This window comes from Brevundimonas sp. LPMIX5 (genome assembly GCF_003576505.1).
GTDB classification, from domain to species: Bacteria; Pseudomonadota; Alphaproteobacteria; order Caulobacterales; family Caulobacteraceae; genus Brevundimonas; species Brevundimonas naejangsanensis.
On sequence record NZ_QWTZ01000002.1, the window covers coordinates 673872 to 728157 of the forward strand.

General features: G+C 67.4%; 62 protein-coding genes and 1 tRNA gene (2 of these 63 only partly in view). 25 read left to right on the top strand and 38 right to left on the bottom strand.

From position 1 onward, the window contains the following. Positions 1-151, top strand: the final stretch of a protein-coding gene (rnr, locus tag D1604_RS04310; RefSeq protein ID WP_119412312.1) for a ribonuclease R. The gene continues 2198 nt to the left of window position 1, outside the view; only the last 151 of its 2349 coding nucleotides appear in the window; the start codon falls outside the window, past its left edge; its stop codon occupies positions 149-151. Continuing rightward, positions 148-855, top strand: coding sequence for an NUDIX hydrolase (locus tag D1604_RS04315; RefSeq protein ID WP_119412313.1), 708 nt, complete (start codon positions 148-150; stop codon positions 853-855). Before rnr ends, D1604_RS04315 begins: the two co-directional genes overlap by 4 nt. Before the next feature lie 18 nt (positions 856-873). Here D1604_RS04315 and D1604_RS04320 read toward each other — a convergent pair whose 3' ends face one another. Then, entirely contained in the window at positions 874-1488 is a 615-nt protein-coding gene (locus tag D1604_RS04320) for a hypothetical protein (protein WP_119412314.1), read from the bottom strand. Positions 1489-1615: 127 nt separating this feature from the next. Here D1604_RS04320 and rpmG point away from each other — a divergent pair, with 127 nt between their 5' ends. Continuing rightward, complete coding sequence (gene rpmG / locus D1604_RS04325; RefSeq protein ID WP_003164451.1) at positions 1616-1783, top strand: 50S ribosomal protein L33; 168 nt, start codon at positions 1616-1618, stop codon at positions 1781-1783. Between the two features lie 92 nt (positions 1784-1875). On the opposite strand, the gene D1604_RS04330 is transcribed toward rpmG, so the two are convergent. Together D1604_RS04330 and D1604_RS04335 are read right to left on the bottom strand one after the other, a co-directional pair. Next, a complete protein-coding gene (locus D1604_RS04330; RefSeq protein ID WP_119412315.1) occupies positions 1876-3237 on the bottom strand; it encodes a PleD family two-component system response regulator in 1362 nt (453 codons plus the stop codon). Positions 3238-3240: 3 nt separating this feature from the next. Further along, positions 3241-3606: a response regulator gene (locus D1604_RS04335; RefSeq protein WP_003167338.1), complete on the bottom strand. Its 366-nt coding sequence runs from the start codon at positions 3604-3606 to the stop codon at positions 3241-3243. Between the two features lie 123 nt (positions 3607-3729). On the opposite strand from D1604_RS04335, the gene D1604_RS04340 reads away from it, so the two are divergent. The 4 genes from D1604_RS04340 (at position 3730) to D1604_RS04355 (ending at position 7052) form a co-directional block, all read left to right on the top strand. After that, on the top strand, positions 3730-5004 hold the full coding sequence (locus tag D1604_RS04340) for a DNA polymerase IV (RefSeq protein ID WP_119412316.1): 1275 nt from the start codon (positions 3730-3732) through the stop codon (positions 5002-5004). A 54-nt stretch (positions 5005-5058) separates the two neighbouring features. Beyond that, the gene (locus D1604_RS04345) at positions 5059-5517 is read left to right on the top strand and encodes a RidA family protein (RefSeq protein ID WP_024353979.1); all 459 of its coding nucleotides are present in this window, start codon (positions 5059-5061) and stop codon (positions 5515-5517) included. Continuing rightward, positions 5514-6659 (top strand): GNAT family N-acetyltransferase, encoded by a 1146-nt coding sequence (locus D1604_RS04350; protein ID WP_119412317.1) that lies wholly within the window; start codon positions 5514-5516, stop codon positions 6657-6659. Before D1604_RS04345 ends, D1604_RS04350 begins: the two co-directional genes overlap by 4 nt. Before the next feature lie 87 nt (positions 6660-6746). Further along, the gene (locus tag D1604_RS04355; protein WP_024353977.1) at positions 6747-7052 is read left to right on the top strand and encodes a CsbD family protein; all 306 of its coding nucleotides are present in this window, start codon (positions 6747-6749) and stop codon (positions 7050-7052) included. Between the two features lie 89 nt (positions 7053-7141). Here the strand turns inward: D1604_RS04355 and clpA are convergent, their stop codons facing one another. The 3 genes from clpA to D1604_RS04370 form a co-directional block, all read right to left on the bottom strand. After that, positions 7142-9445 (bottom strand): ATP-dependent Clp protease ATP-binding subunit ClpA, encoded by a 2304-nt coding sequence (gene clpA, locus D1604_RS04360; RefSeq protein WP_024353976.1) that lies wholly within the window; start codon positions 9443-9445, stop codon positions 7142-7144. 12 nt (positions 9446-9457) lie between these two features. Then, complete coding sequence (clpS, locus tag D1604_RS04365) at positions 9458-9787, bottom strand: ATP-dependent Clp protease adapter ClpS (protein WP_003164443.1); 330 nt, start codon at positions 9785-9787, stop codon at positions 9458-9460. Positions 9788-9958: 171 nt separating this feature from the next. Beyond that, the gene (locus D1604_RS04370; protein WP_024353975.1) at positions 9959-10429 is read right to left on the bottom strand and encodes a phasin family protein; all 471 of its coding nucleotides are present in this window, start codon (positions 10427-10429) and stop codon (positions 9959-9961) included. 264 nt (positions 10430-10693) lie between these two features. Between D1604_RS04370 and D1604_RS04375 the strand changes: the two genes are divergently transcribed. Continuing rightward, on the top strand, positions 10694-12094 hold the full coding sequence (locus D1604_RS04375) for a serine hydrolase (protein ID WP_119412318.1): 1401 nt from the start codon (positions 10694-10696) through the stop codon (positions 12092-12094). 11 nt (positions 12095-12105) lie between these two features. On the opposite strand, the gene D1604_RS04380 is transcribed toward D1604_RS04375, so the two are convergent. Together D1604_RS04380 and D1604_RS04385 are read right to left on the bottom strand one after the other, a co-directional pair. Then, complete coding sequence (locus D1604_RS04380; RefSeq protein ID WP_119412319.1) at positions 12106-12678, bottom strand: DUF2239 family protein; 573 nt, start codon at positions 12676-12678, stop codon at positions 12106-12108. 69 nt (positions 12679-12747) lie between these two features. After that, positions 12748-13107, bottom strand: a complete 360-nt coding sequence (locus D1604_RS04385; protein ID WP_119412320.1) for a phage holin family protein — start codon at positions 13105-13107, stop codon at positions 12748-12750. Between the two features lie 113 nt (positions 13108-13220). Between D1604_RS04385 and D1604_RS04390 the strand changes: the two genes are divergently transcribed. Further along, positions 13221-13658, top strand: coding sequence for an HIT family protein (locus D1604_RS04390; RefSeq protein ID WP_119412321.1), 438 nt, complete (start codon positions 13221-13223; stop codon positions 13656-13658). Positions 13659-13665: 7 nt separating this feature from the next. Here the strand turns inward: D1604_RS04390 and D1604_RS04395 are convergent, their stop codons facing one another. Then, positions 13666-14016, bottom strand: a complete 351-nt coding sequence (locus D1604_RS04395) for a DMT family protein (RefSeq protein ID WP_119412322.1) — start codon at positions 14014-14016, stop codon at positions 13666-13668. 51 nt (positions 14017-14067) lie between these two features. On the opposite strand from D1604_RS04395, the gene D1604_RS04400 reads away from it, so the two are divergent. The 3 genes from D1604_RS04400 (at position 14068) to D1604_RS04410 (ending at position 15404) form a co-directional block, all read left to right on the top strand. After that, a tRNA-Thr gene (locus tag D1604_RS04400) sits at positions 14068-14143 on the top strand. A 19-nt stretch (positions 14144-14162) separates the two neighbouring features. Next, positions 14163-14789, top strand: a complete 627-nt coding sequence (locus D1604_RS04405) for a TetR/AcrR family transcriptional regulator (protein ID WP_119412323.1) — start codon at positions 14163-14165, stop codon at positions 14787-14789. Positions 14790-14873: 84 nt separating this feature from the next. Continuing rightward, entirely contained in the window at positions 14874-15404 is a 531-nt protein-coding gene (locus D1604_RS04410) for a c-type cytochrome (RefSeq protein ID WP_119412451.1), read from the top strand. A gap of 75 nt (positions 15405-15479) precedes the next feature. Here D1604_RS04410 and D1604_RS04415 read toward each other — a convergent pair whose 3' ends face one another. The 4 genes from D1604_RS04415 to D1604_RS04430 form a co-directional block, all read right to left on the bottom strand. Next, positions 15480-18716 (bottom strand): efflux RND transporter permease subunit, encoded by a 3237-nt coding sequence (locus D1604_RS04415; RefSeq protein WP_035302854.1) that lies wholly within the window; start codon positions 18714-18716, stop codon positions 15480-15482. Beyond that, positions 18716-19861, bottom strand: coding sequence for an efflux RND transporter periplasmic adaptor subunit (locus tag D1604_RS04420; protein WP_119412324.1), 1146 nt, complete (start codon positions 19859-19861; stop codon positions 18716-18718). The genes D1604_RS04415 and D1604_RS04420 overlap by 1 nt, the downstream gene beginning before the upstream one ends. 110 nt (positions 19862-19971) lie before the next feature. After that, positions 19972-20760 carry a hypothetical protein gene (locus D1604_RS04425; RefSeq protein WP_119412325.1) on the bottom strand — a complete coding sequence of 263 codons (789 nt, stop codon included), beginning with the start codon at positions 20758-20760 and terminating at the stop codon, positions 19972-19974. After that, entirely contained in the window at positions 20757-21527 is a 771-nt protein-coding gene (locus tag D1604_RS04430; protein ID WP_119412326.1) for a class II aldolase/adducin family protein, read from the bottom strand. The genes D1604_RS04425 and D1604_RS04430 overlap by 4 nt, the downstream gene beginning before the upstream one ends. 161 nt (positions 21528-21688) lie before the next feature. Here D1604_RS04430 and D1604_RS04435 point away from each other — a divergent pair, with 161 nt between their 5' ends. From D1604_RS04435 to D1604_RS04445, 3 genes are read left to right on the top strand one after another with little or no spacing between them, the layout of a single operon-like run. Then, positions 21689-22804 carry a DUF2336 domain-containing protein gene (locus D1604_RS04435; RefSeq protein ID WP_119412327.1) on the top strand — a complete coding sequence of 372 codons (1116 nt, stop codon included), beginning with the start codon at positions 21689-21691 and terminating at the stop codon, positions 22802-22804. A 31-nt stretch (positions 22805-22835) separates the two neighbouring features. After that, positions 22836-23615, top strand: coding sequence for an NAD kinase (locus D1604_RS04440; protein ID WP_024353963.1), 780 nt, complete (start codon positions 22836-22838; stop codon positions 23613-23615). Between the two features lie 60 nt (positions 23616-23675). After that, positions 23676-24152 (top strand): Hpt domain-containing protein, encoded by a 477-nt coding sequence (locus D1604_RS04445; RefSeq protein WP_119412328.1) that lies wholly within the window; start codon positions 23676-23678, stop codon positions 24150-24152. A 51-nt stretch (positions 24153-24203) separates the two neighbouring features. Here the strand turns inward: D1604_RS04445 and D1604_RS04450 are convergent, their stop codons facing one another. Together D1604_RS04450 and D1604_RS04455 are read right to left on the bottom strand one after the other, a co-directional pair. Then, positions 24204-25343 carry a DUF2336 domain-containing protein gene (locus tag D1604_RS04450; RefSeq protein WP_119412329.1) on the bottom strand — a complete coding sequence of 380 codons (1140 nt, stop codon included), beginning with the start codon at positions 25341-25343 and terminating at the stop codon, positions 24204-24206. Positions 25344-25433: 90 nt separating this feature from the next. Further along, on the bottom strand, positions 25434-26231 hold the full coding sequence (locus D1604_RS04455) for a transglycosylase SLT domain-containing protein (protein ID WP_119412330.1): 798 nt from the start codon (positions 26229-26231) through the stop codon (positions 25434-25436). Between the two features lie 150 nt (positions 26232-26381). Here D1604_RS04455 and D1604_RS04460 point away from each other — a divergent pair, with 150 nt between their 5' ends. Next, positions 26382-27122 (top strand): energy transducer TonB family protein, encoded by a 741-nt coding sequence (locus D1604_RS04460; RefSeq protein ID WP_119412331.1) that lies wholly within the window; start codon positions 26382-26384, stop codon positions 27120-27122. Here D1604_RS04460 and D1604_RS04465 read toward each other — a convergent pair. After that, the gene (locus D1604_RS04465; protein WP_233551857.1) at positions 27119-28141 is read right to left on the bottom strand and encodes an NAD(P)/FAD-dependent oxidoreductase; all 1023 of its coding nucleotides are present in this window, start codon (positions 28139-28141) and stop codon (positions 27119-27121) included. The two genes, D1604_RS04460 and D1604_RS04465, sit on opposite strands and share 4 nt — an antisense overlap. Before the next feature lie 52 nt (positions 28142-28193). Further along, a complete protein-coding gene (locus tag D1604_RS04470) occupies positions 28194-30041 on the bottom strand; it encodes a phosphoenolpyruvate carboxykinase (GTP) (protein WP_119412332.1) in 1848 nt (615 codons plus the stop codon). Between the two features lie 209 nt (positions 30042-30250). On the opposite strand from D1604_RS04470, the gene D1604_RS04475 reads away from it, so the two are divergent. Further along, a complete protein-coding gene (locus D1604_RS04475; protein ID WP_119412333.1) occupies positions 30251-30886 on the top strand; it encodes a DUF938 domain-containing protein in 636 nt (211 codons plus the stop codon). On the opposite strand, the gene D1604_RS04480 is transcribed toward D1604_RS04475, so the two are convergent. After that, positions 30883-31374 (bottom strand): hypothetical protein, encoded by a 492-nt coding sequence (locus D1604_RS04480; protein ID WP_233551859.1) that lies wholly within the window; start codon positions 31372-31374, stop codon positions 30883-30885. The two genes, D1604_RS04475 and D1604_RS04480, sit on opposite strands and share 4 nt — an antisense overlap. Positions 31375-31682: 308 nt before the next feature. Between D1604_RS04480 and D1604_RS04485 the strand changes: the two genes are divergently transcribed. After that, positions 31683-32441 (top strand): pseudouridine synthase, encoded by a 759-nt coding sequence (locus tag D1604_RS04485; RefSeq protein ID WP_119412334.1) that lies wholly within the window; start codon positions 31683-31685, stop codon positions 32439-32441. On the opposite strand, the gene D1604_RS04490 is transcribed toward D1604_RS04485, so the two are convergent. The 6 genes from D1604_RS04490 to crcB form a co-directional block, all read right to left on the bottom strand. Beyond that, on the bottom strand, positions 32431-32733 hold the full coding sequence (locus D1604_RS04490) for a winged helix-turn-helix domain-containing protein (RefSeq protein WP_119412335.1): 303 nt from the start codon (positions 32731-32733) through the stop codon (positions 32431-32433). The two genes, D1604_RS04485 and D1604_RS04490, sit on opposite strands and share 11 nt — an antisense overlap. Next, positions 32730-33179, bottom strand: a complete 450-nt coding sequence (locus D1604_RS04495) for a hypothetical protein (protein ID WP_119412336.1) — start codon at positions 33177-33179, stop codon at positions 32730-32732. Before D1604_RS04495 ends, D1604_RS04490 begins: the two co-directional genes overlap by 4 nt. Positions 33180-33258: 79 nt before the next feature. After that, positions 33259-34020, bottom strand: a complete 762-nt coding sequence (locus D1604_RS04500; RefSeq protein ID WP_119412337.1) for an ATP12 family chaperone protein — start codon at positions 34018-34020, stop codon at positions 33259-33261. A gap of 11 nt (positions 34021-34031) precedes the next feature. Then, positions 34032-34706, bottom strand: coding sequence for an HAD-IA family hydrolase (locus D1604_RS04505; protein WP_119412338.1), 675 nt, complete (start codon positions 34704-34706; stop codon positions 34032-34034). Further along, positions 34703-35698: an RluA family pseudouridine synthase gene (locus tag D1604_RS04510; RefSeq protein ID WP_119412339.1), complete on the bottom strand. Its 996-nt coding sequence runs from the start codon at positions 35696-35698 to the stop codon at positions 34703-34705. Before D1604_RS04510 ends, D1604_RS04505 begins: the two co-directional genes overlap by 4 nt. Further along, positions 35695-36093 (bottom strand): fluoride efflux transporter CrcB, encoded by a 399-nt coding sequence (gene crcB / locus D1604_RS04515; protein WP_024353949.1) that lies wholly within the window; start codon positions 36091-36093, stop codon positions 35695-35697. The genes D1604_RS04510 and crcB overlap by 4 nt, the downstream gene beginning before the upstream one ends. A gap of 43 nt (positions 36094-36136) precedes the next feature. On the opposite strand from crcB, the gene D1604_RS04520 reads away from it, so the two are divergent. Next, entirely contained in the window at positions 36137-36574 is a 438-nt protein-coding gene (locus D1604_RS04520) for a DUF2214 family protein (protein WP_233551860.1), read from the top strand. A gap of 3 nt (positions 36575-36577) precedes the next feature. Here the strand turns inward: D1604_RS04520 and D1604_RS04525 are convergent, their stop codons facing one another. From D1604_RS04525 to D1604_RS04545, 5 genes are all read right to left on the bottom strand, one after another. Next, positions 36578-37072: a CC0125/CC1285 family lipoprotein gene (locus tag D1604_RS04525; RefSeq protein ID WP_119412341.1), complete on the bottom strand. Its 495-nt coding sequence runs from the start codon at positions 37070-37072 to the stop codon at positions 36578-36580. Positions 37073-37150: 78 nt separating this feature from the next. After that, complete coding sequence (locus tag D1604_RS04530; protein ID WP_119412342.1) at positions 37151-37876, bottom strand: RluA family pseudouridine synthase; 726 nt, start codon at positions 37874-37876, stop codon at positions 37151-37153. Between the two features lie 59 nt (positions 37877-37935). Then, a complete protein-coding gene (locus tag D1604_RS04535) occupies positions 37936-38376 on the bottom strand; it encodes a hypothetical protein (protein ID WP_233551861.1) in 441 nt (146 codons plus the stop codon). 77 nt (positions 38377-38453) lie between these two features. Continuing rightward, positions 38454-38873, bottom strand: a complete 420-nt coding sequence (locus D1604_RS04540) for a hypothetical protein (RefSeq protein WP_233551862.1) — start codon at positions 38871-38873, stop codon at positions 38454-38456. Positions 38874-38997: 124 nt separating this feature from the next. Then, positions 38998-40308: a replication-associated recombination protein A gene (locus D1604_RS04545; RefSeq protein WP_119412344.1), complete on the bottom strand. Its 1311-nt coding sequence runs from the start codon at positions 40306-40308 to the stop codon at positions 38998-39000. 67 nt (positions 40309-40375) lie between these two features. Between D1604_RS04545 and D1604_RS04550 the strand changes: the two genes are divergently transcribed. Further along, entirely contained in the window at positions 40376-40795 is a 420-nt protein-coding gene (locus D1604_RS04550) for a VOC family protein (RefSeq protein ID WP_119412345.1), read from the top strand. Positions 40796-40999: 204 nt separating this feature from the next. On the opposite strand, the gene D1604_RS04555 is transcribed toward D1604_RS04550, so the two are convergent. From D1604_RS04555 to D1604_RS04565, 3 genes are all read right to left on the bottom strand, one after another. Then, a complete protein-coding gene (locus tag D1604_RS04555; RefSeq protein ID WP_119412346.1) occupies positions 41000-42388 on the bottom strand; it encodes a Do family serine endopeptidase in 1389 nt (462 codons plus the stop codon). A gap of 95 nt (positions 42389-42483) precedes the next feature. Further along, a complete protein-coding gene (locus tag D1604_RS04560; protein WP_119412347.1) occupies positions 42484-43788 on the bottom strand; it encodes a TCR/Tet family MFS transporter in 1305 nt (434 codons plus the stop codon). Between the two features lie 69 nt (positions 43789-43857). Next, positions 43858-45093, bottom strand: coding sequence for an alkaline phosphatase family protein (locus D1604_RS04565; RefSeq protein WP_119412348.1), 1236 nt, complete (start codon positions 45091-45093; stop codon positions 43858-43860). Positions 45094-45199: 106 nt separating this feature from the next. Between D1604_RS04565 and D1604_RS04570 the strand changes: the two genes are divergently transcribed. Both D1604_RS04570 and D1604_RS04575 read left to right on the top strand, forming a co-directional pair. After that, the gene (locus tag D1604_RS04570) at positions 45200-46099 is read left to right on the top strand and encodes an ABC transporter ATP-binding protein (RefSeq protein ID WP_119412453.1); all 900 of its coding nucleotides are present in this window, start codon (positions 45200-45202) and stop codon (positions 46097-46099) included. Continuing rightward, the gene (locus D1604_RS04575) at positions 46099-46959 is read left to right on the top strand and encodes a hypothetical protein (protein ID WP_233551863.1); all 861 of its coding nucleotides are present in this window, start codon (positions 46099-46101) and stop codon (positions 46957-46959) included. The genes D1604_RS04570 and D1604_RS04575 overlap by 1 nt, the downstream gene beginning before the upstream one ends. Before the next feature lie 117 nt (positions 46960-47076). Here D1604_RS04575 and D1604_RS04580 read toward each other — a convergent pair whose 3' ends face one another. From D1604_RS04580 to D1604_RS04590, 3 genes are read right to left on the bottom strand one after another with little or no spacing between them, the layout of a single operon-like run. Further along, positions 47077-47562: a GNAT family N-acetyltransferase gene (locus D1604_RS04580; protein WP_119412349.1), complete on the bottom strand. Its 486-nt coding sequence runs from the start codon at positions 47560-47562 to the stop codon at positions 47077-47079. After that, entirely contained in the window at positions 47559-48116 is a 558-nt protein-coding gene (locus D1604_RS04585) for an NADPH-dependent FMN reductase (protein ID WP_119412350.1), read from the bottom strand. Before D1604_RS04585 ends, D1604_RS04580 begins: the two co-directional genes overlap by 4 nt. A 1-nt stretch (position 48117) precedes the next feature. Further along, positions 48118-49074: a LysR substrate-binding domain-containing protein gene (locus tag D1604_RS04590; protein ID WP_119412351.1), complete on the bottom strand. Its 957-nt coding sequence runs from the start codon at positions 49072-49074 to the stop codon at positions 48118-48120. 126 nt (positions 49075-49200) lie between these two features. Here D1604_RS04590 and D1604_RS04595 point away from each other — a divergent pair, with 126 nt between their 5' ends. The 3 genes from D1604_RS04595 to D1604_RS04605 are packed head-to-tail and all read left to right on the top strand — an operon-like array spanning position 49201 to position 51440. Further along, positions 49201-50073, top strand: coding sequence for a pirin family protein (locus D1604_RS04595; RefSeq protein ID WP_119412352.1), 873 nt, complete (start codon positions 49201-49203; stop codon positions 50071-50073). Between the two features lie 60 nt (positions 50074-50133). Further along, the gene (locus D1604_RS04600) at positions 50134-51030 is read left to right on the top strand and encodes a pirin family protein (protein WP_119412353.1); all 897 of its coding nucleotides are present in this window, start codon (positions 50134-50136) and stop codon (positions 51028-51030) included. 14 nt (positions 51031-51044) lie between these two features. Continuing rightward, entirely contained in the window at positions 51045-51440 is a 396-nt protein-coding gene (locus tag D1604_RS04605; RefSeq protein ID WP_119412354.1) for an OsmC family protein, read from the top strand. Positions 51441-51467: 27 nt separating this feature from the next. Here the strand turns inward: D1604_RS04605 and D1604_RS04610 are convergent, their stop codons facing one another. Further along, positions 51468-53480, bottom strand: a complete 2013-nt coding sequence (locus D1604_RS04610; RefSeq protein WP_119412355.1) for a TonB-dependent receptor — start codon at positions 53478-53480, stop codon at positions 51468-51470. Between the two features lie 35 nt (positions 53481-53515). Further along, entirely contained in the window at positions 53516-54286 is a 771-nt protein-coding gene (locus tag D1604_RS04615; RefSeq protein ID WP_119412356.1) for a 2,3-dihydro-2,3-dihydroxybenzoate dehydrogenase, read from the bottom strand. Continuing rightward, positions 54283-54286: the end of a non-ribosomal peptide synthetase gene (locus D1604_RS04620; RefSeq protein WP_119412357.1), read on the bottom strand. The gene runs 3887 nt beyond the window's last position; the window shows 4 of its 3891 coding nt (coding positions 3888-3891); the start codon falls outside the window, past its right edge; its stop codon occupies positions 54283-54285. The genes D1604_RS04615 and D1604_RS04620 overlap by 4 nt, the downstream gene beginning before the upstream one ends.

Below are 54286 nucleotides of genomic sequence, written 5' to 3' on the forward strand. Positions count from 1 at the left end.
AAGAGGCGGCGACGGCCCGCCCAAGCGTGGGAAAGGCCGTCCGGACGGCCCGCCCAAGCGTGGGAAAGGCCGTCCGGGCGGTCCCAAGCCCCGCAACGGCGCCAAGCCCTCCGGCGGCCTGAAGGGCGTCAAAAAGGGCAAGCGGCGTTGAAGCCCCTCCCCTTCGACGCGGCGCAGGACCTCGCGGATGCGCCGCGCACCGGGGGCGTCCAGCGCCCCAAGGACGCCGCCACCCTGATCCTGACGCGCGACGCCAAGCGGCCCGAGGTGCTGATGGGCCGACGCGCGCCGGGCCATGTCTTCATGGCCTCGAAGTGGGTGTTTCCGGGCGGACGCATCGAGCGCGCCGACTTCACCGCCGCCTCGAAAGGCCCCCTGTCGCCCGACGCTGCGCGCCGGCTGGAGACGGAAATGCCTGCCCGCCGCGCCCGCGCCCTGGCCCTGGCCGCCGTGCGCGAGACCTTTGAAGAGACAGGGCTGATCCTGGGCCGAGCGGCGCCCGCCGCCTCGGTCGCCGGGCCGTGGCGAGAGTATCGTCAGGCAGGCGCCCTGCCCGATCTGTCGGTGCTGTCCTATGTGGCGCGCGCCATCACCCCGCCGGGCCGACCGCGCCGTTTCGACGCGCGCTTCTTCATGGCCCCGGTCGAGGCCCTGCGCGATCCGGACCGTATCGAAGGCTCGGGCGAACTGGACGAGATCGCCTGGATTCCTCTGGACGAGGCACAGAACCTCGACCTGCCCGCCATCACCCGCTTCGTGCTGGGCGAGGTGGCCGAGCGGCTGGAGACGCCTCAGCGCCCCCTGCCCTTCGTTCACATGGTGCGCGGCCGCCACGTCATCGACCATCAGGACTGACGCGGCGGCCTTAAGGTCTTATTCGGCGACCGGCTTCGTCAGGTCGAAATCAACCTGGAAGTGGCGGTTCGGGCGGCGCAGTTCATAGGTGAAGGTCTTGTCGGGATGGACCTCCATCGCCCAGACGTTGGTCGTCGAGACCGAGGCGTCGTTGGCGTTGAACAGGTCGATGGATTCCTGATCGACCGGGAACTCCTGACGCTCTGCCGTGCCTTCGTTCGCCGTGTCGCCGCCGTACCAGTGCAGCGGGTCGGTCTTGCCGTCCGGCTGGCGGTGATCGTGCTTCAGGCGCAGGCCCGAATCGGTGCGCGTCACCACCCAGGTGCGCGAGCGGTCTTCGCCGACCCAGAAGGGGATGCGAATCTCGTCCGCCGAACAGTCGCGCACGTGCATCAGCAGGCGTTTGCCGGCGAAGTCGGAATCGGCGGCCTCGTTGGTGACGACCTTGCCCTCGAATCGCTGGCCGCACAGGGCGGTCAGATTGGCGAAGAAGGCGTCCTGCGCCGTGGCTGGGGCCTCAGCAGTCGCAGCCGCGGGGGCTGCGGGCTCGGACGAACAGGCGGAAAGGGCCAGACCGGCGACGATAACGGCGGCGGACAGGGCGTGGGCGGGCTTGAAGCAGGGCTTTTTCATGGCGAAACACTAGCGTCTGTATGGCCAGGCTCAACGCGACATCGAAGCCGTTGACTTTGAGCCCGTCCTGAGTATGTTCCGCGCCTCTTATTTCAAGCGGCTTTCGCCGTCGCAGAGGTTAATTCCGATGGCCAAACCGGCTTCCATCAAGATCCGCCTGAACTCCACCGCCGACACCGGCTTCTTCTACGTGACCAAGAAGAACGCCCGTACGATGACCGAGAAGATGGTCGTCAAGAAGTACGACCCGGTCGTCCGCAAGCACGTCGAGTTCAAGGAAGGCAAGATCAAGTAAGGGTCTCGCCCTCCGCTTGAATCTGCAAGAATCGAAACGCCCGGTCGCAGGACCGGGCGTTTTTCTTTGACCGTTTATCGGAAAGCGTCGCGTCAGGCGGCGCGGGCGACGACGCGGTTGCGCCCCTGAGCCTTGGCCTCATAGACGCCCTCGTCCGCCCGCTTGAGCAGGGCCTCGGGCGTGTCCTCCATGCCCAGGCTGGCCGCCACGCCGACCGAAACGGTCACGCCCAGCACATCGCCGCCGCTGATACGGAAGGGGGCCGCCCCCACGTCGCGGCGAATACGTTCGGCGATGCGATGGGCGTCTTCCAGCGTCGTGCCCGGCATGACCACCACGAACTCCTCGCCGCCGAAACGACAGGGCAGATCGACCGCACGCACATTGGTCGCCAGCCGTACCGAAAACTCGCGCAGCACCTCGTCGCCGACGTCATGACCAAAGGTGTCGTTCACGGCCTTGAAGTGGTCGATGTCCAGCACCAGCACCGCCACCGGGTCCCCGCCCCGCGCGGCGCGCGCGACCAGAGCCTGCAACTGGCTGGTCATGTAGCGGCGATTGTGCAGACCCGTCAGCGGGTCGGTGATAGCCATCTCCAGATTATGGTCCAGCTTGTCGCGCAGGAAGTCGCCGTACCGCTTGCGCTTCACCTGGGTGCGGACCCGCGCCGACATCTCTTCAGGATCGACGGGGCGGGCCAGGATGTCGTGCGCGCCCAGATCCAGCGCCTTCAGCAGACGCGGCCGATCATGGGTGTCGATCAGCGCCAATATGGGAATGCGCCGCGTCATCTCCTTGGAACGCAACTGGGCGATCAGGCGCAGGCCGTCGAAGCCTTCGGACGACACATTGACGATGACCAGATCGACCGGTCCCCGCGCCGCGTCCAGAGCGTCGGCCAGGGTGTCCGCAATCATCGGGCGATGCTCGATCGACAGCTCCCGCGCGATCATCTCGGCCTGAAGCTCATTGTCGTCGACGACCAGAACCCGACCGCCCGAGCCCTTCAGACGGCCGACGCCGCCTGCGTCCATGCCCAGGCGCCGGCTGCTTTCCTCGCGCTCACGCAGCTCATCCATGACCATCTTCAGGCGCGTCAGGCTCTTGACCCGCGCCATCAGGATCACATCGTCCAGCGGCTTGGACAGGAAGTCGTCAGCGCCCGCTTCCAATCCCCGGATGCGGTCATGACGCCCGTCGAGGGCCGTCACCAGCACCACCGGGATATGACGCGTCTCCTCGGCGGCCTTGAGCCTACGGCAGGTCTCGAACCCGTCCATGCCGGGCATCATGACGTCCAGCAGGATCAGGTCGGGCTGTTCATCCCGGGCCATGCGCAGGCACGAGGTCCCGTCGCCGCAGGTCAGGGCGTCATAGTATTCAAGGGTCAGCTTGGCTTCGAGCAGACGGACATTCGCCTCTACGTCGTCGACCACCAGAATTCGCGCGCTCATCCCCTACCCCAGGTGCTTTCGCACCGTTTCAAGGAAGGAAATGACAGAGATCGGCTTGGAGATGTAGGCCTCGCAGCCCCCCTGACGAATCCGTTCCTCATCACCCTTCATGGCGAAGGCTGTAACGGCGATGACGGGTATATGGTTCAGCTCTTCATCATCCTTGAGCCATTTGGTCACCTCGAGCCCGGAAATCTCCGGCAGCTGGATATCCATCAGGATCAGATCAGGGCGATGCTCGCGCGCAATCGCCAGCGCCTGCAGCCCTTCGCGGGTCTGCAGCACTTCGTACCCCTGAGAATCGAGCAGATCATGAAAAAGCTTCATGTTCAGCTCGTTATCCTCGACGATGAGGATCTTCTTGGACATCCGCCACCCGGCCGTTGCGCCTCTTGTTCATTCGCTTTCGCGTCGGGCTGTTACGCCTTCTTGGGTGCACTGTGGCGGCGTCAGTCTTAAGTTGACGTGAAGCTGAGGAAACGGAGTTCCTGTTTGGCCATCACGGCCCTTTGCCGCGACTGTCTGTGGACCGGCGACCGCAAGGTCGCGCGGTGTCCGTCGTGCGCCTCGCGCCGGGTGATCGCCCACGACGAACTGAGCGATCTGCACATCGCCCACCTGGACTGCGACGCCTTCTACGCCTCGGTCGAAAAGCGCGACCGACCCGAACTGCGCGACAGGCCCGTGATCGTCGGCGGCGGCAAGCGCGGCGTGGTCTCCACCGCCTGTTATGTGGCGCGGCTGTACGGCGTCGGCTCAGCCATGCCGATGTTCAAGGCGCTGAAGGCCTGTCCGGACGCCGTGGTCATCAAGCCGGACTTCGCCAAATACAAAGCCGAGAGCGCACGCATCTTCGGCGCCGTCCAGCGCCTGACGCCGCTGGTTCAGACCCTGTCGCTGGACGAGGCCTGGATCGACCTGAAGGGCACAGAGCGGCTGAATGGCGGGCCGCCCGCCTTCCAGTTGGCGCGCCTGCAGAAATGGATCGAGGATGAGACAGGGCTGAGCGTCTCCATCGGCCTGGCGCCCAATCGCTTCCTGGCCAAGATCGCGTCCGAACTGGACAAGCCGCGCGGCTTCTCCGTCATCGGCGCGGCCGAGGCGCAAGACCTGCTGGCGCCGCGCCCCGTGACCACCCTGCCCGGCGTCGGGCCGGTGTTCGGCCGCACCCTGCGGTCGGACGGTTTCGCCACCATCGGCGATCTGGCTGCTGCCGAGGTGAAGGATCTGGTCCGGCGCTATGGCGAGACGGGCCTGCGGCTGCACGACCTCAGCCACGCCCGCGACAGCCGCCCGGTGAACCCCGACCACGACCGGCGCGGCATGAGCGCCGAGACCACCTTCAACGACGACCTGACCACCGCCGAGGCGCTGGAGGCCGAACTATGGCCCCTGTGCGAGAAGCTGGCGGCCAAGGCGCGACGCGACGGCGTGGCCAGCCGGGTCTTGGTGCTGAAACTGCGCAAGACGGACTTCAAGATCGTCACCCGCCGCATCACCCTGGCCGAGCCCGTGCAGACGGCGCGCGCCCTGTTCGCCGCCGGACGCGACCTGCTGAAGGCGGAACTGGGCGTGCCCTATCGATTGATCGGCATCGGCATGGCCGATATCGCCGACGCCCAGGATGTCCCCGCCGGGTTGTTCGCCACCGCCGAAGCCCGCGCCCTGAAGACCGAGACCGCCATCGACGCCCTGCGCGACAAGTTTGGGGCAGGCGCCGTCGTCGCCGGGCGCGCTCTGAAACGTCCCAACGAACGCCCCGGATGACGCGGCCGCCGCGCCGCGCTAAACCCCCTGCACCCTTTCATACGGAGTCGCCCCATGAGCATCCACGCCCGCATCGCTGAACTCGGCATCACCCTGCCCGAGCCCGCCAAGCCGGTCGCCAGCTATGTCTCCTACGTCCGCTCGGGCGAGCAGATCTTCATCTCGGGCCAGCTGTCCAATGACGCCTCGGGCGGCATCAAGGGCACGGTCGGCGTGGATGTGACCCCGGAGCAGGCCGCCGAGGCCGCCCGCCTGTGCGGCGTCAACCTGCTGGCTCAGATCAACGCCGCCGTCGACGGCGACCTGGATCGCGTGGTCCGCATCGTCAAGCTGGGCGGCTTCGTTCAGGCCGGACCGGACTTCGAGGCCATCCCCGCGGTCATCAACGGCTGCTCGGACCTGATGGTCCAGGTCTTCGGCGACGCCGGCAAGCACTCGCGCTCGGCCGTCGGCGTCTACAAGCTGCCGCTCGGCTTCGCCGTCGAAGTGGACGCCGTCATCGAGGTGAAGTGAGCTTCACCCTCCAGGTCAACGACAGGATCGCCGCGATAAGCCGGGACGCGTGGGACGCCTGCGCGGCCCCGACCGGCGATCCCTTCGTCTCCTATGACTTCCTTGACGCCTGCGAGGCGTCCGGCAGCGCCGTCCCGTCCGAGGGCTGGGCGGCGCGCCACCTGTCCCTGCACGATGAAGACGGCGTCGTGATCGGCGTCATGCCCCTTTATCTGAAGGGCCACAGCCAGGGCGAATACGTCTTCGATCACAGCTGGGCCGACGCCTATCAGCGCGCGGGCGGGCGCTATTATCCCAAGCTGCTGGGTGCCGTGCCCTTCACCCCCGCGACAGGCCCACGCTTCCTGAACGCGCCGGGAACGGACGCCGCCACGGTGCGCGAGGCCCTGCTGCAAGGCGCATTGACGCTGACCGAGCGGCTGGGCGTCTCGTCGCTACACGTCAACTTCCCAACCGAGAGCGACTGGCGCGCCATGAGCGAGGCGGGCCTACTGCCGCGCCGGGACATCCAGTTCATCTGGCGCAACGACGGCTATCAGAGCTTCGACGACTTCCTGGGCGCCCTGTCTTCCAGTCGGCGCAAGACCATCCGGCGCGAGCGGCGCGAGGCGCAGGCCGGTCTCGATATCCGCGTCCTGACGGGCGTTTCAATCACGCAGGCGCATTGGGACGCCTTCTTCGCCTTCTACATGGACACCGGAGACCGAAAGTGGGGGCGGCCCTATCTGACGCGCGACTTCTTCGCCCGCGTGGGGGCGAGCATGGCCGACCGCATCGCCCTGGTCATGGCGTTCGAAGAGGAGACGCCCGTGGCGGGGGCGCTGAACTTCATCGGACGGGACGCCCTATACGGCCGCCAGTGGGGGACGCTGGTCGACCGGCCCTTCCTGCATTTCGAGCTGTGCTATTATCAGGCGATCGAATTCGCCATCGCGCGAGGGCTGTCGCGGGTCGAGGCGGGGGCGCAGGGGGATCACAAGATCGCGCGCGGCTACCTGCCCTCCCCGGTCTATTCGGCGCATTTCATCGCCGATCCGGCGCTGCGCGATCCCGTCGCCCGCTATCTGGAGCAGGAACGCCCGGCTGTGGAGGCGGAGATGCACGCCATGACTGCGGAGCTGTCCCCCTATCGCCATCGCTGACATGCGGTCGCACCTGATAAAACGCCGGAACCTCGACCTTGGCTGCGCGCTTTGAGGGAGAGTTTCACTCCCCAACAGGTAAGAAGAATGGCTAATCAACGTATCGAAGGCGCTGTCGAAGAGTTTGAAGGCAAGGCCCAGCGCGGCCTGGGTCGTCTGGCGGGCGACAGCAAGCTTCAAGTCGACGGCGCTATCAAGGAAGCCGGCGGCCGCGCCAAGAACGCCTATGGCCGCGTCATCGACGGCCTGGACGGCATGGTCGACAAGGCCCCGGCCGACCTGCGCGCTCCCGCTCGCAAGGGTCTGGACTTCGCCCGCGAAAAGCCTCTGCTGACGGTCGGCATCATCGCCGGCGCGGCGGCCGTGCTCAGCGCTCTGGGCCGCAAGCGCTAAGACGGCGACTCCCGATAAGACGGCGACTCCCGATATGAAAAAGGCCCGGACGGCGACGTCCGGGCCTTTCTCTTTGCGCCTGATCGAAATCAGGCGGTCTCTTCTTCAGCCTCCTTCACCGCTGCGCCCTTGGCCGGGGTGATGTCGAAGGCGATCTTGCCGTCCTTCAGCTCGACCTTGACATGGCCGCCGCGGGTCAGGCGGCCGAACAGGATGTCGTCGGCCAGCGGCTTCTTGATGTGCTCCTGAATGACGCGGGCCAAGGGCCTTGCGCCATACAGTTCGTCGAAACCGTTCTTGGCCAGCCAGTCGGTCGCCTCATCGGTCAGTTCGATGGTGATGTTGCGGTCCGCCAGCTGGGCTTCCAGCTGCAGCACGAACTTGGTCACGACCGAGCGGATCGTCTCGGCGCCCAGCGGCTTGAAGGCCACGATGGCGTCCAGACGGTTGCGGAACTCAGGCGCGAACAGGCGCTGGATGGCCTTTTCGTCCTCGCCCTCGACCTTGCCCCGGCCGAAGCCGATGGCCGCGCGCGCGTTATCGGCGGCGCCCGCGTTGGTGGTCATGATCAGGATGACGTTCCTGAAATCAACCTTCTTGCCCACGGCGTCGGTCAGCGTCCCGTTGTCCATCACCTGCAGCAGGATGTTGTAGACGTCAGGGTGCGCCTTCTCGATCTCGTCCAGCAACACGACAGAGTGCGGGTGCTGGTCGACGGCGTCGGTCAGCAGGCCGCCCTGATCATGGCCGACATAGCCCGGAGGCGCGCCGATCAGGCGGCTGACCGTGTGGCGCTCCATGTATTCGGACATGTCGAAGCGCTGCATCTCGATGCCGAGGGTGGCCGCGAGTTGCTTGGCCACTTCGGTCTTGCCGACGCCGGTCGGACCGCTGAACAGGAAGGCGCCGATAGGCTTGTTCGGGTCGCGCAGACCCGCCCGCGCCAGCTTCATCGCCGACGACACCTGGTCAATCGCCTGCTCCTGACCAAAGACGGCGCGCTTCAGATCGGTCTCCAGCTCACGCAGGGATTCCGTGTCCGACTTCGACACCGACTTGGGCGGGATGCGGGCCATCTTGGCGATGACGGCCTCGACCTCCTTCTGGCCGATGACCTTCTTGCGCTTCGATTCCGGCAGCAGCATCTGCGACGCCCCCGCCTCGTCGATCACGTCGATGGCCTTGTCCGGCAGCTTGCGGTCGGTGATGTAGCGCGCCGACAGATCGACCGCCGTGCGGATGGCCGAGTCGGTGAAACGCAGCTTGTGGTGCGTCTCGTAGGTCGTCTTCAGGCCCTTGAGGATCTTCACCGTGTCCTCGATCGTCGGCTCATTGACGTCGATCTTCTGGAAGCGGCGGACCAGGGCGCGGTCCTTCTCGAAGTGCTGGCGATATTCCTTGTAGGTGGTCGAGCCCATGCAGCGCAGGCTGCCGGACGCCAGGGCAGGCTTCAGCAGGTTCGACGCATCCATCGCCCCGCCCGAGGTCGCGCCCGCGCCGATCACCGTGTGAATCTCGTCGATGAACAGGACGGCGTTGTCGTGGCTCTCCAGTTCCTTGACGACCTGTTTCAGTCGTTCCTCGAAGTCGCCGCGATAGCGGGTGCCCGCCAGCAGCGAGCCCATGTCGAGGCTGTAGATCGTCGCGTCTTTCAGAACTTCCGGCACCTCGCCGTTGACGATCTTGCGCGCCAGCCCTTCGGCGATGGCGGTCTTGCCGACGCCGGGGTCGCCGACCAGCAGCGGGTTGTTCTTGGTGCGACGGCACAGGATCTGGATCGAGCGCTCGACCTCGGCCTGACGCCCGATCAAGGGATCGATCTTGCCGTTGCGGGCCTTCTCGTTCAGGTCGATGCAATAGGCTTCCAGCGCCTCGCCGCCCTGTTTGACGACCGAGCCGTCCTCGGCCTCTTCGGGGCTGGCGCCGCGCACCGAGCGGGCTTCATTGGCCCCGGCCTTCTTGGCGATGCCGTGGGCGATGAAGTTGACCGCGTCGTAGCGCGTCATGTCCTGCTCCTGCAGGAAATAGGCGGCGTGGCTTTCGCGTTCGGAGAAGATGGCGACCAGGACGTTGGCGCCGGTCACTTCCTCGCGGCCGGACGACTGGACATGGATGACCGCGCGCTGGATCACGCGCTGGAAACCTGCGGTGGGCTTGGCGTCGTCGCCATCGGCCGTGGCCAGGGCGGCCAGGTCCGTGTCGACATAGGAGCCGAGCGCAGCCTTCAGCGCGCCCAGATCAACGTTGCAGGCCGTCATCACGGCCGAGGCGTCCGGATCGTCGATCAGGGCCAGCAGCAGGTGTTCAAGCGTGGCGTATTCGTGCCGACGCTCGTTGGCGTAGTGGACCGCGCGGTGCAGGGTCTCTTCGAGAGGACGGGAAAACGAAGGCATGGCAGGTTCCTCTCAGTCCTTTTCCATCGTGCATTGCAGGGGGTGCTGGTGGCGTCGCGCCGTCTCGACCACCTGGGCGACCTTGGTTTCGGCCACTTCGTAGGTGAAGACGCCGCAGACCCCGACGCCATGCTGGTGCACGTGCAGCATGATGCGGGTCGCGTCCTCGCGGCTCTTCTGGAAGAACCGCTCCAGCACGTAGATGACGAACTCCATGGGGGTGTAGTCGTCATTCAGGATCAGCACCCGATAGAGCGAGGGGCGCTGAAGTTTCGGCTTTGTCTCGGTGACGACGGCGGCGCCTGCGCCTCCGCCTTGTTCACCTGGCCGTCTGTTAGGCATTCGTGGTCCGTATTCGGGGAGTGTCGAGGGATCAGATAGGGAATGATGGCCTGATTTGTAGAGGCGTCCAGCCCCACAGACGCTCGCGCACGCCCAGTTGATGCCTGAACGTGAAAAGGCCCCGGCGTTTCCACCGGGGCCCTTCCGAAGTTCTGGACCTGAAGGTCGCGCTTAGCGAGCGGCCTGGAACTGCTCGACGGCAGCCGAAACGCGCTCGTTGATCGGCTTGAAGCTGTCCTTGACCGAGGCGGTCATGGTCTCGGTCGCCTTGCCGAACTCGGCCAGATAGGCCTCGGCGGCCGACTTGGCCCAGTTGGTCTGCAGTTCGAACAGTTCCTGCATCGAGCGGGCCTGCGAGAACGACTGGGCGGCGGCGACGCCGTCTTCCCAGGACTTCTTGCTGTAGGCCATAGCCTGTTGTGACAGGGCCTCGGCGCCCTTCTGGGCGGCGGCGGCGGATTCCACCACGGCTTCCAGGTTCTTCTTGCCGTGCGCGTTGATCTCGCTCAGCGAGGCGACGGACTTGTCGACGCCTTCGCGGAACGCCTTGGCGCCGGCGGCCTGGATGGATTCTGCCTGAGCCTTGGCCTTGGCGGTGGTTTGTTCGACGGTCTTCTTCACGGTCTCAGCGGCGTCAGCCATGGGGAGTCTCCTGAAGCGAAAGGTTTCATGCGACAGGCGGAGCCCATCGCGACAACGGCGATATGGTGCACCTGCGAAAAGACTTCAAGTGAAATTTGTGCAACGCACAATATAATCGCTGATCACCTGACGCGGAGCCGCTCGATCACAAGTCTGTTGACGCGCCGTTAACCCTCTCGAAACCGGGCGAGCCGATGTTAGCGTTTGTAACGTGCGTGATCGCAGCCGTCTTCGCGCCACAGTGACGAGGCTAGTAGCTTGCCCATGAACGCCATCTTCCGCCGTCGTTTCCTGGCCGCCCTGGTCCTGGGGGGAATTGTCCTGACGCCAACGGTCGGCGTCGCCCCGCCGGAAGCCCAGTCGACCGACAGCCGATACGCCGCCATCGTGGTGGACGCCGCCTCGGGCGAGGTGCTGTTTTCGCGCTTCGCCGACGCCCGGCGCTTTCCGGCCTCCATCACCAAGGTCATGACCCTGTATCTGACGTTCGAGGCGCTGGAATCGGGCAAGGCCAAACTGGACGACAATCTGACCGTCTCGCCGCGCGCAGCCTCTCAGCCGCCGTCGAAGCTGGGCCTGGCGGCAGGCCAGACGATCAGCCTGGACGACGCCATGCGCGCCACCGCCGTCCGCAGCGCCAACGACATGGCCGTGGTCATCGCCGAACACATCGGCGGCTCCGAAGGCCGTTTCACCCAGATGATGACGGAAAAGGCTCGCGAGCTGGGAATGGAGCACACGCGCTTCACCACCGCCAACGGCCTTCCCGACACGCGCCAGGCGACCACGGCGCGCGACCTGTCGATCCTCAGCCGCGCGGTGATGCGCGACTATCCGCAATACTATCGCTACCTCGGCCTGCACGACTGGTTCTACAAGGGCCGCGACTACCGCAACACCAACGGCCTGCTGGCCACCGGGCGCGGCTATGACGGCATCAAGACCGGCTTCACCAACGCCTCGGGCTATAATCTGGCGGCGTCTTCGGTGCGCGACGGCAAGCGGATCATCACCATCGTCATGGGCGGGCGTTCGACCGCCAGCCGCAACGCCCACGTCGCCGAACTGATGGACACCGGCTTCGAGGTCCAGCGTCGCCGGGGTCAGGGCGAGAACATCCAGCTGGCTCAGGCCTTCTTTGAACAGCGCGGCTATGGCGTCAGCAGCGATCCTGCGCCCGTCGCCTACGCCTCCCTGTCCGACGAGGATGGAGAAGGCGTCGGCTCCTCGACCGAAGTGGCCTATGTCTCAGGCCCGCCGCCGCGCAGCCTGCCGACCGAGGTGACGCCGCCGCCGTCGGCCCGCCGCGCCGAGAACCGCCCGCCCGAAAGCCTGACCGCCGCGCTGAACGGCGGATCAGCCGCGGCGCCTACGCCCCCTGCCCGCACGACCCGCAACCCGCCCGCCCGCGCCGCCGCCCCGGCCCCGGCCGGTCGCTGGACCGTCCAGGTCGGCGCCTTCCGCGAAGAGGCCGTGGCCCGCGACTGGCTGAACAACGTCAGCCGCCGCTTCTCCAGCCAGTTCTCGAACGCCCAGCGTGACGTGCAGACGGCGAACGGCTGGTATCGCTCGCGCTTCACCGGCATGACCCAGCAGGCGGCCGAGGCCGCGTGCGAGGCTCTGTCGGAACGCCGCGTCACCTGCATGGTGGTCCGCCCCAGCTAGGCGAGGCGGAGCTAGCGTCCCTGCCCGTTGCGCCACCCCGGCTCCGCCAGACGCCGGGCGTAGTCGCGCACGCCGACGGGCCACGTCTCTGTTCGAGCGTCGAACGCCGTCCAGTCGCCTGCGAACAGCATCCGCACGGCCTCTTCATAGTCCGGCAGGTCGCCCGCCACGGCCGTCATGAAGCGATAGGCCGCCTCGCGGCTGCGACGCATCCGGTCCGGTCCCTCCGCCTCGCGCAGGGCGGCTTCGACCAGTTTGCGCAGGGCCACCGACGCCCCGCCGGGCTGAGACGCCAGCCAATCCCAATGACGCGGCAACAGCGTCACCTCACGCGCCGTGACGCCCAGCTTCGGCCGCCCCGGCCCCCGCTTCTCAGGCTCAGGCTGCGTCTGCTCCTGCGGCAGGCGCGCCAACACAGCCTGCAGGTCTCCGCGCAAATCCAGGTCAATCGGCCGGGCGTCCTCGTCTCTGAAAACGAGAACTGTCCGTCCAGCGTCATGTGCGGCCTTGGCCGCTGCGGCGACCTGCGCCAGGGGCCCTGCCGCAATCATCGTGTGGCCGTCAAAGGCCGTGCATAGAGTCATGATCCGTCCTCACTTGTTGAGGCAGGATTTACCCGGACAATATTATGCCGTCAATATTACCCGGATAAATTATCGGGCCCGATCAGCCATGCCTCCAAACAGAGCTCCGGCGATCCAGCTGACGACACCGGTGACGATGGCCGCCCCGATCCCCGCCCACAGGCCGTTGACGACGAAGCCGCCCAGGAACATGGCCGTCAGCCCGATCATGGCCGCGTTCACCACCAGCAGAAACAGGCCGAAGGTGACGATGGTCAGCGGCAGGGTCAGGATCACCATCAGCGGCCGCACGAAGGCGTTGACCACGCCCAGAATGACCGCCGCCGCGACCAGCGATCCGTTGGAAGTGAACTCCACCCCCGGCACCAGTTTGGCCGAAGCCCACAGGCCGATCGCCGTGACCACGGCCTGAACGATGAAACCCAGCATGACGCCTCCGTTGGTTGAACCTTGACCATATAAGCGCATATCGCGGCGATCCGCTCCGTGCGTCCATCAGGATCGCCTGCTAGGCTGGCCGCCCTATCCCGAAGGAGACCTCCATGAGCCTTCACGGCGCCTACGACCCGGATAACATCTTCGCCAAGATCCTGCGCGGCGACATGCCCAGCGTGAAGGTGTGGGAGGACGACGACGTCCTGGCCTTCATGGACGTGTTTCCCCAATCCGAGGGCCACGTCCTGATCGTGTCCAAGACCTCGACCGCCCGCAACATCCTGGAGATCGAGCCCGAGGCGCTGGCCAGGCTGACCGCCGCCGTGCAGCGCACCGCCCGCGCCGTCGAGAAGGCGCTGAAGCCTGAAGGCCTCAGCCTGATGCAGTTCAACGGCGACGCAGGCGGGCAGACGGTCTTCCACCTGCATTTCCACATCGTGCCGCGCTGGTCCGACCGCCCGATGAAGGGCCACGGCCACGCCCCGATGGCCGACGCCGAACAGCTGAAAACTCTGGCCGAGAAGATCGCCGCCGCGCTCGACTGAGCGTCTCTTACAGCGGCCCTTTGAAGATGAAGAAGGCCCCGCCGGCGATCAGGGCGAAGCCGATCAGGTGGTTCACCGTCAGCTTCTCGCCTAGATAGAACACCGAGAAGATCGCGAAGACCAGCAGGGTGATCACCTCCTGCATGGTCTTCAGCTCGGCCGCCGAATAGACCTGATGGCCGATGCGGTTGGCGGGTACGGCCAGCCAGTATTCGAAGAAGGCGATGCCCCAGCTGATCAGGACCACGATCCACAGCGGCTTGGCCCCGAATTTCAGATGGCCGTACCAGGCGAAGGTCATGAAGACGTTCGACAGGGCCAGCATGATGATGGGCGCGAGATAGGGCAGCGACGGCATTCAATCAGTGTGCTTGCGTCAAAGAGATTCCGCCAGCATAAGGCGGGCCACGCCGGTTTAGCTCAGCTGGTAGAGCAGCGGTTTTGTAAACCGAAGGTCGCGGGTTCGATTCCTGCAACCGGCACCACTCTCGCGGCCGCCTCCCCATGTCCGAGACGACCAACAAACTGGGTCACAGGATCCGAACGCGCGGCGCGCGCACCCGCCGCGCCCTGCTGGACGCCCTGCGCGCCCTGCTGAACACCAAACATCTGGGCGAGATCCGTTCCGCCGACGTGGCGATGGCCGCGGGCGTATCGGCGCCGACCTTCTACACCTACTTCGCCTCGGTCGAGGAAGGCCTGCAACTGCTGTGCGAAGAGGCGGGCGAGGACTTTCAGCGGTTGGCGGCCCACATTCACGCCGACTGGTCGGGCGACCGGGCCTTCGAGGCCGCGCGGACCTATGTGCTTGAAGTGCTGAACCTCTGGAACGACCACGGGCCTGTGCTTCGCGTCGAGCATATGCTGGCCGACATGGGCGAGCCCGCCTTCGCCGAAAGCCGCATCCGGCGTCTGCGTCGCATTCACCTGGCGCTGGAGCGTCGCATCGCCCAGGCGCACGCCAACGGCCTGCACCCCGAAGGCCTGAATCCTCGTCTGGCCTCCTATGAGACGGCGAACCTGGTGGAGTCCGTCGCCGCCGGTTTCGACCTGATGCGCCGCGCCGACACGCCCGAAGCCATCATCGAAACCACCGCCCATGTCGTGGTGAAGCTGACGACCGGCCGCTGACGACCGCCGCGAGCCTTGGACAAGCTGTCCATTGCGACGGCGCCTTCATGGGGTAAAGCATCACCGTTGGCCAAGGAGTGCGTCATGTCCCGTCTTTCGTCCTTTCCTTCGATCCGCAGCATGGCGGCCCCGGCTGCGGCGCTGAGCGCCGTCCTGATGCTGGCGGCCTGCGGCCAGAACGACGCCGCGCCCGCCGCCGACAGCGCGCCGCAAGCGCCCAAGACGCCGACGCCCACCGAAGCCGAAAAGATCGCCCTGCTGGCCGCCCTGCCCGCGCCGTATAACGAGGGAGACCTCGATAACGGCCGTCGCGCCTTCGCACGCTGCCGCTCGTGCCACACCATCACGCCGGGCGGGCCGAACATGACGGGGCCGAACCTCTATGGCGTCTTCGGCAGCAAGGCCGGGGCGAAGGAAAAGTACAGCTATTCCCACGCCCTGCGCACGGCGGACTTCACCTGGGACGCCGAGACGCTGGATCACTGGCTGCAGAACCCGCGCACCTTCCTGCCCGGCAACAAGATGAGCTTCGCGGGCCTGCCCGACGCCACGGACCGCCGCGACGTCATCGCCTTCCTGAAGGTAGAGACGGGGTTCAAGCCGCAGGGCGAGTAAGCCGGCGCAGATAAGCAAAAAGGGCGGCGGACCATATGGTCCGCCGCCCTTATCATTTTCGAAGACCAGAGCGTCCTATTCCGCCGGGCTCATGTCCGGCTCGAGGCCCTCGCGCTTCTCCTGCGCCTCCCATTCCTCGATCTTGCGGGCGGTGTATTCCGGCGACTTGGTGAAGCGCGCCAGCACGCCATAGATCACCGGCACCACGAACAGGGTCAGCACCGTGGCGAACATGGCGCCGGTGAAGATCACCACGCCGATGGTCTGACGGCTGCCCGCCCCTGCTCCTTGCCACAGCACCAGCGGCAAGGCGCCGAAGGCGGTGGCGATCGAGGTCATGATGATCGGGCGCAGACGCAAGCTGGAGGACTCGATGATGGCCTCGCGGATGGTTCGCCCCTGATCGCGCAGCTGGTTGGCGAACTCGACGATCAGAATGCCGTTCTTGGCTGCGACGCCGATCAGGATGATCAGGCCGATCTGGCTGTAGATGTTCAGGCTGGAGCCCGCCATCAGCAGGCCGAACAGGCCGCCCGCCGCCGCCAGAGGCACCGTCAGCATGATGACCGCCGGGGTGATCCAGCTCTCGAACTGGGCCGCCAGCACCAGGAAGACCAGCAGCAGGGCCAGAGCGAAGGCCCAGCCCACAGCGCTGCCCGCCTCCTGCTGGTCGCGGGCGGCGCCGCCCCAGCGGATGTTGGTTACGCCCTGCGGCTGCTTGGCGGCCTCGTTCATGAGGAACTGAACAGCGTCATCGATGGTCGTGCCGGGGTTCAGGTCGGCCTGCAGGGTGATGGCGCGCTGGCGATCCAGACGGCGACGATCAGGCGTGTCGCCCGAGGTCTTGGTCGTGACCACCGCCGACAGCGGCACAAGCTGCGCCGTGCCGGTCGAGACATACAGCGCCTCGAGGTCCGAAACCTCGCGGCGGCTGTCGCGGTCGGTCTGCAGGATGACGTCATATTCCTGGCCGCCCTTGATGTAGGTCGTGGCGCGGCGCGAACCGAACATGGTCTCCAGCGTGCGGCCGATCTGCTGTGACGACACGCCTAGCGCCGCCGCCTTCTGCGGATCGACGTCGACCAGCAGGCGCGGCGCGTTCGGTTCATAGTTCAAACGCGGGCGCGAGAAGCCTGGGTTCTCCTGCGCCGCCGCCAGGATGGGCTGCAGCCAGTTGTAGATGGCGCTGTATTCAGCGCCAGTGACGATCATCTCGATCGAGTTGGAGTTGCCGCCGCCGCGTTGGAAGGCGCCCGGCGTCGAGGCGTTGACCTGAGCGCCGGTCTGATTGCGCAGCTTGGCGTTCAACTCCTGGGCGATCTGATCCGCCGAACGATCGCGCTCGGACCAATCGGCCAGATTCAGGACCGCGCTGCCCGAACTGAAGCCCGAACCGCCGAAGCCCGGCGACGAGATCATGAAGTTAGCCGCCTCGCCGTTCTGGCGATACTCGGCCAGGATCGGTTCCAGCCCCAGCATGATCTCGCGCGTGTAATCAAAGCCCGTGCCTTCCGGCCCGGCGATGCGCAGGGTCACGCGGCCCCGGTCCTCGTTCGGCACCAGTTCATTAGGCAGATGCAGGAAGATGCCGGTCGCCCCCGCCGCCACCAGGACGATCAGGGCGGCCACGCCCCCGACCGCGACACGGCGGCCAAGCAGGGCGTCCAAAGACGCGGCGTAGGACCGCTTCAGCGCGTCCATGCCTGCATCCACGCGCCGAGCGACCCAGCCGCCGGTATGCGCCGGCTTCAGAATCTTCGACGCCAGCATCGGCGACAGGCTCAGCGCCAGGAAGGCCGAGAAAGCCACGGCCGCAGCAATAGCGGCCGCCAGTTCGACGAACAAACGCCCGACATAGCCCGGCAGGAACAGCAGCGGCGCGAACACCGACAACAGCACGACGGTCGTAGCTACGACGGCGAAGAAGACCTGACGCGCTCCGCGCTCGGCCGCGACCAGCGGCGGCTCGCCGTGATCCAGACGGCGCTGAATATTCTCGACCACGACGATGGCGTCGTCGACAACCAGGCCGATCGCCAGCACCAGGGCCAGCAGGGTCAGCAAGTTCAGCGAGAAACCAAGCGGCGCCAGGACGATGAAGGTCGCAAGGAGGCAGATCGGAGCCACCACCGACGGAATGATCGCCGCCCGCAGACTGCCCAGGAAGATGAAGTTGACCAGGGCCACCAGAGCCATCGAGATGCCGATGGTCACCCACACTTCGTCAATGGCGTGGGAGGTGAAGACCGAGTTGTCGGAACCGACTTCCAGCGTCGTGCCGGGCGGCAGGCTGTGGCGCATCTCCTCCATCAGGGCGCGGGCCCCCTTGGAGATTTCCAGGTCGTTGGACTGGGCCTGGCGGGTGACGGCCAGACCGATCTGGTCCAGCCCATTGCCGCGGAACAGGCGCCGCGCCTCAGCCGGGGCTTCCTCGATCCGGGCGATGTCGCCCAGACGGGTGACATAGGCGGCGTTGCCGATCAGGGCGCCGGTGACGCCATTGGTCATGGCCGCCGACGCTGCGCCCAAGGTGCCGGACGCTTGCGCCCCCGTGGCGGTCGAGGCCGAGCCGCGCGTGCCGATCGGCAGTTGAGCGAAATCCGCCGGATCGGCGTAGTTGCGCGCCACGCGGACGGTATAGTCCTTCTGCGCCGACTCCAGCGAGCCCGCAGGCAGTTCGACGTTCTGATTGTTGAGGGCGGTCTCGACGTCGGTGACGGTCAGACCGCGCGCCGCCATCGCCCCCGCGTCCAGCCAGATGCGCATAGCGTAGCGCTGCTCGCCGAAGATATTGACCTGGGCCACGCCAGGCACGGTGGCGAAGCGGTCCACCAGATAGCGACGGGCGTAGTCGGTCAGTTCCAGACGGTCCATCGTGGTGGACCGCAGGAACATGATCAGGATGGGCTGGCTGTCGGAATCGGCCTTGGCCACTTCGGGCGGATCCGCCTGATCCGGCAGACGGCCCAGCACGCGCGAGATGCGATCACGCACGTCGTTGGCGGCGTCGTCGATATTGCGATCCAGCGAAAACTCGATGTTGACGTTGGACCGGCCGTCGCGACTGGTCGAATTGATGCGTTTGACGCCCTGAATCCCGGCGATCTGCTGTTCGATCGGCTCGGTGATCCGGCTCTCGATCACCTCAGCCGAGGCGCCGGCGTAGCTGGTGCTGACCGAGACAATCGGCGGGTCAACGTCCGGCAGTTCGCGCACCGGCAGGAAGAAGAAGGCCGCCAGGCCGATGACGCACAGGACGATCGCCGCCACCGCCGCAAAGACGGGGCGCCGGACCGAAACATCGGACAGCATCATGGGCGGGCCGCCTGCGTCGTGCGAGCGCCGCCCTTGGTCGGAGCGCGCCGTTGGGCGGCTTCACCCTCGACGCTGACAGGAGCGCCGGGCTGAATGCGGTTCAGGCCCGAGGCGACGATGTGGTCGTTGTTGGCCAGCCCCGAAACAATCTCGACATAGCCGCCCTCGACGGCGCCCGTCTGGACCTCGACACGCTGGGCGGTTGCGCCCGTCTCGCCGCGCGCGATGCGATAGACGAAGGCGCCCTGCCCTTCGTACTGAACGGCGGCCTCGGGCACGGCCAGGCTCTGGCGGCGGCCCTGATGAACGGCGACGCGCATCATCATGCCGGGGCGGATGCGGTTGCCGGGATTGGGGAATTCAGCGCGGGCGATGATCGCGCGGGTCTGTTCGTTGACGCGCGTGTCCAGCAGGGCGATGCGGCCGTTGAACTCTTCTCCGGGGAAGGCGTCCGTCGTCGCCGTCAGCGGCGCGCCCACCGGCAGCACGCCCAGATAGCGCTCCGGCAGCGGGAAATCGACGCGCACGCCGCTGATGTCGTCCAGAGTGGTGATGACAGAACCCGGCGAGATCAGGGTCCCCGGAGTCACCGAGGTCAGCCCCAGCACCCCGGCGAAGGGCGCGCGCAGGATGCGGTCGCCGCGACGGGACTCAGCCGCCGCCACGCCGGCCTGCGCCGTCTTCAGGGCGGTTTCCGCCGTCTCGGCCATGACGCGCGGCGCCACGCCGCGCTCGGCGAGGATGCGATAGCGGTCATACTCGCGCTGGGCGTTCTCCAGTTGGGCGCGGGTGCGGATCAGGTCCGCATCTTCCTCACGCGCCTGCAGTTCGACCAGGGGCGTGCCCGCCGCCACGGCCTGCCCATCGGCGAACATGACCTGGGTCACCAACTGGGTCGTATTGGAGGTGATGTTGACCGAGCGGCGCCCCCGCGCCACGCCCAGAACGCGGATCTGATCGGCAAACTCACGGCGTTGGGCCACCACCTCGGCGACCACCTGGCCCCGTCCGGCGCCGGGCCCGCGCGGACCCTTGCCATCGCCTGCGCCGCCGTCGCTGAAGGCGATCTTGAAGACCGCTGCGACGACCATCAGCCCCAACAGACAGGCCGCGCCGATAATGAAAAAGTGGCGTTTGAACACGCGACGCAGTCTCCCCGACAACAAGCGTTATCGCTTAACGGGTCATCGCCGTTACGCAAATAACGTATCTGTAACGAGACTACTCTCTGATTCCGTCGCGGAAATTCGCTTTAAAAGCGCCGCCAGATTCCGATTACGGGCCCCTGTCCCGCAGGAGTTTCACGGCCTGCGACCGCCGTTCGCCAACCGGCCTGCAGGCTCCAGTCGCCGAGTCGCCGCACGACCGAGCTTTCCAACGTCAGCCAGCGGGGCCCGCCGTCGTCCGCCGCTCCGGCATAGGCCTGACCCAACAGCAGCCAGTCCGGCGCGAGATATAGGCCTGCCGTCAGGTCCAGCCGCGTCTCGTCGTTGAGGCCCGCGCGCCAGAGCCTCGCCGCCTGCGCCTCGATAAAGCCGCCCTGCCCGTCGGCTCCCAGGCCGCGCCCGGCCATCACGCGCGCCTCCCAGTCATGATCGCCGGCTCCAGGCGGCGCATAGCCGGCGTTACGCCCCTCGCCGCCATGAGCATAGCCGACATAGAGGGCCGCAGCGTTGCGCGTATCGCGATAGGCCTGCCAGCGCACGCCGATCTCAATCGGGCCGCGCCCCTGATAGTCGACGAAGGCGTCGCGCCCCTCCTGCCATTCGCTCTTCATCTGCAGGGTGAAACGGTCGTCCAGTCCATGTTCGGCGAAGATGGAAAGAGCGCGGTCGAGGCGGTCGTGCGACAGGTCAACCCGCTCTCCGTCGGGCGAAAAGGCCTGATCCGCGCGGATGGTCTCATATTTGACGATCGCCTGCCCCTGTCCCTTCGGCAGGTTCCAGGCGCCCGCATGGGCGGGGCAGCCGACTGCAAGCCACGCCAGACCGACCAGAAGGCCGATCGGGCCGCGCCTCAATCCGCCCCCCAGCAGCCTCACGCGTCGTAGCCGGGCGATTTTCGATGGAGCTGACGCAGGGCGCCGGGCCAGGCCAGGGACGAGACAAAGCCGATGCCGCGCCCCTGCTCCTTGGTCTCAGCCTGAGCCGCATCCGGAGCGATCAGGACATTGTCGCGCCCCGCCGAAAGGGCGGCGACCTGCTGGGCGCAGGCGCGTTCCAGAAAGAAGATGCCGACCCAGGCCTGCGCCGCCGTATTTCCGACCGCCATCGTGCCGTGATTGCGCAGCAGCATCAGCGACCTGTCGCCCAGGTCCGCGACCAGACGCTCGCGCTCGTCATGGTTCAGCGCCAGGCCTTCATAGCCGTGGTAGGCCACCTGATGCTGCAACAGGCAGGCGTTCTGGCTGATGGGCAGCAGGCCGTCCTTCTGGGCCGCCACCCCGACGCCGTTCACCGTGTGCAGGTGGATGACGAAATGCGCGTCCTCGCGCGCCGCATGGACCGCCGAGTGGATGGTGAAACCCGCCGGATTGATGAAGCTGTCAGTCTCTTGAACAATGTTGCCGTCCAGATCGACCTTCACCAGGCAAGAGGCTGTAATTTCATCGAAATACCAGCCGTAGGGATTGATCAGAAAATGCGTTTCCGGCCCCGGAACACGGGCCGAGATATGGGTGAAGATCATGTCGTCCCACCCGTGCAGCGCCGCCAGCCGATACAGGGCCGCCAGTTCGACGCGCGTGCGCCACTCGTCTTCTGAAACCCGCCCCTTCAGCGAGGGCGCCCCGCTCATTCCATCCGCCATGATCACTCCCCTGATCAGCGTTCAGGTGAACGTCCCCCCGGCAGGCGTCGGCGTCAAGACGCAAGGCCCCGCTTTCCCAAGACTTCGTTAACCCTGTTTTCACAGCCCCTCTTCAAGGTGCCTTTCGCCTCAGGGGCAGGCAGTTTTTCCGCGAGGGCGACGTGGAACCCACCAATGTGACTCGCAACGGACCGCAGACGCACGGCGCCACGCCCGCCCCCCTGCCTTTGGACAGCCTTGAACAACTGGTCGACCTGGCGAAAGGACAACCGCCGGAGCGTCAGCACGGCCTGCTGACCGGCGTGGCGGACCTGTATCGCTCGACCGGAGGGCGTGATCGCGCGCCCCAGGCGCTCGGCGACGCCTTCATCGCCCTGGTCCGCGTGGTTGAGGCGGATATCCGTCAGGCCCTCTCGGAGCGACTGGCGGATGTGGATTGGGCGCCGGTCGCCCTGGTGCGGATGCTGGCGGCCGACGCCATAGAAATCGCCCGCCCGGTTATCGCCGGCAGCCCCCTGCTGCAGGACGACGACCTTTTGACCCTGCTGGCCGAGGCGTCGCTAGATCATCGCATCCAGGTCGCCCTGAGACCCGGCCTCGGCGCCGCCGTCGCTCGCGCCATAATCAGGGCCGACGACCCGACTGTGCTGACGGCCCTCGCCTCGAACCGCACGGCGGCGTTGTGTGTGGAAAGCATGAGCCGACTGGTCAGCCGGTCGCGGGAACTGGCCGCCCTGCGCGCGCCGCTGGCCCGCCACCCGCAGATGACGCCGGAACTGGGCGCGCGCCTGTATCAATGGGTGGGCGAGGCCCTGCGCCAGGCCATCACGGAACGCTTCACCCTCGATCCAGCGCGGCTGACCGAGGCGGCGCAGGCCGTTGCACAGGAAACCGCGCCCGCCGATGTGGCCGCCGCCCGCCTGACAGCCAAGCTTCAGGCCTCAGACCAGCTTCGCCCCGCCACCCTGATCCGCGCCCTGCGTGAAGACCGGCTGGAGGTCTTCATCCATGCCCTGAGCCGCCTGGCCCGGCTGGACCTGGATCAGGTGCGACGCGCCCTGCGGGCCGACACCACCCGCCCGTTGTTGCTGGCCTGCAGCGCTGCGGGACTGGATCGCGCGGCCTTCCCGGCGGTCCTGAGCGAGGTGCGGCGCATGAATAACGGCTTTCCGCATGATCCTGACGACGGCGACTGGCGTCTGGCGCATCGTTCGGCGGCCCAGGCGGCCTCTGAATTCCAGTTGCTGATGGCGCCCGAGGACGGTCATCCCGTTTGACAGGCGGCCCCGGCTCCGCTTGCCTAGGCTGGTGAGCCAGCCTTTCCGCCCCACCGCCGTCACCTTCCTAGCCAGCGACCGGCCCGAGGCCGAAGAAGCGCGCCTGCGGCTAACGGAACGCTATGGATCCGTCCCCATAACCGAGGCAGAGGTGATCGTGGCCCTGGGCGGCGACGGCTTCATGCTGGAAACCCTGCACAACAATCTGCGATTACAGACGCCGGTTTACGGGATGAATCGCGGCTCGGTCGGCTTCCTGATGAACGATTATGAGGAAGACGACCTGCTGGATCGCTTGGTCCAGGCCGACCGCACCATGTTGCATCCCCTGCAGATGGACGCCTGGACCGAGAGCGGTCAGGTCCACAGCGGCCTGGCGATCAATGAGGTCTCCCTGCTGCGCCAGACGCGCCAGAGCGCAAAGCTGCGCATCAGCATCAACGACAAGGTGCGCCTTGAAGAATTGACCTGCGACGGCTGCCTCGTGGCGACGCCGGCCGGGTCGACCGCCTATAATCTGTCAGCACACGGCCCGATCATCCCTCTGGATGCGCCCAGCCTGGCCTTGACCCCGATCAGCGCCTTCCGCCCCCGGCGCTGGCGCGGCGCGCTGCTGTCGCATACGGCCCGCGTCCGCTTCGAGGTGCTGGAGGCCGACAAACGCCCCGTCAGCGCCACCGCCGACAACTTCGAGGTCCGGCGCGTCACACAGGTGGAGGTGCGCGAACGCCGCGACATCACCCTGACCATGCTGTTCGACGCGGGCCGCTCCTATGAAGAGCGTGTTATGGCTGAGCAGTTCTCTTCCTGAGCGTCATGATTTTTTAGAACTCTCCGGGCACATTGGATTTTACAGTTCAGGAGTCCGCCCGTGAGCAATTCGTCCAACGTCTTTCGTCCGCCCAACGCCCTGCGCGCCAAGGTGGGCGGCGGTTTCGGCGGCATCGACGCCAACGCCATCGCCAAGGCGGAAGAGGCGCTGAAAGCCATGTCGGCCCAGTTCGGTCAGTGGCTTCAGGACGAACTGACCAAGCTGGATCAGGCCCAGGCCGACATCCGCGCCAAGGGCTATACGGCCGAAACGGCCGAGGCTCTGTATTTCCGCGCCCATGACCTCAAGGGCCTCGGCGCGACCTATCAATATCCGCTGGTGACACGCATCGCCGGGTCCCTGTGCCGGATACTGGACGACGTCGACAAGCGGATGCAGGCGCCCCTGCCCCTCGTGGACGCCCATATCGACGCCATCAAAGCTGTGGTGCGCGACGAAATCCAAACCGACGAACACGCGGTGGGGCGCGATCTGGCCGAGACGCTGGAAGCACGCGTGGCCGAGCATCTCGGCTGAGGCCTTAGTTTCGTAGATAATGAAGGGGCGTTCGGTCGGACGCCCCTTTTTCTATGCCGCGCCGGCTGCTGCCTGCATCTCGGGCGCCGGACGATCCAGCCGCTCCATCAGATAGGCCAGATCTTCGCGGGCGGCGTCGGGACGCTGGCTGAGGAAGCGCTCGAGCATCCGCTGGCGGAACCGCTCGCCCGAGGTGTCGCCTCCCTCGGCCTGAAGCGCGCGCCAGGTGTCCACGCCCGCGCGAAACGCCTGGAACAGACGCGGCGGCATCCCTGCCCGGTCATACAGAGCCTTGAACCCCAATGGCCCCGCATCGTGCACCATCAGCCAGGCGCGGTGATGCGGCGTCCCGGCCAGTTCGGCCAGGGCGTGCTCCAGCAAGCTCATCTGCCCGCGCGCCAGCGCCCTCAGCAGCAGGGACGGCGTCAGCGCCTTGCGTCCATACAGGCGTGCGACGAAGGCAGGCAGGTCCGTCGCCGTCCGCGCCTGATCAATCAGATCGACGGTCGCCCGTTCGCGCGCAAAATCGGCGAACTGAATGGCGGTCTCCGGCGCCAGGGCGTGCTGGGTGATCAGATGCTCGCGCGCCGCATCTGCGGCCAACCCCACCAGGCGCTCAGTCACCGACAGCGGCAGAACCTGGCGATAGGCCAGAGCCGACACGACATCGGACGCATGGCCGAAACGATCGACCACCACGCCGAGCGCGTCTTCGGACAGGTCGGCGTTATCATTGGCGGCCAGGGCCAGCACCGCCTCCTGCCGCCCCTCGGCGGCCAGAACGGTCGCCACATCGCGCGGCACCTGCGGACGCGAGGCCACAGCGGCCTGACGCAGCGCGCAACCGGCGCGGACGATCTCGATCAGATCGTCGTCGGAAAAGACAGGCGAGCAGTTGATGACCGGCAGGGCCACGCTGTCCACATCGGCCGCCAGGCGGCGCGCCACATCGCGCGGCATCAGGCTTGAGGCCTTCAGCGTCACAGCCAGGGCGCGGCGCACCAGTTCAGCCGCATCGACGGCCAGCACTGTGAGAATCTTCTGCGCCGCCGCCCGTTCGGCCTCGTCCAGCGTCATGCGGTCGATGCTGCGCAACAGCTTGTGCGCCGCCGCCGCCCGATCGTCCTCAACGTCGGACTTGATCAGGCGCCGGATGTCGCTTTCCGTCAGGCGGGCCCGGTAGGCGGTCATGGATGAAGCTCAGGGCGGCGAAGAATCAATCGTCACCCATAGCGTTACATAGTTAAGGCCCCGTTAGGAATAACGGCCGAACAAAGGTCTTCAGACCGACCTGTCCGGCGGCGGTCCATAGGCGCCGCCGAAGCCTCCGCCCGTCCCCTGTCCGTCCTGCCCCAGCAGCAGGGCCAACAGGCCTTGATCCTGCTTCAGACGATCCAGTCGCGCGGCCAGCGCGCGCTCCTTGTCGCCCAGTTCGGGTCCAGCCTTGACGGCGCCGACGCCTGCGGCAGGCGCGACCTCGCCCGCCGTGCGCTGCAGATTGGCGTGCACCTCGGCCACCGATACGGCCCGCCCGTTGCGGTAGAAAATCGAGCGGTTGGCCGAGGCGGCTTCCGGGAACAGGGCCGCGGCGCTGGACTGGGGCCGCATCTGCATGGCCTCCATCAGCTTGGCCGCGCCCGCCGGGCCGAGGAAATGCGCGGCGTAAAGCTCGCCTCCGTTCGGCTCGCGCCCCGTGCGCCCACGCAGATAGGCGGCGTTGGAGGCCGTCAGTTCGCCCGCCATGGTCGAGGCCGCCTGTGGATCGAAGCGCAGGTCCAGCACCACATTGCGGGCCGAGCCCCGCACCTGCCAGCGCCCGTCGCCGCCTTGATAGATCAGGTCCGCATACTGGCCGTAGCCATGCTTGGCGCCATGCCGCTTCACCGTGCCCAGCCAGGTCTGCTCGATGAACTGGAACAGGCCCGAGGCCGAAGACGTCGGCGCCCGCGCATTGGGGTTCATCGCGCTTTCACGGCGCGCGGTCTTCATCAGAAAGTCGAAGTCCACGCCGGTCGAGGTCGAGGCGCGCCGAATGGCCGCCTCCACGCCGCCGGATGATGGAATCGCTTTCACGGTCATGTGTGAACGGTCGCTAACCTAGGTAAACCAAACCTTAACGCAGCAGCGTCGCCGTTAACAATTCGAAGCGCCACAATAAGGCCGCAAGCAAAGCGCGAACTTCGTTCCGTGGGGCGCTGGGGAGGGCCCGCGACAGGAGGCGCGTAAGTCATGATGATGCGTATCGCCGGGGGCCACGGCGTGGTCAGCCCCCTCGACTTCCAACAACGCCGGAAGCCGCTGTCCCCCTTGATGTGGGCGATGATCGGCGCCTCGGCCCTGGTCCACGTGGGCGCCGGAGTCTGGCTGTATCAGCAACGGTTTGAACTGGCCGACGCTCCGCCCGCGCCGACGGAGCCGCCGCCCACGATCGTCGATCTGATCCGGCCGCCCTTGCCGCCCAAGCCCCAGACGCCGCCCCAGGCCTCGCCCGCGCCGACGCCGCCGATCCACCGGCCGACGCAGGTCACGCCCAGCGATGTCGCGCCCCTGGAGGTCCCGGTCGCCCCCGTCGTCAGCCATGACGCCGGGCCAGCCATCAACATCACGGCGCCGGCAGCCGAACCTTCGACCGGCACGGCGGTCACGCCCGAACCGCCCAAGCCCGCCCCCGTCATCACCCAGCCGGACTGGGTGCGCAAACCGACGGCGGATCAGTTGATGCGCGCCTATCCGTCCGCTGCCGAAGCGCGCGGCATCGGCGGGGTGGCGGAACTGTCCTGCCTGGTGCGGGTGGACGGCGGCCTGACCGGCTGTTCGGTCACCTCTGAGACGCCGGGCAATCAGGGCTTCGGCCGGGCGGCGCTCAGCCTGAGCCGCTACTTCCGCCTCAGCCCGCGCACCGTGGACGGCCAAGCGGTCGACGGCGCCCGCGTCACCATGGCGATCCGCTTCACCCCGCCGACGGACTAAAGGAACCGCGAAGGATGGAGGGCCGGCTCGGCGACGGGCCGGCCCTCTGTCGCATCGGCGACAACGGCCCCGATCAGAGGCCCCAGCAACCAGCCGTTGCGGCGCGGCCCCAGCGCGACATGCAGGCCCGGCGCAATCTGCCCCGCCATCGGCAGGCCGTCCGGCGTTGTCCCCCGCACCCCTGCGCGCCAGTCGATCGTCAGCGTGCGCGGCGCCTGCCCCAACGCCTTCCATGCCGCCGCCAGCATGGCTTCACAGCGCGCGGCGTCGGGGATCAAGGACCGCTCGCCCGGCTCCATCGTCGCCCCGATCACGCTGCCCTCGCCCATCGGCGCGACATAGGCGCCCGGCCCGCGCATCACGTGGTCGACCAGTTTCTCCTGCACCAGACCGATCTGACCGCGAATGGGGGTGATGCAGGCGACCGCTGCGCGCGCTTCGGGCGGCAGGCCGTCCAGAGCCGGATCGGCGCCGGTGGCCAGAATCAGATGCTCCGCGCGTAAGGCGCCCACCGTCGTCTCGACCCGCCAGCCCTGCCCGTCACGCACCGCGCCCTGCGCGCACGCCGCGACCACCGTCACACCCTGCGCCAGAGCCGTAAGCGCCTGAGGCGGATCGACCTTCGCATCCTCATGCGTCGTCAGGCGCGCCGATGCGGCGTCATAGTGATGCTCAAAGCCCAGCGTCTTCATCCGCGACGCCAGTTCGGCGACGTTCCCGCCGCGCCATTCCGCCAACTCGCCATACAGCCGCACGCCCGTCGCTTCGGCGAAGGCGGGCCACAAGTCGCGCGCGCGCCTCAGCACACCGGCTGCCTCAGACGATAGATCATCGATGGCGCATTCCATCGCGGGCGCGATCATACCCGCCGCCACGGCCGAGGCGTTGACGCCGCCAGGATCGACCACCGCCACGCGGCGTCCGCGTCGTCTCAACTCCGCCGCCACGCACAGGCCAAGAGCGCCCGCGCCGATAGCCACGGCGTCGAAGGAAGGTTCGGGAGAATTAAAAAGGGGCACGGGATGTCCTTCGACCTCCCGCGCCCCGATTTCAACCGTTGAAGTCGGTCTTTTATTCAGCCGCCAGCTTGGCCGCGCGGGCCTCTTCAAGACGCTTGGTCAGGGCGGCGTACTGGCCCCACAGGGCCTTGGGCAGGCGATCGCCGAACTTCTCGTAGAAGGCGGGGATCAGGGCAGCTTCCTCGGTCCACACGTCGGCGTCGACGTCCAGCAGGATCTGCAAGTCGGCGTCGGTCAGCGTCAGGCCCGACAGGTCCAGCGCGTCCTTGGACGGCACGCGGCCGACTGGAGTGTCCACGGCCTCGGCCTGACCTTCCAGACGCTCGACGATCCACTTCAGCACGCGGGCGTTATCGCCGAAGCCCGGCCACACGAACTTGCCGTCCTCGTTCTTGCGGAACCAGTTGACGAAGTAGAGACGCGGCAGCTTGGCCGCATCTGTCGTGCGCTGGGCCATCGACAGCCAGTGGCCGAAATAGTCGCCCATGTTGTAGCCGCAGAACGGCAGCATGGCGAAGGGGTCGCGGCGCAGTTCGCCGACCTTGTTCTCAGCCGCCGCCGTGCCTTCCGACGCCACGGTCGAGCCCATGAAGACGCCGTGCTCCCAGTCATAGGCTTCCGTCACCAGCGGCACGGCCGAGGCGCGACGGCCGCCGAACAGGATGGCGTCGATCGGCACGCCCGCAGGGTCTTCCCACTCAGGCGCGATCGACGGGCACTGACCGGCCCAGACGGCGAAGCGCGAGTTCGGGTGGGCCGCAGGCTCGCCCGATGCCGGATCGTGCGGCTGACCCTTCCAGTTGGTCAGGCCTTCCGGCGCTTCCTTGGTCAGGCCTTCCCACCAGACGTCGCCATCGGCAGTCAGGGCGACGTTGGTGAAGATGGTGTCGCGCGTCAGGGTTTCGAGCGCATTCTTGTTCGTGTTGCGGCTGGTGCCCGGCGCCACGCCGAAGAAGCCCGCTTCCGGGTTCACGGCGTACAGGCGGCCGTCTTCGCCAAAGCGCATCCAGGCGATGTCGTCGCCCACCGTCTCGGCCTTCCAGCCGTCCAGCGCCGGTTGCAGCATGGCCAGGTTGGTCTTGCCGCAGGCCGACGGGAAGGCGGCGGCCACATACTTCGACACGCCTTCGGGGCTGGTCAGCTTGAGGATCAGCATGTGCTCGGCCAGCCACCCCTCGTCGCGGGCCATGATCGAGGCGATGCGCAAGGCGTAGCACTTCTTGCCCAGCAGGGCGTTGCCGCCGTAGCCCGAGCCGTATGACCAGATTTCGCGGGTTTCGGGGAAGTGGACGATCCACTTGTCGTCATTGCAGGGCCAGGCCACATCCGCCTGACCTTCGGCCAGCGGCGCGCCCAGCGTGTGAACGGCGGGAACGAAGACGCCGTCGGCGCCCAGCATGTCCAGCGCGCCCTTGCCCATGCGGGTCATGACGCCCATCGACACGGCGACATAGCCGCTGTCGGTGATCTCGACGCCCAGGGCGGAGATCTTGGAGCCCAGCGGACCCATGCAGAACGGAACGACATACATCGTCCGGCCCTTCATGCAGCCGTCGAACAGGCCGTCTAGACGGGCGCGCATCTCAACCGGGTCGGACCAGTTGTTGGTCGGGCCGGCGTCGGCTTCGTCCTGCGAGCAGATGAAGGTGCGGCTTTCGACGCGGGCCACGTCCTTGGGGTCCGAGGCGGCGTAATAGCAGCCGGGGCGCTTGGCCTGATCCAGTTCCTTCAGCGTGCCCTTGGCGATCAGGTCGGCCACGATGGCCGACTTCTCGGCGTCCGAGCCGTCGCACCAGTGAACACGGTCCGGCTTGGTCAGGGCGGCGATCTGCTCCACCCAGGCGACAAGGCCCTTGTGTTCGGTCGGCGCCGGAAGGAGTCCGGGAATCGATTGCGTCACGTCTTGCTCTCCTGAAGCTGCGCGCGCCGATCTGTCGTCGCCGTCACGCAATAAGCTGATCACGCTGTGTTACGCGGGCAATGAACCCGACGGGACATAAGGTCAACCGCTGCACGTTTCATTCCCCCGTTATCCGGGCCAGACCGCCCGCGCGCACAATTAAATCGTCAGAGCGCGCCCCAAGGGCTATCTCCTTCGGCGTGAAGACGATGGATTCTGCAGTATCGACATCGGCCGGCGCCCCTGATGCGCTGATTTCGCCGGCAGCCGAACGCAACAGCGCGGCCATACTCGACGTTCTGCGCGCCCATCTGCCTGCTCGCGGCCGGGTGCTGGAGATCGCCGCCGGATCGGGTCAGCACGCCGTCGCCTTCGCCGCCGCCCTGCCCGGCCTGGACTGGACGCCCAGCGACCCCAGCCCGCAGGCCCGCGCCAGCATCGAGGCGTGGCGGACGCATACAGGCGTCGCAAACCTGCGCCCTGCACAGGCCGTCGACATGCTGGACGACGCCAGTTGGCCGTCAGAGCCGCTGAACGCCATCGTCTGCATCAACATGATCCACATCAGCCCGTGGACGGCGGCCAAAGGCCTGATGCAGCTGGCCGAGCGGTCGCTAATGCGCCCCGGCGGCCTGCTGTACCTCTACGGCCCTTATCGCGAGGCGGAAGTTCCGCTGGCCCCCTCCAACGCGGCCTTTGACGACGGCCTGAAGGCGCGCGACCCGGCATGGGGCCTGCGCGACCGGGGCGAGGTCGAGACGCTCGCCCGGTCGCATGGCCTAGCCCTGACGCTGCGGCGAGCCATGCCCGCCAACAACCTGAGCCTGATCTTCCGCCGCGTTTAGATGGCGGCGACGACGGCCGTCAGTTCGGCGCGGTCGTTCAGCAGGGCGACCTTGCCGTCGCGGAAGGCGGCGCCCGGCGCATCGGCCGCTTCGCCGAAGATTTCGGCCGTCAGGGCCACGCCGTCGGCGAACGCCAGAACCGGCAGCCCTTGCGCCTTGGCCAGATTCACCAGCGCCTTGACCTGGACCAGTCCGGCCTCGTCCGCCATGCCGCCGGGAACCACCACGCCCTGGACCCGGCCGCCGGTGATGTCATCGGCCGTCGCCGTGGCCAGAACCGTCAACCCGCCCGAAACCAGACTGCCCTCGCCGGTCGAGATCGGAGCCAGCGACACGCCTTCAAAGCGGAGGGCGGTCTCCATGTCGCCCAGTTCGCCGAAATCCATGCCCTTGCGCATGATCAGGCCGAAGCGCAGGCGGGTCGGCGCGGGGCGGTTGCCGTATTGGCGGGAACGAGGGGCGGTCGCGGTCTTGCGTTGAGCGTACAAAACGTCTCCTTCGAAGGTTATCGATCAATATTCGCGGACAGTTCCTAAAAACCGTCGCGCCCTGCGTGTCGAAATTCGGTCAGACACGGCAAACGTCGCGATCCGAATCGATCGGAAGCGAACGTATCAAAATCATCAGGGTGACTGCTGATATAGGCTTATGATGCTCAAGGTCAACTTGGCGACGAAAACGTGACCTGAAACCAATGCGTGAAAAATCTGAACCCTGGCGCGCGGCAGCCGGCCTTGCCTGAACGCGCAGCCCCGCCCTACACAGCCGATCGCATCGCAGAGAGTTCAGTCAGCTCATGGCCTTCGTCCGCACCTATGACGGCGCAGAACCCGTCCGCATCAACAAATGGCTGGGCCAGACCGGCGTCTGCTCGCGCCGCGAAGCCGAGGGGCTGATCGCCGAGGGTCTGGTCAGCATCGACGGCGAGGTGGTGCGCGACGCGGGCCGCAAGATCGAACCGGGCCAGACCCTGACGCTCAACGATACGGGCGAGGCGGCGCTGGCGGCGGGCGTCGCCATCCTGCTGCACAAGCCGGTCGGCTATGTCTCGGGCCAGCCCGAGCCGGGCAAGATTCCCGCCGCGCGCCTGCTGACCACGGCCAATAGGGTCGGCGACGGCGAGACGCCCGCCCGCGACGCCTCCCTGCCCCCGGTCGGGCGGCTGGACGAGGATTCGCGCGGCCTGCTGCTGCTGTCGTCGGACGGGGTCGTAGCCAAGGCGGTGATCGGCCCGCAGTCGGACCTCGACAAGGAATATCTGGTCCGCGTCGCCGGCGCCGTGACCGAAGCAAAGCTGTCCAAACTGCGCCACGGGCTGGAGCTGGACGGCCGCCAGTTGAAGCCCGCCCGCGTCACCCAGATGGAGCCCCAGCGCCTGCGCTTCCTGCTGCGCGAAGGCCGCAACCGCCAGATCCGCCGCATGTGCGAACTGGTCGGGCTGGAGGTCATCGACCTCTACCGCATCCGCATCGGCCCGGTGAAGCTGGGCGACCTGCCCGAGGGCCGCTGGCGGATGCTGACGGCCGACGAGCGCGCGGCGCTAATCAAGGGCTGACCGGCGCCGTCATGGTCGCCAGGCGGTTCAGTTCGGCGACGTGGGAGGCGAATGCCGCCTTGCCGGCATTGGTGAGGCTGAGCCAGGTGCGCTGCCGCCCGCCCTGCGCCGCCTTGCGGACGGCGAGATAGCCCGCTTCTTCCAGGGTCTTCACGTGTTTCGACAGGACGGAGTCAGACACCTGAATGGCGTCGCGCACCACTGCGAACTCGGCTTCGGCGGCGGACAGGATAGCGCAGATCTGTAGCCTTCCCGCCGCATGGATCACAGGATCGAAAACCGGCGGCTTCACGATAGGCTCCGCACGTCGATGCGGTACAGACGCATCCAGACCCTCATGCCGATGACGCCCAGAACCGCCGCCGCCAAACCGTTGGCGATCGGCACCCAGACGACGCCCTGCATCCGCCCGAACCAGATGCTGACGCCCATCAACCCCATCAGGATCGCCGCCAGGCCAAAGGCGGCCCAGCGGGCGCGACGCGGAGAATACCCGTTCACCCAGACCCCTGTGCGATCTTGCCAGACCCGCATGATCGTCACCAGAATCGCGATCGCCGCCACGACGCAGGCCATGCCGATCATGGTCGGAAAACCCTGTCCCGCCACCAGAAGCCCGCACGCCATGGCGTAGCCGGCGTCATACCACCAGGGCCAATACTCCATCTTTCCGAGCGCCTGCTCGCGCGTCTGGCGTATCTGCTCCAGAGCGGCCTTCGCATCGTGCGTATCTGACATGGGACATCCCTTACTTTCCACAACGGAAAATGAAGATGACTTTCCACTTCGTTAAGTCATAACTTTCCAGAACGGAAAGTTATCTGAGCGCCTCAAACCACCGCTGCAGCAATGCGGCTTCGGCGCGGTGAGCAGCGGTGCGGGCAGCCGCCTCCTCGTCCACGCCCCAACGCTCCTCAGTAAAGGCTTCGTCCAGACGCGACAGGTCCAGCGCCGCCTCGCCCGCCAGCGCCCCGCGCTGCACAGCCAGCCCCAGCACTGCCGACCCGAACAGCGGCACGGCCGTCGCCAGCCCGGTCAGGGCGAAGTCGTCCATCTCAAGCGCCAACGCCTCGACCCGCGCCAAAGCCTGCGGAGCCTGCGGGCGGTGGATGATGCCCTCTACCGTATGCAGTTCGACGCCCAGCTCACGCGCGGCCCAGTCGCGCCACGGGCCCCACTCCGCCTGCTGGCGCTCGATCAGGCCCGACGGCGTCTCGGCCAGATAGCAGAGCACGTCCGACCCGGCGTAACGCGCGATCTCTTCAGCCACAGGTCCGCGCGTCTGGCTGACCCGGTCGATGGCGGTCGAGGCCAGGCGGGTGGCGGGCATGGTGGCGGGCATCAGGTGCTCGCCCTGTGCGTTCCATTCGTCCGCCACCAGCCGCGCGGCGGCCTCGGTCGGCAGGACGATGGCGTTCCCGGCCGGCGTCTTGGGCGCACGACCGTCCAGCAGGACGATCCAGCCGCCGTCGCGGGCCTCGACCCCGGCGCTCTTCCAGAAGCGCTTGATGCGCTCCTCGGATTCTCGAAAGCCCTTCTGGGCGGCGACGTTGGGGTCCAGCGGGGGAATATGGGTCATGGAGGCAGCTTCTAGGCGAACAGCTTGGTCGAGGCGAACCGGTCCAACGCCGCCTCCAGGTCAGGAAAATCAGCGGCGATGTGCAGCGCGCCTGCCGCGGCCTGCTCCTCGATCGTATGAAAGCCCCAGCCGACGCCCAGCGGGTGCACCCCCGCCGCCACGGCCATCGTGATGTCGTGGCTGGTGTCGCCGATCATGGTCGTAGAGGCCGTATCCGCGCCGCAGGCGGTCATGGCGGCGCGCAGCATGGCCGGGTCCGGCTTGCCCGGCCCGTCCTCGGCGCAGTGGCTGGACAGGAAAAGGTCGCTCCACTCGGGCCGCGCCAGGTTGCGAGCCACCCCGCGCCGGTTCTGACCCGTCGCCAGCGCCAGCCGCCAGCCATCGCGCTTCAACCGCCGCAGCGTGTCCATCACGCCGGGATAGAGCGGCTCCTCATGCCCCGCCTCATACATGGCGCGAAAGCTGGCCTGAAAGGCAGCAACGAAATCCGCCAGTTCAGCGTCCGTCAGCGACGGCTCAAGCACATGCAGGGCGTGATGCAGGCTGAGGCCCACGATCCGGCGCACCCGATCGTATTCCGGCTCGGGCAGGCCCAGCACCTGCGCCGCCTCGCAGGCCGCGCGATAGATGGAGGCCCGGCTGTCGACCAGCGTGCCGTCGATATCGAAAACGGCGAGCGGCCTCATCGCATCCGCCGCACGCCCTCGAAGGGATCCTCGTCCGCCTCGTCCTCGGAGAAGCCAAAGTGGTTGAAGCCGGCCCTCATCTCGGGGCTGAGCGGAGCCTCGACGATCAGCTTGCCGCCGCCGGGATGGTCGAGTTCGATGCGGCGGGCGTGAAGCTGCAGCTTCAGCGGGCCGGACAGTTCGCGCGACCTGTCGTCGCCGTATTTGGGATCGCCCAGGATGGGATGGCCGATGGCCGCCATGTGGGCGCGCAACTGGTGCGTCCGGCCGGTAAAGGGGCGCAGCGCCATCCAGGCGGCGCGGTGGGCGGCGCGGCTGATCGTGGCGAAGGCCGTTTCGGCCGGTTCGCCCTTGGGGTCTTTGGGCTCGGCCGGGCGCATCATCTCGAAGTCGTTGATGCCCGTCTTCTTCAGAGCCATGTCGATCTGGCCCGCCGAAGGCTTGGGGTTGCCGATGACGATGGCCCAGTAAGTCTTTTTCGCCTGACGACGAGCGAAGGCGCCCGCCAGACGCTTGGCCGCTTCCGGTCCCTTGCCCAGCAGCAGCACGCCCGAGGTGTCGCGGTCCAGACGGTGAACCAGGCGCGGGCGCTCCATCCCCTCGCCCCAGGCCGACAGCAGGCGATCGACGTGCTTGGTCGTCTTGGTGCCGCCCTGCACGGCCAGACCGTGCGGCTTGTTCAGGGCGATGACCATGTGATCTTCATAAAGCACCAGCGACTTGGCGTAGGCGATGTCGCGCTCGGTCAGTTCATGCAGGTCGCCGGGCTTGCGAGGATTGGCGTCCGGCAGCGGCGGCACGCGCACAGCGGCGCCAGCGGTCAGGCGATCCTGCGGCTTGACGCGCGAACCGTCGACGCGGATCTGGCCGCTGCGGGCCATCTTCTCGACCTGGATGTGGGTCAGGTGCGGCCAGCGTCGCTTGAACCAGCGATCCAGGCGGATGTCGTCTTCATCCTCGGCGACATAGAGGGTCTGGACTTCGCGGCTCATGCGCCCACTCCGGTAAACAGTTTGCGCGCGATCATCAGGCCGACGAACAGGGCGGCGATGGCGAGAACCACCGAACCCGCCGCATAAACCAAAGCCGGGACGATTTCACGGCGTTCGATCATCAGGGCCGTTTCCAGTGAGAAGGCGGAGAAGGTCGTGAAGCCGCCCAACACGCCGACGGCGGCGAACAGGCGAATGCTCTCCTGTCCGGCCCCCGCCTTCAGCGCCAGCCAGCCGGCCAGCAGTCCCATCATCAGGCCGCCCACGACATTGACGGTCAGCGTCGCCCACGGCCAGGCCGCGCCCGGCGCCAGGCGACCTGCCGCCAGGCCCAGACCATAGCGCGCCATCGCCCCCAGGCCGCCGCCGATCGCCACCAGCAAGAAACGTGTCATGCTGGCGGCATATACTGTTCCGACCCCATTTGCGAAGGCCGCCATGCACGACCTTATCCTCGCCATCCTGCATCACCTGCTGTTCCTGGGCCTGATCGTCATGCTGGCGTCGGAGCTGGCGCTGCTGCGGACGCCGGAACCGCCGGCGAGGCGACTAGCCGGACTGGACGCGGGCTATGGGGTTACGGCCCTGCTGATCGTGCTGGTCGGGGTCGGGCGGGTGATGGGCGGCAAGGGCTGGGCCTTCTATGAAGCCAACCCCTTCTTCTGGGCCAAGATCGCGACCTTCGCCCTGATCGGCCTGATCTCGATCCGGCCGACGTTGCTGATCCTGAAATGGCGCAAGGCAGGGAAGACCGCCCCCGGCTATATTCCACCACAGGCCGAACTGACCGCCGCCCGGCGCGCTATCGGGCTGGAGATTCTGCTGCTGATCCCGCTGCTGGCCTTCGCGGCCGCGATGGCGCGCTGGCCCTTCTAGGCCTTACAGGCGCGGACGAATGGCGTCCTGCACCCCGCGCGCGTCATAGGCTTCCCGGCGATCCGGGCGCTGGCCGCGGCCCATGACGACCTCCAGCGTCGTCGAGGTCGGCTGTGGTCCGCTGAGGTCGAAGCCGAGGCCCACGCCGACGCCCGAGGTCGACCATCCGCCGTAACGGCCGGAACTGGCGCCCACCGACACGCTGGGACGCACGCCGCCCGCGCTGTCGGGACGACCATCGATCCAGCGCTGCGTCACCTCGAACCAGTCGTAGCCCTGCTCGACCGTCAGTTGGGCGGCGCGGAACAGGGCCATGTCCGCCACCGGACCGGGCGCGCCCACGCCCTTGTAAGTCACGCGGAAGCGGTCGCGCTCGATCTGTTGTTCGGAATAGCCCTGCCCGTTCGCTCCCATCTGCTGGCCATAGGGCGCCAGGCTGGCGCAGGCGGTCAAGGCCAGGGCCGAGGCGGCGATCGTGACGATGGCAAGGCGTTTCATGCGCGTGTCTCCCACGCCCGAACAGCGCGCGGGCGAGCCGGATTGTTCCGCCGCGAAGCTGAACAGGGGATGAAGCGCCTAAAGCCCCCCTGCGTCGCGCAGGGCGACGAAATCTTCCGGCTCCGGCGCCTCGACCGTCACGCGTCCGCCGTCGGGATGAGGAAAGCTCAGCTTCGCCGCGTGCAGCATCAGGCGCGGCGCCGCGCGCCCGGCGAAGGTCAGGGCGCCGCCATAGCGGACGTCGCCGACCAGAGGACGCCCGATGGAGGCCATGTGGACCCGGAGTTGGTGCATCCGTCCCGTCTCCGGCGACAGTTCGACCACCGCCCCGTCCTGACTGGAGGCCAACGTGCGATAGCCGCTGGCGGCCCCCTGCGCGCCCGGCGCATCGAAATCCACGACCCGCATATAGCTTTCACGGCCGATCTCCTCGCGACGCAGGGCCGAGGTGATGCGACCGGACTTGGGCTCCGGGGCGGCCGCGACCAGCGCCAGATAGGTCTTCTGGAACTTGCGCATCTGCATCGCCTTGCCGAAGAAACCGGCGGCGGGCTTGGTCTTGGCGGCCAGGATGACGCCGGAGGTGTCGCGATCCAGCCGATGCACCAGCTCGGGCCGCTTGCCGTTGGATCGGGCGAAAGCCCACAGCAAGTCGTCCAGCGTATGCGCCTGAATGCGGCCGCCCTGACTGGACAGGCCCGAGGGCTTGTTGAAGGCGATCAGATGCGCGTCTTCATGCACCACCCAGGAACGGACGGCGGCGATCTCTTCTTCGGTAAGGGAAACGGGCTGGCGGATATTCACCCGCCGAGCCTTAGCGGAGCAGACGGCGCTTCGCCATGCCTCTCAGGAGATCAGGTCCCTCAGCGGATCAGGCCCTTGCGGCGCGCCCAGTGGGCATAGGCGATCTGGATGACGAAAACGGCGGCGACCGCCACGACAGAGGCCAGCCCCGCCGCGCCCAACACCTCGCGCCCATTGCTCAGCGCCAGCACATAGACGGAGTGCGCCAGCATGGCGATCAGGCCCGCGACGAAGGCGTTGAAGGCCAGCTTGCGCCGCAGCAACAGCATCAGCGCGCCCAGCAGGCCGCACCACACCGCCACGCCGAAGGCCACATCCGTCCACATCGGCGCCGAGCGCAGATAGAAGACCTGCTCCATCGTCAGGGCGCTCCAATAGGCCTGCGCGCCGGTCACCTTCTGGTACCATTGCCAGACACCTACGCCGTTCCAGAGCACCGAGGCCACAGCGATGGCCCACAGGTGCCACGGCGCCGTCGAGCGCTTCGAAATATCGACCATCATTCTTCCCCCCAAGAGCCTTGAGCGCCGAAAACTACGCCGAAATAGGCGGCCGCAACAAGGGCTTCGGCCGCGCCTCAGACGATCACGCCGCGCCGACCCATCCAGGCGCAATAGGCGGTCTGGGCGACAAGGACGGCGATGATGACCAGGCCGAACGCCACGCCGACCGGCCCCATGATCTCGCGCCCATTGCTCATGAAATGGATGTAGGCCGTGTCCGCCAGCATGGCGATGAGCGCCACGGCGAACACCAGCGTCGCCTGTCGCCGTCGCAACAGCAGCAGCATCGCCGCCAGCAGCCCGCCCCAGAAGGCGATCCCGACCGCGACATCGGTCCACAGAGGCACGGCGCGCAGATAGGCGGCCTCGGCCGGGGTCATGCCGGCCCAATAGGCTGGATCACCCGTCACCTGCAGCATCCACTGCCAGACGAAAAGCGCATTCCACAGGAAGGACAGCACGCCGACCAGCCACACATGCCAGGGCGTCGACATACGTCGCACAACATCGACCATAGCCGCCTCCGCAGTTGGGAGGTTCAGCTTACGCTTCCAAGACACACACAACAATGAACATCGTTCACCGACCGCCCGAGGCATTGCGCGAGGGGTAGACGCCCTATGCCTTGTCCGCCTGCATCCGCGCCCGCATCGCCGCCCAGCGTTCCAGGCGCGCCTTGACCTTCTCTTCGTGGCCCTCGCCTTTGGGTTTGTAAAAGGTGCGGCGCTCCATCTCATCAGGGAAGAAGTCGGCGCCGGAGAAGCCCTCGGGCGTGTCGGGGTCGTATTGGTAGCCCTTGCCGTAGCCCAGCGACTTCATCAGCTTGGTCGGCGCGTTGCGGATATGGGCGGGCGGCATCAGGGAGCCGGTCTCGTGAGCGGCGCGCTTGGCCGCCTTAAAGGCTTCATAGACCCCGACCGACTTCGGCGCCGTGGCCAGATGGACCACGGCCTGAGCAAGCGCCAGCTCGCCCTCGGGCGAGCCGAGGAAGTCGTAGGTGTCCTTGGCCGCATTGGCGACCAGGAGGGACAGGGGGTCGGCCTGACCGATGTCCTCGACCGCCATGCGCACGATCCGCCGCGCCAGATACAGGGGGTCCTCGCCCCCGTTCAGCATCCGCGCCAGCCAGTAAAGCGCCGCGTCCGGGTCCGAGCCGCGCACCGACTTATGCAGGGCGGAGATGAGGTTGTAGTGCTCCTCGCGCGACTTGTCGTAGGCGGGTGCGCGTTTCTGCAGCACGCCCGCCAGGGCCTGCACGTCCAGCGGCTCGACGTCCGTCAGATCGAACAGCACCTCGGACATGGTCAGCAGGTATCGGCCATCGCCGTCCGCCAGCGCCAGCATGGCCTGCCGCGCCTCTGGCGTCAGCGGCAGGGACTTGCCCATCAGCGCCTCGGCCCGATCCAGCAACAGATCCAGCGAGGCGTCGTCCAGCCGCTTCAGCACATAGACCTGGCTGCGCGACAGCAGGGCGCCGTTCAGCTCGAAACTGGGGTTCTCGGTCGTGGCGCCGACCAGGGTGACGATCCCCTCCTCCACGAAGGGCAGGAAACCGTCCTGCTGGGCGCGGTTGAAGCGGTGGATCTCGTCCACGAACAGCAGGGTCTGCTGCCCCGCCGCCCGACGCATCCGCGCGGCCTCGAACGCCTTCTTCAGGTCGGCGACGCCTGAGAAGACGGCGCTGATCGACTGGTATTCATAGCCCGCCGCCTTCGCCAACAGGCGAGCGATCGTCGTCTTTCCTGTCCCCGGCGGCCCCCACAGGATCATGGAGCCGAGGCGCCCGGCCTCGATCATGCGGCGGATCGGACCGCCCTCGCCCAACAGGTGGTCCTGGCCCACCACCTGATCGAGCGCCTGCGGGCGCAGACGGTCGGCGAGCGGCGCGTCGGGAGGATGAATGCCGGAGGCTTCGAACAAATCAGTCATGGAACGCTCTAGATAGGCGTTCGTTCGGGCGACTGCACCCGCTACAACGCCTCCAAGGAGGAATCGCATGACAGAACTCAAGGCTGAACAGGGACCGCGCGGCGGGGTGACGCCCCATCTGACCATTCCCTCGCGCGGCGCCGCCGCAGCGATCGAATTCTACGCCCGCGCCTTCGGGGCCGAGGAAGTCATGCGGGTGCCCGCCGAGGACGGCGAACGTCTGCTGCACGCCCTTCTGCGCATCAACGGCGGCCGCCTCATGCTGGCCGACGAATTCCCAGAATGGACCGGCGAGGCCGACATCAAGCCGGTCGGCGTCAGCCTGCATCTTCAGGTCGACGACGCCGACGAATGGTGGGGCCGCGCCCTGGTCAACGGCGCGATTCCGGTCATGCCGCTGGAGGACCAGTTCTGGGGCGACCGCTACGGCCAGGTCCGCGATCCGTTCGGACACCTGTGGAGCATCGGCGGACCGGTGAAGGGGTAAGACCCCGCCGCCGTCAGCATCAGAAAACGCGCTTCCCTCTCCCTCCCCTTCATGGGGAGGGTGGCTGAGGCCGCAGGCCGAAGACGGGTGGGGGCGGCAAGACTAATCAAGCGCCGCGCGCCCTCATCACCGAGCCCTTCCCACCCGGTCGCTTCGCGACCACCCTCCCCATGAAGGGGAGGGAGAAACGCGGTGTCGGTTTCCTTAAGGCAAGCGGCCCGTCAGACGGCGGCCGCCGCGGACAATAGTCAATTCCGAGCCCCGCTGTGCGCGGCCAAGGGCGGCGACCGTGGTGACGGCGCGACCATCAATCTGCACCACCAGGTCGTTGGGACGCAGGCCGATGCGTGCCGGGACGCTGTTGCGTTGCAGCCCCGTCACCACCACGCCGCTGGTGAAGGGATCGCCGCCCAGACGGTCGGCCAGCGCAGGGTTCAGCGCCACGCCCTGAAGTCCGGCCAGCGCCCCCTGCCCCACGACCGTACCCTGTCCCGGATCAGCATCGCCAGGCAGGGTCGAGACGCGGGCGTTCAGCGTCTGGGTCCGGCCGTCGCGCAGCACCGTGACGGCGACGGAAGCGTTGGGCGACTTGGTGCCGACGCGGAAGTTCAGGCCGCCCTGGTCATTGACCTCTGCGCCGTCGATGGCGGTGATCACGTCGCCCTGCTGGATGCCTGCGCGCGCGCCCGGCCCGCCGGCGTAGACGTCGGTGACCATCAGCCCCTGCGGCCGCTCAAGGCCCAGACTGCGGGCGATGTCGGCGCTGACCGTATCGCCCTTGACCCCCAGCCAGGCGCGCTCGACCGCCTTGGCGCCGCCGACCGCCGAATCCACCACCCGCTTGACCATGGCCGCAGGCACGGCGAAGCCGACGCCGCTGGACGAACCCGAGCGTGAGAAGATCGCCGTATTGATGCCGATCAGTTCGCCGTCCATGTCGACCAGGGCGCCGCCCGAATTGCCCGGATTGATCGGCGCGTCGGTCTGGATGAAGGAGCCGGAATCGCTGATGCCCGTCTCGGTGCGGTTCAGGGCCGAGATGATGCCGTTGGTCACAGTCTGGCCGACGCCGAACGGGTTGCCGATGGCCAGCACCAGATCGCCGACCTGCTGCTGTTCCTGATCGTCGATGCGCAGGACCGGCAGGTCGCCGTCCAGGTTCTCGAGTTGCAGCACGGCGATGTCGGACCGCTCGTCCGCCAGCAGCACCTTGGCCGGATATTCGCGCCGGTCGTTCAGGGTGACGCGGATCTCCTGCATGTTCTGGATGACGTGGTTGTTGGTCACGACGATCCCGTCCGGACGCACGATCACGCCCGAACCGATGGAGCCGGTCACGCGCGACTGCGGCCCGCCCCCGAACAGTTCAAAGAAGGGATCGCGCACGCGCTGGACGCCTCGCGCGGAAATATTCACCACGGCGGGTGCGGCCTCGCGCACCACGGGAGCGAAGCTGGTCTTCAGCGATCCGGCGTCGCGCGGGGCGACGCGGGGCTGTTCGGCGAAGACGCCTTCCTGCGCCTTGGTGGGCTGCGGCTGGCCGCAGGCGGACAGGATCAGGGCGGCGGCGATGGCCAGTCTGGAAGTCTTCATCTCGTCCCGGTTCTACAAGCTTGGGCGTTGCATCCATTCCGCCTCGGCTTTTCGACAGGATCAAGGCCGTCGTTCGATCCGGGGCGCGGCGGCGATCAAACGGACGTGACCTCCTCCCGTTCCGCCCGACGCGCGGTCAGGAAGCCGATCAACGCCCCGAGCGCCAGCACGACGGAGGCCAGATAGAAGGCCAGCCCCGGCTCGGACAGCATGGCGTCGGCTGCGGCCGACACCGCAGGCAGCCCCCGATCCGACAACCAGACCGCCGCCCGCCCGCCGCCCTCGCCCACGGACACCGAATAGATCCAGCCGAAGAACAGGGGCGACGCCACCCCGGCGATGGAAGCGACGCTCATGTTGGCGCCCTGCAGCTGGCCCTGTTCGCTCTCGCCGACGCGGCGGGTCATCAGGGACTGAAGCGTCGGCATGGCGAGGCCCCACAGGGCGTTGGGGAACATGGCGACGATGAAGGCGACGCCCGTCGGCGCCCAGCCCATCAGTGCGATGCCCACAGCCCCGCCGCACAGGCCGAAGATCATGGTCGCTCGGTCCCCGAACCGCTTGGACGCCGGGCCGACCAGCACGCCCTGAACGATCATGTCCAGCACCCCGACCATGGCCAGCAAGGCCCCGACCTGCCACGGCCCCCAGCCGTAACGCAGCCCGGCGTAAAGGACGAAGACCGCCGAAAACACGTGGTGGGCGAAATAGAGCAGGAAGTTCACGACCGCGAGGCCCGCCAGCTCGGCGTGACGCTTCAGCAGGATCATGGCGCCGATCGGATTGGCGCGGCGCCAGCTGAAAGGCATCCGCTTCTCGGGCGCCAGGCTCTCCGGCAGGATGAACAGGCCGTACAGGAAGGCCAAGCCCGATAGGGCCCCTGCCACCCAGAAGGGCACGCGCGGTCCGAACTCGCCCAGGAAGCCGCCCAGCACCGGCCCCAGCACGAATCCGCCCGAGAAGGCCGCGCCGATCAGCCCATAGGCGCGGGCGCGTTTTTCCGGCTCGGTGATGTCGGCCATATAGGCGTAGATGGTGGTGAAGCTGGACGAGGTGACGCCCGCCACGAGTCGCCCGACCGCCAGCCACCACAGGTTCGGCGCCAGCGCCATCAAGACATAGTCCGCGGCCAGCCCGGCGCAGCTGATCAGGATGACCGGGCGGCGCCCGTACTGGTCCGACAGCGAGCCGATCACCGGCGAGGCCAGGAACTGCATCCCCGCCCACAGGGCCACAAACACGCCATTCAGCAGGCCTGCCCGCGCGTTCGACCCGACAAACTCCTCGATCAGATGCGGCAGGACCGGAATGACGATCCCCATCGCCACGATGTCCAGCACCGCCGTCACAAGGATGAAGGCGATCGCCGCACGGCGGACCTTGGGGATATGCAGGGACATGGATGCTCGCGGAGGTGGAGCGCCGTTCTACTCCGCTGCCCTTTTCCAGCCCATACCTCGATCAGTCGCTTAGCGCTGCGTGACGGGCAGCGTGTCGTTCGGGTCACCGTCGCCCCGCGGCGCCGTCACGCCCAGCAGGCGGGCCAGGAAGGGCTGGACGTCGACGCTGTCCAGGTTCTGCAGCCGCCGCCCTGCAATCACGCCCGGACCGTGGGCGATGAAGATCGCCTGCATCTCGGGGGCGGCGTTGTCATAGCCGTGGGCGCCGCCGGACCGGGTGACCGGGCGCGCCCTGGTCGCCAGCAGCCAGCCCGGCTCGGACGCGCAGACGATGGCCGAGACGCGCGGATTCGAGCCCAGCGCCAGCCGCGCCGGAATCTCGCTCTTGCGCCAGCAGTCCAGATGAGGGCGCGAGCCCAGCAGCGCCTGCTCCACCTCGGCCTCACGGCCCTCGACCGGATTGAGGAAGGCGACCGCGCCCGAATAGACGATCTGCACCGCAGCCGGATCAATGATGTCGTCCAGCACGATGACGCGGTCCGGCGAGGTCGCCGCCATGCCGTGATCCGACACCACCACCAGCACGGTGTTGTCATACAGACCCCGCGCCTTCAGTCCCTCCGCCAGACGCCCGATGGAGGCGTCGACCGAGCGCATCGCTTCCAGCGTCTGCGGCGCATCCGGGCCGTGGTTGTGCCCCATGGTGTCGACGATATCGAAATAGAGGGTGGTCAGGACCGGGCGCTGGGCGGCGGGCAGGTCCATCCAGGCCAGCACCTGATCAACGCGGACGTCGCCCGGCATCGACTGGTCGAAAGGCGTCCAATAGCTGGGACGCACCCCGCGAATGTCAGCTTCGGAGCCCGGCCAGAACATGGTGGCCGTCTTCACGCCCTGCCTCTCGGCCGAGACCCAGATCGGCTCGCCCTGATCCCACCAGCGGCGATCGGTGACCGCCTGCTTGTTGCCGAGCGAGAAGCGGCCCAGTTCAGCGTCGACCATATTGTTGCCGACGATGCCGTGGTGATCGGGATGCAGGCCGGTGACGAGCGTATAGTGGTTGGGGAAGGTCACGCTGGGGAAGGACGGCTTCATCGGCCCCGACGCCCCCTCGGCCGCCAGCTGCGCCAGCACCGGCGTCGCCCCGCGCTCCAGATAGTCCGCGCGAAAACCGTCGATGGAGATCAGGATGACGTTCGGCGCCTGAGCCGTTTCGACCGGCGGCGGGGGCGGCGTGGTGGCGCAGGCGGCGACGGCCAGCGTCAGGACGGCGGCGCGCGCCAGGCCGAACAGACGATCAAACATGAGGAACTCCCGGAAACCGACTTTCTCGCGAATATTGCCTAAGCTTAATCCACGACAGACAGAAGACGGCTTGCCGGTTTTTCCACGCCGGGCCACGCTGCCGGTCATGACCAGCGTTATCGAAACGAACGGCCTGACCAAGACCTATGGCGCGGTGCGCGCCCTGGACGGCCTCAGTCTCAGCATACCGCGCGGCGGGGTCTATGGGGTGCTGGGGCCCAACGGCGCGGGCAAGTCGACCCTGTTCCGCATCCTTCTGGGCCTGATCCGGCCCACGGCGGGCGAGGTGCGGGTCATGGGCCAGCCGACAGGCGATCCGGCTGTGACCCGTCGCATGGGCTCGATGATCGAGACGCCGCGCTATCCGCCCTATCTGACCGCGCGTCAGGCCCTGCGCTGGCTAGCGCTGGCGCACGGAATGGGAGCTGACGCAGAGACCGACCGCTGGCTGGATCGGGTCGGCCTGTCCGAGGCGGCCGACCGCAAGGTGCGCGGTTTCTCGGTCGGCATGATGCAACGGCTCGGCGTCGCCGCCGCTCTGATGACCCGACCCGATCTGGTCATCCTTGATGAACCGACCAGCGGCATGGACCCGCCCGGCATCCAGGAAATGCGCGCCCTGATCCGCAGTCTGGCTGACGACGACGGGGTGACCATCATCCTGGCCAGCCACCAGCTGCTGGAGGTCCAGCGCGTGTGCGACCGCGTCGCCATTCTGAACCGGGGCAAGCTGGCGGCCGAGGGCAGGGTCAGCGACCTGACCGCCTCGGGCGAGCGCCTGCGCCTGTCCGCCACGCCTCTGGCCAAGGTCATGGCCGTGCTGGGCGAGCGGGGCAGCGTTCAGGACGACGCCGTCATGGCCGCCGTTCCCCGCGCCGAGGCCCCTGCCCTGCTGCGCGCCCTGATCGAACAGGGCGTGGACATCGACGAGGCCCGCTGGGTCGGCGCGGATCTGGAAAGCGTCTTCATGACCGAAACCTCTTCCGCCGAGGGAGGCCGCCCATAATGCTGGCCGACGCCATCCGCGCCGAAACCTGGCGCCTGCTGCAGAACCGCACGGCGGTGTTCTGGAGCGTCGTTTTCGTGCCTCTGATCTCGCTGGCGCTGGCGACCGCAAGCTTCCTGTTCATTCGGTCCAAGATGGACGGGGCGATGCAGACCCTGCCGGTTGAACTGAAACTGACCGCCAGCGCCGTCGATCTGGGCCAGTCGCTGGTCGATGCGGCGGGCGGTCTGGCCAACCCCGGCGTGCTGGCCTTCCTGTTGATCGGCGCGGCTACCGTCTTCGCCGGCGACTACCGCTGGGAGACCTGGCGGTTGATCACGGCCCGCAACACCCGGCCGAACCTGATCATGGGCAAGGTAGGCGCGGTCAAGCTGATGACCCTGACCGGGTTGATCCTGCTGTTGATCGCCGGCATGGGCGCCGAAGTCGCCAAGGGCGTGATCTTCGGGCGCAGCTTCGCCTTCGGCTTCGGCGGAGAACAGGCGCAGGCGTTCGGCCTGCTGGCGCTGCTGTCCTATGTGCGGGTGGTGCAGTTCCTGTTGCTCAGCCTGCTGGCGGCGACAGTGACGCGTTCCCTGCTGGCGGCGCTGTTCGTGCCTCTGGTCATCGGCGTCGGCCAGTTCTTCCTGGCCAAACTGAGCCCCCTGTTCGGCTGGCAGATGGGCGACTGGGCGACGATGCTGCTGTTGCCCGGCGACGCCTTCGAAGTGCTGAAGGTTCTGATCAAGGGCGGCATGGAAGCCGCCCTTGTCCCCGCAGGCGCCATCTGGCGCGCGATCGCGGGCCTGGCGCTATGGAGCTTCGGCCCCTTCCTTCTGGCCCTGGCGTGGTTCCAGCGACAGGACCTGTCGAAAGAGTAGAATCTTTCCTCCCCACTGCGTGGGGAGGGGGACCGCGTAGCGGTGGAGGGGCTTAGGGCTGCGGAACCAAGCAGCCCCTCCGTCTCGACGGCTACGCCGCCGATCCACCTTCCCATGTCATGGGGAAGAGAAACCCAGCGCCTTCTCCATGAAGACGTCGGCCCGGACATAGGGCGTGTCGCGCGGCGGCAGGCGCACGAAGCCGAAGCTGTCATAGAGCGCCAGAGCCGGGCCGAGCGTCGAACTGGTCTCCAGATAGAGGCGATGCGCCCCCGCGTCGCGGGCCGCCGCTTCGCAGGCGTCCAGCAGGCGGCGCGACAGCCCCTGACCGCGCGCGGACGGCGCAATGGTCATCTTGGCGACCTCATAGCCGCCGTCGTCCATCGCCATCAGGGCGCAGCAGCCGACGGCCTGCCGCGCCTGCTCGACAAAGAAGATGCGCCCGCCCGGCCTCAGGATCTGGCCTTCAGGATCGCCCAGAACCTTGCGGTCCTTGGCTTCGATCGCGAAGCCGCCCTCGGCCAGCCAGGCCTCATTCAGCGTCCGCCAGGCGTCGCGATGGTCCGGGCGATAGGCGACGATGACGAAGGCTTCCCCGCTCATGCCGATGCCCCCCGGCAGTGATCCGCAAAACCGGCGACGAAGGCAGTCAACCGTCGGCGCGTATCCGTGTCGATCAGACGGCCCTCGGCGTCAAAGGCGTCGCCCGCGCGTGTGACCATCACCCTTGCCCCGAACCACGGCGCCGCACCCAGGGTGCGCAACACCGGCAGCCAGGCCGCCTGGCTCATCAGCGTCCCGAACGGCCCGGGCGAGGCGCCCAGCACCGCCACCGGCCGCCCGCCGAACACCCGACCGATGTCTGAACTGGGTCGGCTCAGCCAGTCGATGGCGTTCTTGAATGGTCCGGGGATGGAGTTGTTGTACTCCGGCGTGAACAGCATCAGCCCGTCGCAGCCGGCGATCAGATCCTTCAGCGCGACCACGGCTTCGGGCAGGCCCTGCTCGGCCTCCAGGTCGCCGTCATAAAGAGGGATGCCGTGGATGGTCGCGGCGATCAGCTCCACATCTGCGGGCGCCGTCTCCTGCGCCGCGCGCAGCAGGGCGCTGTTGTAGGAGGCCGCTCTCAGGCTGCCCGACAGTCCGACCAGACGCATTTCAGTCCTTCGTCTCCGCTAGCGTCGCCGTATCAGGCGACGACAGCCTTTCGCCGTGAATTTGCTGCTCGGCGCAACCCTCGGCCAGAAAATCCAGCAGCATCCGCACTGAAGGCAGCAGCCCGCGTCGCGACGGAAAGACCGCGTGGACGATCCACTTCTTGGGCCGCCAGTCCGGCAAGAGGTCGATCAGCCGGCCCGCCTCCAGATCGCGCATAACCGCCACGCTGGGCAGCAGGCCTACGCCCAAGCCGGTCAAAGCGCCTTCATGCAGCATGTGCAGGTCGTCGGTGACCAGGCGCGGCGCATGGCGCACCGACGCCGTCATGCCGTCCTTGTGGTTCAGCGCCCACACATGATCTCGATGCGCCGGACCGAAATCCAGACTGGGCCAGCCTGCCAGATCGGCCGGACCGGTCGGCGCTCCCATGCGGGCGATCAGGTCCGGGCTGGCGACCAGGCGATGCACGCTTTCGTCCAGTTTACGCATGACCAGATCGGTCTGCTCCAGCGGCGGCTCGCGCACGCGGATGGCCAGATCAAACCCTTCGCCGATGACGTCCACCCGACGGCTGGTGCTGTGAAGCTGCACCTCCAGCTCGGGATACAGGGCCATGAAGCGCACGATCAGCCCGCTCATCTGATAGGTCAGCAAGCCCGGCGCGCAGGCGACGCGGATGGTGCCGCACGGCTCGGACCGGGCGCCGTCGATCAGGGCCTGCGCCGCCTCGGCTTCAACCAGCATGGCGAGGCAGTGCTGGTAATAGGCCTGACCGATCTCGGTGACGGAAAACTTGCGCGACGAGCGCTGGATCAGCCGCGTGCCCAGTTGGTCTTCCAGCGCGGCGATGCGGCGGCTCAGCTTGGATTTCTGCATCCCCAGCGCCCGCGCCGCCGGGGCGAAGCCGAGGTGATCCACCACCTGCACGAAGTAATAAAGGTCGTTGAGGTCTCTCATCGTCCTATTGATAGGACGCAGCGAGGCGATTTCGCAATCTGTCCCTGTCGGCGTTCCAGCGTCATAAAGTCTTCAACGCGATCGGCCCTGCCCCCAGCGGCCGATCCAACGAATGGAGACAAGACCATGAAGAAGGTTCTGGGCCGTTACGGCAACGACCGCGGCCACTGGGTCGGCGACGGCTTCCCCGTCCGTTCGCTGTTTTCCTACAACGCCGTGGGCAAACAGGTCAGCCCCTTCCTGCTGCTCGACTACGCCGGTCCCTACAACTTCGAGCCGACGACCGAGCGGCGCGGCGTGGGCCAGCATCCGCACCGCGGCTTCGAGACCGTGACCATCGTCTATGACGGCGAGGTCGAGCACCGCGACTCGACCGGCCAGGGCGGAATCATCGGCCCCGGCGACGTCCAGTGGATGACGGCGGGCGGCGGCATCCTGCACGAGGAGTTCCATTCTCCGGCCTTCTCGCGCACCGGCGGCCCCTTCCGCATGGTTCAGCTGTGGGTCAACCTGCCCGCCAAGGACAAGATGACCCGTCCCGGCTACCAGTCGATCCTGAACGCCGACATTCCGACCGTTTCCCTGCCCGACAATGCGGGGACCGCGCGGATCATCGCCGGCGCGATGGAGGGCTCGAAAGGCCCGGCCACGACCTTCACCCCCATCAATGTGTGGGACGTGCGGTTGAACCGGGACGCCGAGACGACGCTGGATCTGCCCGAAGGCCACACGGCCATGGTGGTGGTTCTGTCGGGTCATGTCACCGTCAACGGCGACCAGCCCGCGGGCGCCGCCGAGGCCCTGCTGCTGGACCGTCAGGGCGCCGGCGTGACCCTGAGCGCCGATGCGGACACGACCCTGCTGATCCTGACCGGAGAGCCGATCGACGAGCCCATCGTCGGCTACGGCCCCTTCGTGATGAACAGCGAGGACGAAATCCGCACCGCCATCACGGACTTCAACAGCGGCCGCTTCGGCGACATCCCCGCCGCAGCGTGACACACTGAGCAACAAGCGGCCCGGCCATCGCCGGGCCGCCGCCCTTTCAAGGAGGCCCCCATGATCGAACTCATCATCGACCAGCGCCGCAAGGACCTCGGCGGTTTCGAGGTCGGCCGCGTCCTGCCCTACGCCAAGCGTCGCATGGTCGGCCCGTTCGTCTTCTTCGACCACATGGGCCCGGTCGACATGCCCGCCGGTATTCCCAAGACGGTCGATGTGCGTCCGCACCCGCACATCGGCATCTCGACCCTGACCTATCTGTTCGACGGCGAGATCACCCACCGCGACAGCCTGGGCGTCCAGCAGGACATCCGCCCGGCCGAGGTCAACTGGATGACGGCAGGCAGCGGCGTCACCCACTCCGAACGCTTCGAACGGGCGCGGATGGAGGGCCTGCGCCTCGAAGGCATCCAGGCCTGGGTCGCCCTGCCCAAGGGTCAGGAAGAGATCGATCCGTCCTTCCAGCACGTCGTGCCCGGCGACCTGCCGACCTGGATCGAGAACGGCGTCAAAGGCCGTCTGGTCGCGGGTGAAACGATGGGCATGAAGGCCGGCGTCAGCACCTTCTCGCCCCTGCACTACATGCACCTGGAGCTTGAGCCCGGCGCCCGGTTCCAGACCCCGACCGACCATTCCGAAAGCGCCGTCTACGTCGTTCAGGGGCTGGTCGAAATCGACGACGGCAGGCCCGTAGGCCACGGCCAGATGGCGGTGCTGTCCAAGCGATCGCCATCGGTCATCCACGCCCTGCAGCCGACCACCGTCATGGTGCTGGGCGGCGAGCCGGTAGGAGAGCGTTTCATCGAGTGGAACTTCGTTTCCTCGTCGCAGGATCGGATCGAACAGGCCAAGGCCGACTGGCGCGCCGGGCGCATGAAGCTGCCCGACATGGATGATCAGGAGTTCATCCCCCTGCCGCCGGACCGCACGCCGCCTCCCCCGCCCATGTCCTGATCGGAGTCGTCCTCATGGCCATTGCACACGCCAACATCGGCGCCGCCCGCTATCGGACCGCCATCCGGACGGGCGGCGACCTGCAACACCAGCTGATCGCCGACGAGCCGCGAAGGCTGAATGGAGACGATCAGGGACCTGCGCCCTTCGACCTGCTGATCTCGGCGTTGGGGGCCTGCACGGCCATCACGCTGAAGATGTACGCCGAGCGGAAGGACTGGCCGCTGGAAGCGCTCGACGTTCAGCTCGAATACCTGGGAGGCGAAAATCCGCCCCGGATCGAGCGCGTCCTGACGCCTGTCGGTTCGCTGGATGACGCCCAGCGCGCGCGCCTGGCCGATGTGGCCGAGCGCACGCCGGTGACCTTGGCGATCAAGAACGGCGTCCCAGTCAACACAAGGCTGGCGTAACGCCCTGCCGCCGCGGGGCCTGCGCCCTCAGTAGGTCCAGCGGACGCCCAGCCGCAGGGTGCGCGGCGGGCCGTAGCCCTCGACGCCGGTTCCAGTCTCGGACACCTCGACCGCTTCGTCGAACAGGTTGTCGGCGGCTGCCCAGATCATGGCGGCGGGGGTCATCCGCCATTCGGCGCGGGCGTCCACCACGACGGCGGCGCCCAGAACGCGGCTGTTCAGGTCGTCTTCAAACCGTTTGCTCTCATAGCGGGCCTGGGCGGCCAGGGTCAGACGGTCGCCGGCGCGCCAGTCCAGCCCGGCCGTGGCGCTCCAGATCGGCGCCTGGGCCGGACGCAGGCCCGTCAGCTGCGGCGCCGCCGAGCCGCCGTCCATGCGGGCGTCGGTGACGGAAACGGCGCCGTCCAGACTCAGACCGCCGGGCAGGCTGCGGCGCGCCGTCAGTTCGATCCCTGTCGCCTCGATGGTCCCGGCGTTCTGACGCTGACGCAGCACGCCGCCGGCCGGAACAAAGCCTGCGCGCGGGAAGGATCCCGGCCCCTCGCCGATGGTCACATTGACTATGGCGTCCTCGATCCGGTTCCAGAACAGGGTCGCGCCGAAGACCGCGATCGGCCCCTCATAGGCCAGCCCCGCCTCCACGCCCTGAAGGGTCTCGGGAACCAGGGCGGCGTTGGCCTCGGTCAGGTCGTTGCCGACCCGGAACGGGCGGTGCAGCTCGTTCAGCGTCGCCGGGCGGAAGCCGGAATAGGCCGCCGCCCGCCCCGCCCAGCCGCCGCCGAGGAAGCGCCGCGCCGCCAGACGCGCGCTGACCACCTCGCCCGAGCGGTCGGTATCGGCCTCGTCCAGGGTCGCCGTTCCATCGGCCCGATCACGCTCCAGACGGCGGCCGTTCTCATTCTTCCAGCTGTCCAGACGCAGGCCCCCGGCCACCAGCCACAGGTCGTTGCGCCACGATGCCTCGCCGTAGAGGCCCGCCACTGCAGTCTCGCCGCCCGCGATGCGGTCGCGGGTGAAGGCGCCGTCCATGAAGCGGAAGCGTTCGCGGGTCTCGCCCTCGTTGAAGCGGGCGTCGGCGCCCAACTCCCATTCCAGCCGTCCGCCCGCCACGTCGCGCGAGGCGCGGCGCAGCGCGGCGTTGACGCCCCAGCCGGTTGCGGGCGTCTCATACTGATCATTGGCGGGCGTGGTCGCGTTGCGGTCCGCCGCCACCGCGACGGAGGTATTGGCGAAATCGCTTTCGCGTCGCCAGGCCTGCAGTCGCCAGCCATAGCCGCCGTCCTGCGGCCGCTTCGCCGCCGTGGCCGACAGCAGGTGGCCGCTGGCGCTGGACCGCGCCCCCATGAGGCCCGAGCCGCGCTCTTCGTCATAGGCCGAGGCGCGCAGCGACAGACTGGCCTCGCCCAGCGGCGCGTCCAGCCGCAGCGCCGCCGCCTTGCTCGTCAGATCCAGCGGAGTATCCGCCGTCCCGGCCGCCGCGCCGCGCACGGGCGTATAGCCGTCGCTGGTCTCATAAAGGGCCGAGCCCGTCAGCCGCAGAGGGCCGGCGTCGAGCCCGCCCGCCCCGGCCAGCCGCGCCCCACCCCTTTCGGCGATCGAGGCGTCCAGCACCCCGCCGCGTTCCCGCTCGCGCAGTTGAATCACCCCGGTCAGGGCGCCCGCGCCATAGGGACCGGCACCCGCGCCGCGCACGATATCGAGGCTTTCCAGAGCCTCAGTCGGCAGTTGCGACCACAGGACCCAGCCGCCGAACGGATCATTCAGCGGCACGCCGTCCAGAGTCACCAACGTCCGCCCCGCCCCTGACGGCGCGATGGCGCGCAGCGATATCCCCTGCGTCGTCGGATTGGCGGACAGGCTGGTGGTGCGTCGGAACAGGGAGACCGCAGGCACGCTGGCCAGCGCCTCATCCAGCCGCGTCGACCGATCGAGCGCAAGCCCATCCAGCCGCACGACCGAAAAGGCCGCCTCCCCCGCCGCTGGCGGCAGACGCGCCGCTGTGACCACGACTTCGTCAACGACCGTCGGCTGTATGTCCAAAACCCAAACGCCCCCGTAAAAAACCGGCCTCGGCGTCAGGCGCGCAGGGTCGCTCCGCCGTCGACGTAGAGGTCCGTCATGGTGATGTGCGCCGCACGATCCGACAACAGGAAGACCACGGCCTCGGCGATGTCTTCCGGCGTCGCCAGCTTCTGCAACGGAATCCCGGTCTTAAAGGTTTCCGGCGAACCGGCGATGACGCGGGCCGCGCCGTCATCGTCGGCCCACATGCCGGTCTGCATCGGCGTCAGGGTCGAGCCGGGAGCGACGATGTTGCAGCGGACGCCCTTGGGCCCCAGTTCCAGCCCCAGACAGCGGGTGAACATGGTCGCCGCCGCCTTGGACGCGGCATAGGCCGCCATCGCATGGCGCGGTACGCCCGCAGCATTGGAGCTGACGGTGACGAAGGCGCCCTTGCCTCTTTCGCCCATCCGGCGCGCCACTTCACGACCCAGGTGAAAAGGCCCATCCGTATTGACCGCGAAGACGCGGCGCCATTCGGCGTCAGAAGTCTGATCCACCGTCACATTGGACAGGACGCCCGCGACGCTGGCCACCAGGTCGATCGGGCCGTCCTCGGCCTCGATGCGCTCGAACAGGGTCTCGACAGCCGCGCCGTCGGACACGTCCAGCGCCTCGACCCGCACGCCGTTCAGGAAGGCCAGACCCGACAGGGCGGTGGACGGCAGGTCGGTCGCGACCACGCGCGCGCCCTCCTCGACCAGCAAGCGCACCACGGCGGCGCCAATGCCGCCACCCGCGCCCGTGACCAGGGCCAGACGGCCGGACAGTCCGCTGTCTCTCAT

What these genes read in the sequence shown, in the direction of transcription:
- D1604_RS04320 (WP_119412314.1), bottom strand. Translation starts at nt 1,488, where the DNA reads ATGAAAAAGCCCTGCTTCAAGCCCGCCCACGCCCTGTCCGCCGCCGTT.
- rpmG (WP_003164451.1), top strand. Translation starts at nt 1,616, where the DNA reads ATGGCCAAACCGGCTTCCATCAAGATCCGCCTGAACTCCACCGCCGAC.
- D1604_RS04330 (WP_119412315.1), bottom strand. Translation starts at nt 3,237, where the DNA reads ATGAGCGCGCGAATTCTGGTGGTCGACGACGTAGAGGCGAATGTCCGT.
- D1604_RS04335 (WP_003167338.1), bottom strand. Translation starts at nt 3,606, where the DNA reads ATGTCCAAGAAGATCCTCATCGTCGAGGATAACGAGCTGAACATGAAG.
- D1604_RS04345 (WP_024353979.1), top strand. Translation starts at nt 5,059, where the DNA reads ATGAGCATCCACGCCCGCATCGCTGAACTCGGCATCACCCTGCCCGAG.
- D1604_RS04355 (WP_024353977.1), top strand. Translation starts at nt 6,747, where the DNA reads ATGGCTAATCAACGTATCGAAGGCGCTGTCGAAGAGTTTGAAGGCAAG.
- clpA (WP_024353976.1), bottom strand. Translation starts at nt 9,445, where the DNA reads ATGCCTTCGTTTTCCCGTCCTCTCGAAGAGACCCTGCACCGCGCGGTC.
- clpS (WP_003164443.1), bottom strand. Translation starts at nt 9,787, where the DNA reads ATGCCTAACAGACGGCCAGGTGAACAAGGCGGAGGCGCAGGCGCCGCC.
- D1604_RS04370 (WP_024353975.1), bottom strand. Translation starts at nt 10,429, where the DNA reads ATGGCTGACGCCGCTGAGACCGTGAAGAAGACCGTCGAACAAACCACC.
- D1604_RS04375 (WP_119412318.1), top strand. Translation starts at nt 10,694, where the DNA reads ATGAACGCCATCTTCCGCCGTCGTTTCCTGGCCGCCCTGGTCCTGGGG.
- D1604_RS04380 (WP_119412319.1), bottom strand. Translation starts at nt 12,678, where the DNA reads ATGACTCTATGCACGGCCTTTGACGGCCACACGATGATTGCGGCAGGG.
- D1604_RS04385 (WP_119412320.1), bottom strand. Translation starts at nt 13,107, where the DNA reads ATGCTGGGTTTCATCGTTCAGGCCGTGGTCACGGCGATCGGCCTGTGG.
- D1604_RS04390 (WP_119412321.1), top strand. Translation starts at nt 13,221, where the DNA reads ATGAGCCTTCACGGCGCCTACGACCCGGATAACATCTTCGCCAAGATC.
- D1604_RS04395 (WP_119412322.1), bottom strand. Translation starts at nt 14,016, where the DNA reads ATGCCGTCGCTGCCCTATCTCGCGCCCATCATCATGCTGGCCCTGTCG.
- D1604_RS04405 (WP_119412323.1), top strand. Translation starts at nt 14,163, where the DNA reads ATGTCCGAGACGACCAACAAACTGGGTCACAGGATCCGAACGCGCGGC.
- D1604_RS04410 (WP_119412451.1), top strand. Translation starts at nt 14,874, where the DNA reads ATGTCCCGTCTTTCGTCCTTTCCTTCGATCCGCAGCATGGCGGCCCCG.
- D1604_RS04415 (WP_035302854.1), bottom strand. Translation starts at nt 18,716, where the DNA reads ATGCTGTCCGATGTTTCGGTCCGGCGCCCCGTCTTTGCGGCGGTGGCG.
- D1604_RS04430 (WP_119412326.1), bottom strand. Translation starts at nt 21,527, where the DNA reads ATGGCGGATGGAATGAGCGGGGCGCCCTCGCTGAAGGGGCGGGTTTCA.
- D1604_RS04450 (WP_119412329.1), bottom strand. Translation starts at nt 25,343, where the DNA reads ATGACCGCCTACCGGGCCCGCCTGACGGAAAGCGACATCCGGCGCCTG.
- D1604_RS04455 (WP_119412330.1), bottom strand. Translation starts at nt 26,231, where the DNA reads ATGACCGTGAAAGCGATTCCATCATCCGGCGGCGTGGAGGCGGCCATT.
- D1604_RS04460 (WP_119412331.1), top strand. Translation starts at nt 26,382, where the DNA reads ATGATGATGCGTATCGCCGGGGGCCACGGCGTGGTCAGCCCCCTCGAC.
- D1604_RS04475 (WP_119412333.1), top strand. Translation starts at nt 30,251, where the DNA reads ATGGATTCTGCAGTATCGACATCGGCCGGCGCCCCTGATGCGCTGATT.
- D1604_RS04485 (WP_119412334.1), top strand. Translation starts at nt 31,683, where the DNA reads ATGGCCTTCGTCCGCACCTATGACGGCGCAGAACCCGTCCGCATCAAC.
- D1604_RS04495 (WP_119412336.1), bottom strand. Translation starts at nt 33,179, where the DNA reads ATGTCAGATACGCACGATGCGAAGGCCGCTCTGGAGCAGATACGCCAG.
- D1604_RS04500 (WP_119412337.1), bottom strand. Translation starts at nt 34,020, where the DNA reads ATGACCCATATTCCCCCGCTGGACCCCAACGTCGCCGCCCAGAAGGGC.
- D1604_RS04505 (WP_119412338.1), bottom strand. Translation starts at nt 34,706, where the DNA reads ATGAGGCCGCTCGCCGTTTTCGATATCGACGGCACGCTGGTCGACAGC.
- D1604_RS04510 (WP_119412339.1), bottom strand. Translation starts at nt 35,698, where the DNA reads ATGAGCCGCGAAGTCCAGACCCTCTATGTCGCCGAGGATGAAGACGAC.
- crcB (WP_024353949.1), bottom strand. Translation starts at nt 36,093, where the DNA reads ATGACACGTTTCTTGCTGGTGGCGATCGGCGGCGGCCTGGGGGCGATG.
- D1604_RS04520 (WP_233551860.1), top strand. Translation starts at nt 36,137, where the DNA reads ATGCACGACCTTATCCTCGCCATCCTGCATCACCTGCTGTTCCTGGGC.
- D1604_RS04525 (WP_119412341.1), bottom strand. Translation starts at nt 37,072, where the DNA reads ATGAAACGCCTTGCCATCGTCACGATCGCCGCCTCGGCCCTGGCCTTG.
- D1604_RS04535 (WP_233551861.1), bottom strand. Translation starts at nt 38,376, where the DNA reads ATGGTCGATATTTCGAAGCGCTCGACGGCGCCGTGGCACCTGTGGGCC.
- D1604_RS04540 (WP_233551862.1), bottom strand. Translation starts at nt 38,873, where the DNA reads ATGTCGACGCCCTGGCATGTGTGGCTGGTCGGCGTGCTGTCCTTCCTG.
- D1604_RS04545 (WP_119412344.1), bottom strand. Translation starts at nt 40,308, where the DNA reads ATGACTGATTTGTTCGAAGCCTCCGGCATTCATCCTCCCGACGCGCCG.
- D1604_RS04550 (WP_119412345.1), top strand. Translation starts at nt 40,376, where the DNA reads ATGACAGAACTCAAGGCTGAACAGGGACCGCGCGGCGGGGTGACGCCC.
- D1604_RS04555 (WP_119412346.1), bottom strand. Translation starts at nt 42,388, where the DNA reads ATGAAGACTTCCAGACTGGCCATCGCCGCCGCCCTGATCCTGTCCGCC.
- D1604_RS04560 (WP_119412347.1), bottom strand. Translation starts at nt 43,788, where the DNA reads ATGTCCCTGCATATCCCCAAGGTCCGCCGTGCGGCGATCGCCTTCATC.
- D1604_RS04565 (WP_119412348.1), bottom strand. Translation starts at nt 45,093, where the DNA reads ATGTTTGATCGTCTGTTCGGCCTGGCGCGCGCCGCCGTCCTGACGCTG.
- D1604_RS04570 (WP_119412453.1), top strand. Translation starts at nt 45,200, where the DNA reads ATGACCAGCGTTATCGAAACGAACGGCCTGACCAAGACCTATGGCGCG.
- D1604_RS04575 (WP_233551863.1), top strand. Translation starts at nt 46,099, where the DNA reads ATGCTGGCCGACGCCATCCGCGCCGAAACCTGGCGCCTGCTGCAGAAC.
- D1604_RS04580 (WP_119412349.1), bottom strand. Translation starts at nt 47,562, where the DNA reads ATGAGCGGGGAAGCCTTCGTCATCGTCGCCTATCGCCCGGACCATCGC.
- D1604_RS04585 (WP_119412350.1), bottom strand. Translation starts at nt 48,116, where the DNA reads ATGCGTCTGGTCGGACTGTCGGGCAGCCTGAGAGCGGCCTCCTACAAC.
- D1604_RS04590 (WP_119412351.1), bottom strand. Translation starts at nt 49,074, where the DNA reads ATGAGAGACCTCAACGACCTTTATTACTTCGTGCAGGTGGTGGATCAC.
- D1604_RS04595 (WP_119412352.1), top strand. Translation starts at nt 49,201, where the DNA reads ATGAAGAAGGTTCTGGGCCGTTACGGCAACGACCGCGGCCACTGGGTC.
- D1604_RS04600 (WP_119412353.1), top strand. Translation starts at nt 50,134, where the DNA reads ATGATCGAACTCATCATCGACCAGCGCCGCAAGGACCTCGGCGGTTTC.
- D1604_RS04605 (WP_119412354.1), top strand. Translation starts at nt 51,045, where the DNA reads ATGGCCATTGCACACGCCAACATCGGCGCCGCCCGCTATCGGACCGCC.
- D1604_RS04615 (WP_119412356.1), bottom strand. Translation starts at nt 54,286, where the DNA reads ATGAGAGACAGCGGACTGTCCGGCCGTCTGGCCCTGGTCACGGGCGCG.